44 protein-coding genes (2 of these 44 cut by a window edge) are annotated in these 57,671 nt (G+C 54.1%); 27 read left to right on the top strand and 17 right to left on the bottom strand.

The window, feature by feature from the left end:
- The 4 genes from QVF11_RS23775 to QVF11_RS23760 form a co-directional block, all read right to left on the bottom strand.
- Positions 1 to 1,082, bottom strand: the 5' portion of a protein-coding gene (locus tag QVF11_RS23775) for a UxaA family hydrolase (protein WP_287859724.1). 514 nt of this gene lie to the left of the window's left edge; 1,082 of the gene's 1,596 nt are visible here — the first part of the coding sequence; the start codon lies at positions 1,080 to 1,082; its stop codon lies beyond the left edge, outside the window.
- A gap of 34 nt (positions 1,083 to 1,116) precedes the next feature.
- On the bottom strand, positions 1,117 to 2,427 hold the full coding sequence (locus QVF11_RS23770; protein ID WP_110274909.1) for an MFS transporter: 1,311 nt from the start codon (positions 2,425 to 2,427) through the stop codon (positions 1,117 to 1,119).
- Positions 2,428 to 2,445: 18 nt separating this feature from the next.
- Positions 2,446 to 3,345 (bottom strand): dihydrodipicolinate synthase family protein, encoded by a 900-nt coding sequence (locus QVF11_RS23765; RefSeq protein ID WP_287859720.1) that lies wholly within the window; start codon positions 3,343 to 3,345, stop codon positions 2,446 to 2,448.
- Between the two features lie 229 nt (positions 3,346 to 3,574).
- Positions 3,575 to 4,342, bottom strand: coding sequence for an IclR family transcriptional regulator (locus QVF11_RS23760; protein ID WP_112214812.1), 768 nt, complete (start codon positions 4,340 to 4,342; stop codon positions 3,575 to 3,577).
- A 271-nt stretch (positions 4,343 to 4,613) separates the two neighbouring features.
- Here QVF11_RS23760 and ugpB point away from each other — a divergent pair, with 271 nt between their 5' ends.
- The 5 genes from ugpB (at position 4,614) to ugpQ (ending at position 9,565) form a co-directional block, all read left to right on the top strand.
- The gene (gene ugpB / locus QVF11_RS23755; RefSeq protein WP_110274912.1) at positions 4,614 to 5,930 is read left to right on the top strand and encodes a sn-glycerol-3-phosphate ABC transporter substrate-binding protein UgpB; all 1,317 of its coding nucleotides are present in this window, start codon (positions 4,614 to 4,616) and stop codon (positions 5,928 to 5,930) included.
- 96 nt (positions 5,931 to 6,026) lie between these two features.
- On the top strand, positions 6,027 to 6,914 hold the full coding sequence (gene ugpA, locus QVF11_RS23750) for a sn-glycerol-3-phosphate ABC transporter permease UgpA (protein WP_287859716.1): 888 nt from the start codon (positions 6,027 to 6,029) through the stop codon (positions 6,912 to 6,914).
- Positions 6,911 to 7,756 (top strand): sn-glycerol-3-phosphate ABC transporter permease UgpE, encoded by an 846-nt coding sequence (ugpE, locus tag QVF11_RS23745; protein ID WP_112214810.1) that lies wholly within the window; start codon positions 6,911 to 6,913, stop codon positions 7,754 to 7,756. Before ugpA ends, ugpE begins: the two co-directional genes overlap by 4 nt.
- Position 7,757: 1 nt before the next feature.
- Positions 7,758 to 8,828 carry a sn-glycerol-3-phosphate import ATP-binding protein UgpC gene (locus QVF11_RS23740; RefSeq protein WP_287859713.1) on the top strand — a complete coding sequence of 357 codons (1,071 nt, stop codon included), beginning with the start codon at positions 7,758 to 7,760 and terminating at the stop codon, positions 8,826 to 8,828.
- Positions 8,825 to 9,565, top strand: a complete 741-nt coding sequence (gene ugpQ, locus QVF11_RS23735) for a glycerophosphodiester phosphodiesterase (RefSeq protein WP_287859710.1) — start codon at positions 8,825 to 8,827, stop codon at positions 9,563 to 9,565. The genes QVF11_RS23740 and ugpQ overlap by 4 nt, the downstream gene beginning before the upstream one ends.
- A gap of 17 nt (positions 9,566 to 9,582) precedes the next feature.
- Here ugpQ and QVF11_RS23730 read toward each other — a convergent pair whose 3' ends face one another.
- Entirely contained in the window at positions 9,583 to 9,903 is a 321-nt protein-coding gene (locus tag QVF11_RS23730; protein ID WP_112214807.1) for a DUF2756 family protein, read from the bottom strand.
- Between the two features lie 121 nt (positions 9,904 to 10,024).
- On the opposite strand from QVF11_RS23730, the gene ggt reads away from it, so the two are divergent.
- Positions 10,025 to 11,767: a gamma-glutamyltransferase gene (gene ggt / locus QVF11_RS23725; RefSeq protein WP_287859706.1), complete on the top strand. Its 1,743-nt coding sequence runs from the start codon at positions 10,025 to 10,027 to the stop codon at positions 11,765 to 11,767.
- A gap of 106 nt (positions 11,768 to 11,873) precedes the next feature.
- Here the strand turns inward: ggt and yhhY are convergent, their stop codons facing one another.
- Both yhhY and QVF11_RS23715 read right to left on the bottom strand, forming a co-directional pair.
- Positions 11,874 to 12,353 (bottom strand): N-acetyltransferase, encoded by a 480-nt coding sequence (gene yhhY / locus QVF11_RS23720; RefSeq protein WP_181486319.1) that lies wholly within the window; start codon positions 12,351 to 12,353, stop codon positions 11,874 to 11,876.
- A 260-nt stretch (positions 12,354 to 12,613) separates the two neighbouring features.
- Positions 12,614 to 13,273 carry a bactofilin family protein gene (locus QVF11_RS23715; protein ID WP_112214804.1) on the bottom strand — a complete coding sequence of 220 codons (660 nt, stop codon included), beginning with the start codon at positions 13,271 to 13,273 and terminating at the stop codon, positions 12,614 to 12,616.
- 255 nt (positions 13,274 to 13,528) lie between these two features.
- Between QVF11_RS23715 and QVF11_RS23710 the strand changes: the two genes are divergently transcribed.
- From QVF11_RS23710 to QVF11_RS23655, 12 genes are all read left to right on the top strand, one after another.
- On the top strand, positions 13,529 to 14,566 hold the full coding sequence (locus QVF11_RS23710) for an oxidoreductase (RefSeq protein ID WP_287859702.1): 1,038 nt from the start codon (positions 13,529 to 13,531) through the stop codon (positions 14,564 to 14,566).
- Positions 14,567 to 14,687: 121 nt separating this feature from the next.
- Positions 14,688 to 15,383: a pirin family protein gene (locus QVF11_RS23705; protein ID WP_110274922.1), complete on the top strand. Its 696-nt coding sequence runs from the start codon at positions 14,688 to 14,690 to the stop codon at positions 15,381 to 15,383.
- Between the two features lie 224 nt (positions 15,384 to 15,607).
- Entirely contained in the window at positions 15,608 to 16,603 is a 996-nt protein-coding gene (gntR, locus tag QVF11_RS23700) for a gluconate operon transcriptional repressor GntR (protein ID WP_110274923.1), read from the top strand.
- A gap of 181 nt (positions 16,604 to 16,784) precedes the next feature.
- Positions 16,785 to 17,315, top strand: coding sequence for a gluconokinase (gntK, locus tag QVF11_RS23695; protein WP_110275063.1), 531 nt, complete (start codon positions 16,785 to 16,787; stop codon positions 17,313 to 17,315).
- Positions 17,315 to 18,655, top strand: a complete 1,341-nt coding sequence (gene gntU, locus QVF11_RS23690) for a gluconate transporter (protein WP_004854994.1) — start codon at positions 17,315 to 17,317, stop codon at positions 18,653 to 18,655. The genes gntK and gntU overlap by 1 nt, the downstream gene beginning before the upstream one ends.
- A 454-nt stretch (positions 18,656 to 19,109) precedes the next feature.
- Positions 19,110 to 20,216: an aspartate-semialdehyde dehydrogenase gene (gene asd, locus QVF11_RS23685; RefSeq protein WP_112214801.1), complete on the top strand. Its 1,107-nt coding sequence runs from the start codon at positions 19,110 to 19,112 to the stop codon at positions 20,214 to 20,216.
- 246 nt (positions 20,217 to 20,462) lie between these two features.
- Positions 20,463 to 22,649 carry a 1,4-alpha-glucan branching enzyme gene (gene glgB / locus QVF11_RS23680; protein WP_287859697.1) on the top strand — a complete coding sequence of 729 codons (2,187 nt, stop codon included), beginning with the start codon at positions 20,463 to 20,465 and terminating at the stop codon, positions 22,647 to 22,649.
- Positions 22,646 to 24,622: a glycogen debranching protein GlgX gene (gene glgX / locus QVF11_RS23675; RefSeq protein WP_287859695.1), complete on the top strand. Its 1,977-nt coding sequence runs from the start codon at positions 22,646 to 22,648 to the stop codon at positions 24,620 to 24,622. Before glgB ends, glgX begins: the two co-directional genes overlap by 4 nt.
- A gap of 81 nt (positions 24,623 to 24,703) precedes the next feature.
- The gene (gene glgC, locus QVF11_RS23670; RefSeq protein WP_112214798.1) at positions 24,704 to 25,999 is read left to right on the top strand and encodes a glucose-1-phosphate adenylyltransferase; all 1,296 of its coding nucleotides are present in this window, start codon (positions 24,704 to 24,706) and stop codon (positions 25,997 to 25,999) included.
- Positions 25,999 to 27,432: a glycogen synthase GlgA gene (gene glgA, locus QVF11_RS23665; RefSeq protein WP_287859693.1), complete on the top strand. Its 1,434-nt coding sequence runs from the start codon at positions 25,999 to 26,001 to the stop codon at positions 27,430 to 27,432. The genes glgC and glgA overlap by 1 nt, the downstream gene beginning before the upstream one ends.
- Positions 27,433 to 27,447: 15 nt before the next feature.
- Positions 27,448 to 29,895 carry a glycogen phosphorylase gene (gene glgP, locus QVF11_RS23660; protein ID WP_287859690.1) on the top strand — a complete coding sequence of 816 codons (2,448 nt, stop codon included), beginning with the start codon at positions 27,448 to 27,450 and terminating at the stop codon, positions 29,893 to 29,895.
- 176 nt (positions 29,896 to 30,071) lie between these two features.
- Positions 30,072 to 30,827: an IclR family transcriptional regulator gene (locus QVF11_RS23655; RefSeq protein ID WP_110274930.1), complete on the top strand. Its 756-nt coding sequence runs from the start codon at positions 30,072 to 30,074 to the stop codon at positions 30,825 to 30,827.
- Between the two features lie 43 nt (positions 30,828 to 30,870).
- On the opposite strand, the gene QVF11_RS23650 is transcribed toward QVF11_RS23655, so the two are convergent.
- Genes QVF11_RS23650 through QVF11_RS23640 form a run of 3 tightly spaced genes read right to left on the bottom strand, consistent with a single transcriptional unit; the run spans position 30,871 to position 34,866 of the window.
- Positions 30,871 to 31,776 carry a dihydrodipicolinate synthase family protein gene (locus QVF11_RS23650; RefSeq protein ID WP_142513337.1) on the bottom strand — a complete coding sequence of 302 codons (906 nt, stop codon included), beginning with the start codon at positions 31,774 to 31,776 and terminating at the stop codon, positions 30,871 to 30,873.
- A gap of 43 nt (positions 31,777 to 31,819) precedes the next feature.
- Positions 31,820 to 33,535, bottom strand: coding sequence for a dihydroxy-acid dehydratase (gene ilvD, locus QVF11_RS23645; RefSeq protein WP_287859686.1), 1,716 nt, complete (start codon positions 33,533 to 33,535; stop codon positions 31,820 to 31,822).
- Complete coding sequence (locus QVF11_RS23640) at positions 33,532 to 34,866, bottom strand: MFS transporter (protein WP_058653091.1); 1,335 nt, start codon at positions 34,864 to 34,866, stop codon at positions 33,532 to 33,534. Before QVF11_RS23640 ends, ilvD begins: the two co-directional genes overlap by 4 nt.
- A gap of 338 nt (positions 34,867 to 35,204) precedes the next feature.
- On the opposite strand from QVF11_RS23640, the gene QVF11_RS23635 reads away from it, so the two are divergent.
- Positions 35,205 to 36,329 (top strand): glycerol dehydrogenase, encoded by a 1,125-nt coding sequence (locus QVF11_RS23635; RefSeq protein ID WP_287859681.1) that lies wholly within the window; start codon positions 35,205 to 35,207, stop codon positions 36,327 to 36,329.
- 68 nt (positions 36,330 to 36,397) lie between these two features.
- On the opposite strand, the gene glpD is transcribed toward QVF11_RS23635, so the two are convergent.
- A complete protein-coding gene (glpD, locus tag QVF11_RS23630) occupies positions 36,398 to 37,906 on the bottom strand; it encodes a glycerol-3-phosphate dehydrogenase (protein ID WP_287859678.1) in 1,509 nt (502 codons plus the stop codon).
- Between the two features lie 205 nt (positions 37,907 to 38,111).
- Here glpD and glpE point away from each other — a divergent pair, with 205 nt between their 5' ends.
- The 3 genes from glpE to QVF11_RS23615 are packed head-to-tail and all read left to right on the top strand — an operon-like array spanning position 38,112 to position 40,108.
- Positions 38,112 to 38,441 (top strand): thiosulfate sulfurtransferase GlpE, encoded by a 330-nt coding sequence (gene glpE / locus QVF11_RS23625; RefSeq protein WP_112214791.1) that lies wholly within the window; start codon positions 38,112 to 38,114, stop codon positions 38,439 to 38,441.
- Between the two features lie 58 nt (positions 38,442 to 38,499).
- The gene (gene glpG / locus QVF11_RS23620; protein WP_112214790.1) at positions 38,500 to 39,330 is read left to right on the top strand and encodes a rhomboid family intramembrane serine protease GlpG; all 831 of its coding nucleotides are present in this window, start codon (positions 38,500 to 38,502) and stop codon (positions 39,328 to 39,330) included.
- Positions 39,331 to 39,349: 19 nt separating this feature from the next.
- Complete coding sequence (locus QVF11_RS23615; RefSeq protein WP_112214789.1) at positions 39,350 to 40,108, top strand: DeoR/GlpR family transcriptional regulator; 759 nt, start codon at positions 39,350 to 39,352, stop codon at positions 40,106 to 40,108.
- Here the strand turns inward: QVF11_RS23615 and rtcR are convergent.
- Positions 40,090 to 41,688, bottom strand: a complete 1,599-nt coding sequence (gene rtcR / locus QVF11_RS23610; protein ID WP_287859673.1) for an RNA repair transcriptional activator RtcR — start codon at positions 41,686 to 41,688, stop codon at positions 40,090 to 40,092. The genes QVF11_RS23615 and rtcR overlap by 19 nt on opposite strands.
- A gap of 188 nt (positions 41,689 to 41,876) precedes the next feature.
- Here rtcR and QVF11_RS23605 point away from each other — a divergent pair, with 188 nt between their 5' ends.
- From QVF11_RS23605 to rtcA, 3 genes are all read left to right on the top strand, one after another.
- Complete coding sequence (locus tag QVF11_RS23605) at positions 41,877 to 43,433, top strand: vWA domain-containing protein (protein ID WP_287859670.1); 1,557 nt, start codon at positions 41,877 to 41,879, stop codon at positions 43,431 to 43,433.
- A 612-nt stretch (positions 43,434 to 44,045) separates the two neighbouring features.
- Positions 44,046 to 45,257, top strand: a complete 1,212-nt coding sequence (gene rtcB, locus QVF11_RS23600) for an RNA-splicing ligase RtcB (protein ID WP_287859668.1) — start codon at positions 44,046 to 44,048, stop codon at positions 45,255 to 45,257.
- 4 nt (positions 45,258 to 45,261) lie between these two features.
- Positions 45,262 to 46,281 (top strand): RNA 3'-terminal phosphate cyclase, encoded by a 1,020-nt coding sequence (gene rtcA, locus QVF11_RS23595; protein ID WP_287859665.1) that lies wholly within the window; start codon positions 45,262 to 45,264, stop codon positions 46,279 to 46,281.
- Here rtcA and malT read toward each other — a convergent pair.
- Positions 46,278 to 48,983 (bottom strand): HTH-type transcriptional regulator MalT, encoded by a 2,706-nt coding sequence (gene malT / locus QVF11_RS23590; RefSeq protein WP_287859663.1) that lies wholly within the window; start codon positions 48,981 to 48,983, stop codon positions 46,278 to 46,280. The genes rtcA and malT overlap by 4 nt on opposite strands.
- Positions 48,984 to 49,605: 622 nt before the next feature.
- Between malT and malP the strand changes: the two genes are divergently transcribed.
- The gene (malP, locus tag QVF11_RS23585) at positions 49,606 to 51,996 is read left to right on the top strand and encodes a maltodextrin phosphorylase (protein WP_142513328.1); all 2,391 of its coding nucleotides are present in this window, start codon (positions 49,606 to 49,608) and stop codon (positions 51,994 to 51,996) included.
- A gap of 10 nt (positions 51,997 to 52,006) precedes the next feature.
- Entirely contained in the window at positions 52,007 to 54,100 is a 2,094-nt protein-coding gene (malQ, locus tag QVF11_RS23580) for a 4-alpha-glucanotransferase (protein WP_287859659.1), read from the top strand.
- 65 nt (positions 54,101 to 54,165) lie between these two features.
- Here malQ and pckA read toward each other — a convergent pair whose 3' ends face one another.
- The 4 genes from pckA to yrfG all read right to left on the bottom strand — a co-directional run.
- Positions 54,166 to 55,788 (bottom strand): phosphoenolpyruvate carboxykinase (ATP), encoded by a 1,623-nt coding sequence (pckA, locus tag QVF11_RS23575; RefSeq protein WP_287859657.1) that lies wholly within the window; start codon positions 55,786 to 55,788, stop codon positions 54,166 to 54,168.
- Positions 55,789 to 56,146: 358 nt separating this feature from the next.
- The gene (gene hslO, locus QVF11_RS23570) at positions 56,147 to 57,031 is read right to left on the bottom strand and encodes an Hsp33 family molecular chaperone HslO (RefSeq protein ID WP_287859805.1); all 885 of its coding nucleotides are present in this window, start codon (positions 57,029 to 57,031) and stop codon (positions 56,147 to 56,149) included.
- An 18-nt stretch (positions 57,032 to 57,049) separates the two neighbouring features.
- A complete protein-coding gene (gene hslR, locus QVF11_RS23565) occupies positions 57,050 to 57,451 on the bottom strand; it encodes a ribosome-associated heat shock protein Hsp15 (RefSeq protein WP_287859654.1) in 402 nt (133 codons plus the stop codon).
- Positions 57,448 to 57,671, bottom strand: the end of a protein-coding gene (yrfG, locus tag QVF11_RS23560; RefSeq protein ID WP_112214778.1) for a GMP/IMP nucleotidase. 460 nt of this gene lie beyond the right edge of the window; the window shows 224 of its 684 coding nt (coding positions 461-684); the start codon falls outside the window, past its right edge — the gene reads right to left on this strand; its stop codon occupies positions 57,448 to 57,450. Before yrfG ends, hslR begins: the two co-directional genes overlap by 4 nt.

Below are 57,671 nucleotides of genomic sequence, written 5' to 3'. Positions count from 1 at the left end.
TTTTTCATCAGCGACAGAAACTTCTCTTTCAGCTCGCGATTCATGCAGCGTTGTACGATATCCCCCTCCGCGCCGCACAGCTCCGGGAACTCCGCCAGCCCGGATGCGCCGCCGAGGGCGACAAGGCGGTCTGATACTTCGCCCATGGCCGGGTTCGCGCTGATCCCTGAGAATCCGTCGGAAGCGCCGCACTTCACGCCGATTTTGAGGTGGGAGAGCGGGACGTCCTGGCGCTCAGCGACGGGCGCTTCGCGAATTGCGTTGTACGTTTCGGTCAATGCATCCTGCATCATTTTTTCTTCGCTACTCCAGTCCTGCTGTCTGAAGTAGATTACCGGCTTGCTGAACTGTGGGTTACGCTTCGCGAGTGCGGCCTTGAAATCAACAATCCGCGCTTTTTCGCAGCCCAGCGCGAAGACCGTAACGCCGAGAACGTTGGGGTGATCGGAATAAGCGGCAAGGACGTCGCACATCGTCATGCTGTCTGATGTTGCGCCGCCGCAGCCGGAGTTGACGGTAATACAGCGAATACCATCAAGATGCGGGAATGGCAGATGCCGGTTATCGTTTAAAGCACTGGCCGATGTTACCTGTCGGGCGAAATTTTTCAGGCCGTTATTGGCATAGCCGAGGGCGTCGTTTAGCGCATCGGTGACGCGCTGAACGTTGCGGTTTTCACAGAATACCAGTGGAATGACCAGCCAGTAGTTCGCCGTAGCGACCCGGCCATCTTCGCGAACGATCCCGCGGAAAGTTCGCTGCTGCCAAGCGGAGACATCGGGCTGCTGCCAGTCATAGGGCGCAACATCGTCAAGCGAAACCGGGGCCGCATAGTGTTTAATATTCTCGGTAGTGATAGCTTCGCCGCGGATGATCGGCTGCGTCGCTTTGCCAACCGGAACGCCATATAGCGAAACGATATCGCCGGGCTGGATATCCTGGGTGGCGAACTTGTGTTTGGCTTTGACATTGCTACGCAAAACGTACTCTTCATCGTTCCAGTTAACCCGCTGGTCTTTGCGTAAGTCTTGCAGCGCAACGATCAAGTTGTCAGTAGGGTCAATTTTTAAGATGGTCTGCATTTTATTTATCCTTTGTTATGAGTGCATCAGGACTTTAGTGATGGGTGACCGCGACGCCGTTTGTCGCTTTTCTGCCTGCGAGTGCGGCAATCAGCAGTGCGCAGCAGACGGTGATAAGCGACAGGGCAACCAGTCCCGCCGAATCGTTGCCGAAGAAGGCATCGACCTCAACGCGAATGAGCGGTGCCAGAAAGCTACAAAACGCGCCCATCGTGGTACAGAAACCGATACTGGCCGCCAGTGCTGAACCTGACACAATCTGCGCCGGGAAGGTCCAGAAAATAGGTTGTACGGAGAGGAAGCCAATCGCCGAGAGCGAGAGGGCGGCAATGGCCAGCACCGGGCCGGACCAGGCCGAAACAAACAGACCCAGCGCCGCTGCCAGCATACACAGTACCGAAATCAGGATCCGGCGGTTCGGCATTTTGTCTGCCAGACGCGGGATGTAATAAACGCCGACGGCAGAGCAAGCCCACGGAATGGCGGCAACTAACGACTCTTTAAAGCCGAGCGTGGATCCCATTAATGAGGCAACTTGCGAAGGCAGGAAGAACATCAGTCCGTAAACGCTGATTTGGATGGTGCCGTAGATCAGCGCCAGGTGCCAGACTTTAAGGCTTTTCAGCGCGGTACTGACGCTGCTGGTTTCGGTTTGTCGCTGCTCCTGTTGAAGCTGTTCAATCAGCGCTTTTTTCTCTTCTTCGGTCAGGAAGCGCGCTTTGGCTGGCGTATCATCAAGCCAGAACCAGGCAAAGATGCCCATAATGACCGCCGGGATCCCTTCGATAAAGAACATCCAGAACCAGCCGGGCTTGCCGAGAAATCCGTGCATTTCCAAAAGCGCGCCGGAGATTGGCGAACCTAATGTCAGCGCCAGAGGCACGCCGAGCACGAAAATACCGACCACCGATGCGCGAACTTTATTGGGGAAGTAAATCGAGGCCAACAGCAGAATGCCGGGGTAAAAACCGGCCTCACCTAATCCCAATAAGAAGCGCAGGACAATAAACTGGGTTTCCGTCTGTACCAGGCCAGTAAGAGCAGAGAGCACACCCCACAGCGCGGTGGTGATGCTTAACCATTTTTGCGCGCCAATCTTATTGAGGATCAGGTTGGCGGGAATACCAAACAGCGCATAGGCGGCGAAAAATATCCCTGCGCCCAGGGCAAAGGCGGAGTTGGAGAGCCCAATATCCACCTGCATCGCCTCTTTGGCGAATCCCACATTGACCCTGTCGATAAAGGCGATGAAGTATAAAATAAACATCAGTGGCACCAGGCGCTTCCATGATTTAGTAATCGCGGAATTCAGGACCGGGTTATCGTAAGCTGTGATTGTTTTCATAATACCTCCGCGTTGAGGTCAGGCATTAATTTCAATGCCAGCACGGGAAAGTATCCGCTGAATACTTTCGGTCTGGCAGGTTGAGAGCGTGCTAAAAGGCGACGTGCAGCGATCGGACTGAATAATTCCGCGCAGCTGTAACGCTTTTTTAAATGTGGGAATGAACGGATCGTTAACCGCGTAAATATCCATTAAATCATCCACTTTTTGCTGGAATAGCGAAATCTGGTCCAGATTGTTATCGTTAAATGCCCGCATCCAGTCGCGGAAGATCTCCGGGCAAATATTGGATAACCCGCCGATACATCCATCTCCTCCTGACAAGACGTTATGCGCAAAATTATTGTCATAACCGGCAAAGACTTCAAAATACGGTAGTTCAGATTTTACCTGGCGAATCACCTGCGATGTATGATTGGTGTCCGGAATGGTGTCTTTAAGACCGACAATGTTTGGGAACTCTCTGGCGAGTCGTAGGCAGACCTCTGGCGAGACGGAATAGCCGGTGCGCTCCGGGAAGTTATAGATGAAGATTTTGGCGGCGGTGCGGCGAGCTATCTGGCTATAAAATGTATAAATTCCCTCATCAGTCAGGCGGAAGTACCAGGGGCTGATAATCATAACGCCATCAAGCCCGCATTCGTCGGCGTAGTTTGCCAGCTCTACGCACTCGTCAATATCCATGCGGCTGGTGCCAGCATAGGCCTTTATACCTTCGCGTGGGAATTCTGCCGCCATTTGAATTATCTGACGGGAGGTTTTCATATCCAGGGAGAAAAACTCACCGGTACTCCCCATGACGACAAATCCCGAGACGCTATTTTTAATGAAATCGTACAGACGGAAATTCCCTTCAGGATCCAGCCTGCCATGTTCATCAAAAACCGTTATTGCTGGGGTGATGTAACGACTTTGCATATTTTTCCTCTTGTTTGTTCGTATATACAAACACTGTTTGTATTTGCGATTTGACATAAGTAAACACGCTATGAATGTGAAGTCAAATGGTGAGAAAGAGGTCTGGGTTATTGACTAAGTCAATGAATTAATGAGGAAATGAGAAGGGAAATCAGGTGCCGCAGCGAGTGATTAAATATCGGTACTGTGTGGGGAATCACAATTCCTGCGGCATTGTTAGGTGAATAAATCAGTAATTTTTGATATCAGGAAGCTTATTCAGCACGCTTTCAATTCGGTCTTTCGCGTCTTTTAACGAACGAATGACCTGCTGCGCTTTTTCATCGGTGGCGCGGAAAGAGGGTAATGAGACGCTGATTGCCGCCAGAATGACGCTTTTCTGCTGCAGGGGCACGGCGAAGCAGATGGTATCGTCGTTGATTTCCCTGTCGTCCATGGCATAACCGTTGGCTTCAACCAGCGCTAGCTGCTGACGAAGCTGAGCCATATCCGTCACGCTGCGAGCGGTGACGGAAGGGAGACCTTGCGGATAGAGTTCCAGGATCTCTTCGTCGCGGTGCTTATGCAGCAGCGCTTTTCCCAACGCGGAGCAGATTGCCGGAAGGCGAGTTCCTACTTTAGATACCAGCTGAACAGTTTGATCGCCCTGAACTTTATCGACGTAGAGCACCCAGGCATCATCCAGAATGCCGAGCTGGCAAACCTCATTGCACTCATTGACCACAGTATGCATTTCACTGTTGATCATTTTAAGCCAGAACTCTTTTTCCACCGTTGAGCTGGCCAGCACCGCGCATGAGATCCCCAGGGTATAAATACCGTTGCGATCGTCGTGACTGATATATTTTCGGTATTGTAATGATTTGAGGATGGGGAAAATGGTTCCCTTTGAAATATCCGTTTTGAGCGACAGTTCGGAGAGCGTCATTCCATCCGCGTTGGCTAATGTTTCCAGAATGAGTAAAACGCGCTCGGTAGGTTTATGAAGCGTCTTCATGTTTTTCCTTGTGACGGTTCGCCGGAGAGTGCTTTTTAACGAACCTTATTTAACTACAGATTCCCTTTTATCTGTAGTCTGGCCAGCCTCTCTTTTTCGCATTGCCATTTCCCTGCCACTTTTTTTTCACCGTTTCATCATGTTTTCGCCAATTTATTGTAATATTTTTGTAATGCAATAGTTATTTTTCTGTCATTCGAGCATGTCATGTTACCCCCGCGAGCATAAAACGCGTGAAATCGCGCATCCGGAACAACAAGAGAGATAACCGATGAAATCGTTACGACATACAGCTTTAGGACTGGCGCTCAGCCTGGCGTTTGCCGGACAAGCCCTGGCGGTAACCACTATTCCGTTCTGGCATTCGATGGAAGGGGAGTTAGGGAAAGAAGTTGATTCACTGGCGCAACGTTTCAACGCGGCCAATCCTGATTACAAAATTGTTCCGGTTTACAAAGGCAACTATGAGCAGAGCCTGAGCGCGGGTATCGCTGCGTTCCGTACCGGCAACGCCCCGGCGCTGTTGCAGGTCTATGAAGTGGGTACTGCGACGATGATGGCTTCCAAAGCCATTAAACCAGTTTACCAGGTATTCAGCGATGCGGGCATCAAGTTTGATGAGACGCAGTTCGTGCCGACCGTCTCCGGTTATTACACCGACTCGAAAACCGGCCATCTGCTCTCCCAGCCGTTTAACAGCTCCACGCCGGTGCTGTACTACAACAAAGATGCCTTCAAAAAAGCCGGTTTAGACCCGGAACAGCCACCGAAAACCTGGCAGGATCTGGCGGCCTATACCGCCAAGCTGAAAGCGGCGGGTATGAAGTGCGGCTACGCCAGCGGCTGGCAGGGCTGGATTCAGATTGAAAACTTCAGCGCCTGGCATGGTCTGCCGGTCGCCACCAAAAACAACGGCTTTGATGGTACCGATGCGGTGCTGGAGTTCAACAAGCCGGAGCAGGTGAAGCATATCGCCATGCTCGAAGAGATGAACAAGAAGGGCGACTTTAGCTATTTTGGGCGTAAAGACGAATCCACCGAGAAGTTCTATAACGGCGATTGCGCCATCACTACCGCTTCATCCGGCTCCCTGGCGGATATCCGTCAGTACGCTAAGTTCAACTACGGCGTAGGTATGATGCCGTACGACGCTGATGTTAAAGGCGCGCCGCAAAACGCCATTATTGGTGGGGCCAGCCTGTGGGTGATGCAGGGTAAAGACAAAGAAACCTATACCGGTGTTGCTAAATTCCTCGATTTCCTCGCTAAACCGGAAAACGCTGCCGAATGGCATCAGAAAACCGGCTATCTGCCAATTACCACCGCCGCTTACAACCTGACTCGTGAGCAGGGCTTCTATGATAAGAACCCGGGTGCTGATATTGCCACGCGTCAGATGCTGAATAAGCCGCCGTTGCCGTTCACCAAAGGCCTGCGTCTGGGCAACATGCCGCAGATCCGCACCATCGTGGATGAGGAACTGGAAAGCGTATGGACCGGTAAGAAAACGCCGCAACAGGCGCTGGACTCCGCTGTTGAACGCGGTAATCAGCTGCTGCGCCGTTTTGAGCAGTCGACGAAGTCTTAACAAAATGCCCGGTGGCGCTACGCTTACCGGGCCTACAAGACCGTAGGCCGGGTAAGGCGAAGCCGCCACCCGGCGCTGTTCAGGAACCAAACTCTCATGTCATCATCCCGTCCGGTGTTCCGCTCGCGTTGGCTGCCTTATGTACTGGTCGCTCCGCAGCTGATTATCACCGTTATCTTCTTTATCTGGCCCGCGGGCGAAGCGCTGTGGTATTCGCTGCAGAGCGTCGATCCTTTTGGGCTCTCCAGCCAGTTTGTTGGTCTGGATAACTTCCTGATGCTGTTCCGCGATCCGTACTATCTGGATTCTTTCTGGACCACGATTAAGTTCAGCACGATGGTTACTTTTAGCGGCCTGTTGATCTCGCTGTTTTTTGCCGCGCTGGTGGATTACGTCGTGCGCGGTAGCCGTTTCTATCAGACGCTGATGCTGCTGCCCTACGCCGTTGCGCCTGCGGTGGCTGCTGTGCTGTGGATCTTTCTGTTCAACCCCGGGCGCGGGCTGATTACCCATTTTCTCGGCGAGCTTGGCTACGACTGGAACCACGCGCAGAACAGCGGTCAGGCGATGTTCCTCGTGGTGTTCGCCTCGGTATGGAAGCAGATTAGTTACAACTTTCTATTCTTCTTCGCCGCGCTGCAATCTATCCCGCGTTCGCTGGTGGAAGCCGCTGCGATTGACGGCGCCGGGCCAGTGCGCCGCTTCTTCAAGCTGGCGCTGCCGCTGATCGCCCCGGTGAGCTTCTTCCTGCTGGTGGTGAACCTGGTGTACGCCTTTTTTGATACCTTCCCGGTTATCGATGCCGCAACCGGCGGTGGGCCGGTACAGGCAACGACTACGCTGATTTATAAAATCTACCGTGAGGGTTTTGCCGGGCTCGACCTTTCCGCTTCCGCTGCGCAGTCGGTAGTGCTGATGTTCCTCGTCATTATTCTGACGGTGGTGCAGTTCCGCTACGTTGAAAGTAAGGTGCGCTACCAATGATTGAGAACCGTCGCGGGCTGACGATTTTCAGCCACACCATGTTGATTTTAGGCATCGCGGTCATTTTGTTTCCGCTGTATGTCGCCTTTGTTGCGGCGACGCTGGATAGCAAAGCGGTCTTTGAAACGCCGATGACCTTGATTCCTGGCGGGCATTTGCTCGACAACATGAAAACCATCTGGGTAAACGGTGTAGGAGCCAACAGCGCGCCGTTCTGGCTGATGATGCTCAACAGCTTCATTATGGCCTTCGGCATCACGGTGGGCAAAATCGCGGTATCAATGCTCTCCGCTTTCGCCATCGTCTGGTTCCGCTTTCCGCTGCGTAACCTGTTCTTCTGGATGATTTTCATCACCCTGATGCTGCCGGTTGAAGTGCGTATTTTCCCGACCGTGGAAGTCATCGCCAACCTGAAAATGCTCGACAGCTATGCCGGGCTAACGCTGCCGTTGATGGCTTCGGCCACCGCCACCTTCCTGTTCCGCCAGTTCTTTATGACGTTGCCGGACGAGCTGATTGAGGCCGCGCGCATCGACGGCGCGTCACCGATGCGCTTCTTTCGCGATATCGTGCTGCCGTTGTCGAAAACCAATCTGGCGGCGCTGTTCGTCATCACCTTTATCTACGGCTGGAACCAGTATCTGTGGCCGCTGCTGATTATTCAGGATGTGAATCTTGGCACTGCCGTCGCCGGCATTAAAGGCATGATCGCCACCGGTGAAGGCACTACGCAGTGGAACCAGGTGATGGCGGCGATGCTGCTCACGCTGATTCCCCCGGTTGTCATCGTTTTAGCCATGCAGCGTGCGTTTGTGCGTGGCCTGGTCGATAGTGAGAAATAAAATGGCTGGTTTAAAACTACAGGCAGTAACGAAAAGCTGGGATGGCAAAACCCAGGTCATTCAACCGTTAACGCTGGACGTGGCGGACGGAGAATTTATCGTGATGGTCGGCCCATCGGGCTGCGGTAAATCGACCCTGCTGCGCATGGTTGCCGGTCTGGAACGGGTGACCAGCGGCGATATCTGGATTGACCGCAAGCGCGTCACCGAAATGGAACCGAAAGACCGCGGCATCGCAATGGTGTTCCAGAACTATGCCCTCTACCCGCATATGAGCGTGGAAGAGAATATGGCGTGGGGCCTGAAAATTCGCGGTATGGGCAAGGGATTAATTGCCGAGCGCGTGCAGGAGGCGGCGCGTATTCTTGAACTGGATGGCCTGCTCAAGCGTCGCCCGCGCGAACTCTCTGGTGGCCAGCGCCAGCGCGTGGCGATGGGGCGAGCCATCGTTCGTGACCCGGCGGTATTCCTGTTTGATGAGCCGCTCTCCAACCTCGACGCCAAGCTGCGCGTACAGATGCGCCTTGAGCTGCAACAGCTGCACCGTCGCCTTAAGACTACCTCGCTGTATGTGACCCACGATCAGGTGGAGGCGATGACCCTCGCGCAGCGGGTCATGGTGATGAACAAAGGCATCGCCGAGCAGATAGGTACGCCGGTTGAAGTCTACGAAAAGCCGGCTAGCCGTTTTGTGGCAAGCTTTATCGGTAGCCCGGCAATGAACCTGCTGGAAGGTCGGGTCAGCGATGATGGTAGCCGCTTCGAGCTTGAGGGCGGGATGCTTTTGCCCATCAACAACGAGCATCGCCGCTATGCCGGGCGTAAGATGACGCTGGGTATCCGTCCGGAACATTTTGCATTAAGCTCCGAGGCGGAAGGTGGCGTACCGCTGATGATGGATACGCTGGAAATTTTAGGTGCCGATAACCTTGCCCACGGGCGCTGGAGCGAACAAAAGCTGGTGGTTCGGCTACCGCACCAGTTACGCCCGCAGGCTGGCAGCACGCTGTGGCTGCATCTGCCGCAGAATCATCTGCACCTCTTTGATAGTGAAACAGGACAACGCGCATGAGTCACTGGCCTTATCCCCACATTGTTGCCCATCGCGGCGGCGGTAAACTGGCTCCGGAAAATACCCTTGCGGCCATCGATACCGGCGCTCGTTATGGTCATACGATGATTGAGTTTGACGCTAAGTTATCGAAAGACGGGCAGATTTTCTTACTGCATGATGACAACCTCGAACGAACCAGCAACGGCTGGGGCGTGGCGGGCGAGCTGGCGTGGAACGATCTGCTAAAAGTGGATGCCGGAAGCTGGTACAGCGGCGAGTTCAAAGGCGAACCGCTGCCGCTGCTGACCGAAGTTGCTGACCGCTGTCGCCTGCACGGCATGATGGCGAATATCGAAATTAAACCGACGACGGGCACCGGCCCGTTGACCGGTAAAGTCGTCGCGCTGGCGGCCCGCGAACTGTGGCAGGGGATGACCCAGCCGCTGCTTTCGTCGTTTGAAATCGATGCTCTGGAAGCGGCACAGGAAGCAGCGCCTGAACTGCCGCGCGGACTGCTGCTGGATGAATGGCGGGATGACTGGCGCGAACTGACCACGCGTCTGGGCTGCGTCTCAATCCATCTTAATCATAAACTGCTGGATGAAGCGCGCGTGGCGAGCCTGAAAGATGCGGGCCTGCACATCCTCGTGTATACCGTTAACAAACCCCAGCGCGCCGCCGAGCTGCTGCGTTGGGGCGTGGATTGCATCTGCACCGATGCAATTGACGTTATCGGCCCCAACTTCCCGGCATAATCTATGACAGACGGCGCTTACGGGGCCGTCTGTCGCTGCAACATCCCACCGTTATTGTTCGGCAGAGGCTGCTGACGATTCAGGTTGTTATTCTGCTGTACCCGCTGCTGATTGTTATTCAACTGCGTTTGTAAATGCTGCTGCTGAGTGCGCGACTGGCTCTGAATATCCTGCTTCAGCTTGTTTTGCTGCTGCATCTGCTGGTTCTGCATCTGGTTTTGCATCCGCTGCTGGCTGGGCACCACATATCCCGGCTGGTTGGGATTGTTATCGACGTTGAGCGGTTGTGCTAAAGCGCTTAGCGGCAGCAGCGCCGCCAGAAATACGATGACTTTCATTGTTCTCTCCTCCACGTGAGTGGCATGCGTTAAGTTTACCCCCATTCCGGCACAACAATGATTTTTTAAGACTTATCATCCAGGATTATGTGTAAATAAAAACATATTCAGGAGTATGACAATGATAAAAACAACGCGCTGGCGTCAGGTGGTCATCGCTGCTTTGCTGGCGGGCGGCAGTTTTACCGTCGCGGCAAATCCCGCTCCGCCTCCGGTTTCTTATGGTGTAGAGGAAGATGTTTTTCACCCGGTTCGTGCGCAGCAGGGGATGGTGGCCTCGGTGGATGCGCTGGCAACGAAGGTCGGTGTGGATATTCTGCGTCAGGGCGGTAACGCCGTGGATGCCGCCGTAGCGGTGGGCTATGCGCTGGCGGTCACGCACCCGCAGGCCGGTAATATCGGCGGCGGTGGATTTATGATGCTGCGCACTAAAGACGGTAATACGACGGCGATCGACTTTCGCGAAATGGCTCCGGAGCAGGCCACCCGCGATATGTTCCTCGACGACCAGGGCAACCCGGACAGCAAAAAATCGCTGACTTCACACCTGGCTTCCGGCACGCCGGGCACCGTTGCCGGTTTCTCCCTCGCGCTGGATAAATACGGTACGATGCCGCTGAACAAGGTCATTCGCCCGGCGATTAAGCTGGCAGAAGAAGGCTTCACGGTAAACGATGCGCTGGCCGATGATCTGAAAACTTACGGTAGCGAAGTGATCCCCGGTCACGCCAATAGCCGGGCCATCTTCTGGAAAAACGGCGAGCCGCTGAAAAAGGGCGATAAGCTGGTGCAAAAACAGCTAGGTAAAAGCCTGGAACTGATTGCCGAGCTGGGTCCGGATGCTTTCTACAAGGGCGCGATTGCTGACCAGATTGCCGGAGAAATGAAGAATAACGGCGGACTTATCACCAAAGCGGATCTGGCAAATTACAAAGCGGTCGAGCGCACGCCAGTTAGCGGCGAATACCGTGGCTATCAGATCTTCTCAATGCCGCCGCCTTCCTCCGGGGGCATTCATATCGTACAGATCCTCAATATTCTGGAAAACTTCGATATGCATAAGTACGGCTTTGGTAGCGCCGACGCCATGCAGGTGATGGCGGAAGCGGAAAAACACGCCTATGCCGATCGCTCGGAATACCTTGGTGACCCGGACTTCGTCAAAGTACCGTGGCAGGCGCTGACCAGCAAAGCATATGCCAAATCAATTGCCGAACAGATCGACATTAATAAAGCGAAACCGTCGAGCCAGATTCGCCCCGGCAAGCTGGCGCCGTATGAAAGCAATCAAACCACCCATTTCTCGGTGGTGGATAAAGACGGTAACGCCGTTGCGGTCACCTATACGCTGAACACGACCTTTGGCACCGGTATTGTGGCGGGGAACTCTGGCATCCTGCTGAATAACCAGATGGATGATTTCTCTGCGAAACCCGGCGTGCCGAACGTCTACGGGCTGGTGGGGGGCGATGCTAACGCCGTCGAGGCGAAAAAACGCCCGCTGTCGTCGATGTCGCCGACTATTGTGGTGAAAGATGGCAAAACCTGGCTGGTGACCGGGAGTCCTGGCGGCAGCCGCATCATTACCACCGTGCTGCAAATGGTGGTCAATACCATCGACTTCGGCATGAACGTCGCGGAAGCCACTAATGCCCCGCGTTTCCATCATCAATGGTTGCCGGATGAACTGCGAGTGGAGAAGGGGTTTAGCCCGGATACGCTGAGGCTGCTGGAGGACAAAGGGCAGAAAGTGGCGGTGAAAGAGGCGATGGGCAGCACCCAGAGTATTATGGTTGGCCCGGATGGTACGCTGTACGGCGCATCCGATCCGCGTTCGCCGGATGATTTAACGGCAGGGTATTAGTTCTACCCTCATCCCGGCCCTCTCCCTTCCTGGGAGAGGGGGAAGCAGGGCTGTGTGCTATCTAAGCTACAGCTCGAAACGGTCCCCTCTCCTTTTAGGGTGAGGGTCACCCCTTTAATCGCGCCATAAAGTACGCATCCACATACTCGCCGTTGCGTAGGGCGTATCTCTTGCCGGTTCCTTCCACAATAAAGCCAAATTTGCGATAAAGCGCCATAGCGGATGGATTATCTGTAAATACGGTTAACTCAATGCGTTCGACGCGCAGCCAGTTATCACACAGATTAATCATTTCACGCATCAGCGCGCTGCCAACGCCGCGACCGTGTGCCTGCGACGCAACGCTAACGCCGAAGGTCGCCACGTGGCTGCGACGAGGATTAGGCTCGACGCTCAGCTTGAGGTGTCCGACAACCTGTTCGTCGATGGTGGCGACCAGATGACGGCTACCGGGTTTCGGTAGCAGGCGCTCCTGCCACATTTCCATAGAAGGATGAGGTAGCTGTAACGTGTCGTGATAGACCTCCGGATGCGAAGTCAGCTGGCGTAAAGGTTCAGCATCGCGTGGCTCGGCATGGCGTATCACTATGTCACTCATTCTTCATTTCCTTAGTTGGCTAAAAGTCCCTTTAAACATCACTGACTTTAAAAAATGCGTCAACGACTATTTTTTGCAAAAAAGGGTAGACAAGTGCGAATGAGAATGATTATTATTGTCCTGCATTCAGGGAGACCCTTGCGGAAAGCCTGAAAGCACGACATTGCTCACATTGCTTCCAGTATTACTTTAGCCAGCCGGGTGCTGGCTTTTTTTTACACTTTTTCCAGCTCACTCCCGGAAGAGGGCTACTGTGCAACCTCTGCGCTTTGCATCTCAACTTTGTCTTTGATTTCCACAGTAGTATCAGCGTTAAACCCCACGACATTGCTCTTTTCTGCCACTGGTGGTAGCACTTCCGCCTGGCCGGAAAATACGCCGCCTTTTTTGATAGCCAGCGTGCGGTAGGCTAACGTGCCGGTGATTTTGCCGTTCTTGTCGATTTCGATGGTGTCGCTGTTGCACTGACCGATGACGCCGCCGTCAATAATCAGCTCTCGACAGAGGATATTCCCCTCAACCAGGCCACCGGTCATAATCTTAATTTGGCTGTCTTTAGCGTCGATATTGCCATTTACGGTACCGTAAATATCAACATCTCCTTCTGCAATGATATTTCCTTCAAAGCGGATGCCGCTGGCGATAATCGTGGCGGCAGGCTTTTTTATCACGGTTTGCGGGGGAGGAGTGACGGGGGCTGGCGTACTTACAGCTGGTGGCGTAGCTTCAGTATTTTTATTCTTTTTAAACATATGGTTAACCCGATGGTATTGAAAATGAAAAACGAAGGATGACAGGGAGAAAGAACCTGATAGTAAGGCTATGTACGTAGACTCAAAGCACCAGGCCATCAGGCCTAGCAGCCAGAAGAGAAGGGCGCTGTTTAAGGCGATATACTTGCTTTCCATGAGAATGAGATGGCTACTCCTTTAGTCATCGTATTTGGGAAAGGGTGAGCGCGAGTGGCGTCATGCCCGCGAACGTTCTGGATAAAAAATGTTCTTTTCCCGAGAATTCCTCTTATCCGTAATTTAATCTGTGGGGTCAATGAATTTGAACGATAAATTTAACATTTAAGAATTTGCTACTTTAATTGAAGGGGTTAAGTTCGCAGCCAGCTTGCGCTATGGTTAATAGCAGAGACCTTAACTAAGGACAGCGTTATGACTTTGCACTGCGCATTTATTGGATTCGGCAAAAGCACCACCCGCTACCATCTTCCCTATGTACTGCACCGTAAAGATCGCTGGCACGTGGCGCATATTTTCCGCCGCAGCGCAAAGCCGGAGGAGCAGTCGCCGCAGTATTCACATATCCATTTCACCAGCGATCTTGATGAGATACTCAATGACCCGCAGGTCAAGTTGGTGATTGTCTGTACCCATGCGGACAGCCACTTTGAGTATGCGAAACGGGCGCTGGAGGCGGGCAAAAACGTGCTGGTCGAAAAACCTTTCACCCCAACCCTGGAAGAGGCGAAAGCGCTATTCGCGCTGGCGAAAAGCAAAGAGCTGACGGTCACGCCTTACCAGAATCGCCGCTTTGACTCCTGCTTCCTGACCACCAAAAAGGTTATCGAGAGTGGAAAACTAGGTGAAATTGTCGAGATTGAAAGCCACTTCGACAACTATCGCCCGGTGGACGGCGGTAAGCCTGGATTACCGCAGGACGGTGCGTTCTATGGCCTGGGCGTCCATACCATGGACCAAATTATCTCTCTGTTTGGCCGCCCGGATCATGTCTCTTACGACATTCGTAGCCTGCGCAACAAAGCCAATCCGGATGATACTTTTGAGGCCCAGTTGTTTTACGGCAATCTGAAAGCGATTGTTAAAACCAGCCATCTGGTGAAGCTGGCCTATCCAAAGTTCATTGTTCATGGCCATAAAGGCTCGTTTATTAAATACGGTATCGACCAGCAGGAAACCAGCCTGAAGGCCAATATCATGCCGGGCGAGCCTGGATTCGGCGCGGACGATACGTTCGGTCTGCTGGAGTACGTCAACGAGGCGGGTGAGACCGTGCGGGAAGAGATCCCGGTTGAAATCGGCGACTATGGTCGCGTCTATGATTCGCTGTATGACACAATCGTTAACGGTCAGCCAAATTTCGTCAAGGAATCTGAAGCTCTCACCAATATGGAGATCCTTGAGCGCGGCTTCGAACAGCCATCTCCTGCCACCATAACCCTCGCCAGATAAGCCACAATGGCTCCTCTGTAATCGTTCATATTTTTTGAACAGAGGAGTCAATTTTCACCCTCTATGATCGTTCGAGGATTGGGTCCACACTTACTCCATCGAAAACATACGGGGGTGCAACATGATCTTTTTACGCAAAGCTAACGAACGCGGTCACGCTAACCACGGCTGGCTTGATTCCTGGCATACTTTCTCTTTCGCTAACTATTACGACCCGAACTTTATGGGCTTCTCGGCGCTGCGGGTTATCAATGATGACGTGATTGACGCAGGCCAGGGCTTCGGTACCCATCCGCACAAAGATATGGAAATCCTGACCTATGTGCTGGAAGGCGCGGTTGAGCACCAGGACAGCATGGGTAACAAAGAGCAGGTTCCGGCGGGTGAGTTCCAGATTATGAGCGCAGGTACCGGGATCCGTCACTCTGAGTACAACCCGAGCGACACCGATAAACTGCATCTGTACCAGATCTGGATTATGCCGGAAAAAAATGGCATCACCCCGCGCTACGAGCAGCGCCGCTTTGACGCCGCGCAGGGCAAGCAACTGGTGTTGTCACCGGATGCACGTGATGGCTCGCTGAAAGTGTTTCAGGATATGGAGCTGTACCGCTGGGCGCTGCTGAAAGATGAGCAGTCGGTGCATCAGATTGCCGCCGAACGTCGCGTATGGATCCAGGTGGTAAAAGGTGAAGTCACCATCAATGGCACCAAAGCGACTACCAGCGATGGTCTGGCGATTTGGGATGAGCAGGCGATTTCCGTACACGCCGATAGCGATAGCGAGATACTGCTGTTCGATCTGCCGCCGGTATGATACGCGTCATCCTTCAAGCCGCATTTTTGTTGGCTCTCCTCACTCACCCCGGGCGCGTACCCCTTGTACGCTTCCGGGGATTCATTGCGTTGCCGCCTCAATGCAACTTGAATGATTTTGCGTACCAACTCTAAATAAATCTGTCAGCCCTCTTTTCTCCGGGAAGGTTGCGCTTTGTCCGTGATAAACTGGGAAAATGTTTCCCATTTATCACAGTCAGGACGATGAAAAAGAAAAGACCCGTACTTCAGGATGTAGCCGATCTTGTCGGCGTGACCAAAATGACGGTCAGTCGCTATCTACGTAACCCGGAACAGGTTTCCGAGGCGCTGCGTGGCAAGATAGCCGTTGCTCTCGATGAACTGGGTTATATTCCAAATCGCGCCCCTGACATCCTCTCTAATGCCACCAGTCGCGCCATTGGCGTCCTGCTGCCCTCGTTAACTAACCAGGTCTTTTCGGAAGTGTTGCGTGGTATTGAAAGCGTTACTGACGCTTTTGGTTATCAGACCATGCTAGCGCACTACGGCTATAAGCCGGAAATGGAAGAAAAACGCCTGGAATCGATGCTCTCCTGGAACATCGATGGCCTGATCCTCACCGAACGTAGCCATACGCCGCGCACGCTGAAAATGATTGAAGTGGCTGGGATCCCGGTTGTCGAACTGATGGACAGCCAGTCGCCGTGCCTCGATATTGCCGTCGGCTTTGATAACTTCGAAGCGGCCCGGCAGATGACCGCCGCGATCATCAATCACGGGCACCGCCACGTTGCCTATCTTGGCGCACGTCTCGACGAACGTACTATCATCAAACAGAAGGGGTATGAGCAGGCGATGCTTGATGCCGGGATGATGCCCTACAGCGTGATGGTCGAGCAGTCTTCCTCTTTTTCATCGGGAATTGAGCTGATGCGCCAGGCGCGTCGCGAATATCCGCAGCTTGACGGTATCTTCTGCACCAACGACGACCTGGCGGTTGGCGCGGCGTTCGAGTGTCAGCGCCTGGGGCTGAAAATCCCTGATGATATGGCGATTGCCGGTTTCCACGGTCATGATATCGGCCAGGTGATGGAGCCGCGTCTGGCCAGCGTTCTCACGCCGCGTGAGCGTATGGGGCGTATTGGCGCTGAACGTCTGCTGGCACGCATTCGCGGTGAAGTAGTGACGCCTAAGATGTTAGATTTAGGTTTCACATTGTCACCGGGTGGATCTATTTAAACTGACAAATTTGAAGTAGATCACACATATTCACATCTGGCACGAATGGTTATTGCTTCTCCACAACTCCGGCATGACAATGTTACCGATAACAGTTACCCGTAACAATTAATCTGTACGCGAGCATTTCATGCCTTTTAAAGCTGCCAGGCTGCGCGTATATGTCCAGTGGGAGGAAGCTTTGAGCACGACTAACCATGATCACCACATCTATGTCCTGATGGGCGTTTCCGGCAGCGGTAAATCCGCTGTCGCCAGCGAAGTGGCGCATCAACTGCACGCCGCGTTTCTCGACGGCGACTTTCTGCATCCGCGCAGCAACATCAACAAGATGGCTTCGGGCGAACCGTTAAACGATGACGACCGCACTCCGTGGCTGCAGGCGTTGAACGATGCCGCATTCGCCATGCAGCGTACCAACAAAGTGTCGCTGATTGTCTGTTCTGCGCTGAAAAAGAGCTACCGCGACATCCTGCGTAAAGGTAACCCGAACCTCTCCTTTATCTACCTGAAAGGCGATTTCGAGGTTATTGAAAAACGCCTGAAGGCGCGCAAAGGCCACTTTTTTAAAACCCAGATGCTGGTGACGCAGTTTGAAACGCTGCAAGAACCGGGTACAGAAGAAAGCGATGTTTTAATCGTCGATATCGACCAGTCATTGGAAGGCGTGGTCGCCAGCACCATTGAGGTGATCAACAAAGGCAGTAACTAGTGAGTACATTAACGCTTGTTTTAACAGCAGTCGGCTCCGTTTTGCTGCTGCTGTTTTTAGTCATGAAGGCGCGTATGCATGCCTTCGTGGCTTTGATGGTGGTTTCTATTGGAGCAGGTCTTTTTTCCGGAATGCCGTTGGATAAAATCGCGGCGACGATGGAAAAAGGCATGGGCGGCACGCTGGGCTTTCTGGCCATTGTCGTCGCGTTAGGGGCAATGTTTGGTAAGATCCTGCATGAAACCGGTGCGGTCGACCAGATTGCTGTCAAGATGCTGAAATCTTTCGGTCACAGCCGCGCCCATTATGCGATTGGCCTGGCCGGGCTTATCTGCGCACTGCCGCTGTTTTTTGAAGTCGCGATTGTCCTGTTGATTAGCGTGGCCTTCTCGATGGCGCGCCATACCGGCACCAACCTTGTGAAACTTGTTATCCCGCTGTTTGCTGGGGTAGCCGCTGCGGCTGCTTTCCTGCTGCCGGGACCTGCGCCGATGCTGTTGGCATCGCAGATGCACGCCGACTTTGGCTGGATGATCCTGATTGGCCTGTGCGCGGCAATTCCGGGGATGATTATTGCCGGGCCGCTGTGGGGCAATTTCATCAGCCGCTACGTTGAGCTGCACATCCCTGATGATATTAGCGAGCCGCACCTTGGTGAAGGCAAAATGCCGTCATTCGGCTTTAGTCTGTCGCTGATTCTGCTGCCGTTAGTGCTGGTTGGCCTGAAAACTATCGCCGCACGCTTTGTGCCGGAAGGTTCCACGGCCTACGAATGGTTTGAGTTTATCGGCCATCCGTTTACCGCGATTCTGGTTGCCTGCCTGGTGGCTATCTATGGCCTGGCGGTACGTCAGGGGATGGCGAAAGACCGCGTCATGGAGATTTGTGGTCATGCACTCCAGCCTGCGGGGATTATCCTGCTGGTGATTGGCGCGGGCGGCGTGTTCAAACAGGTACTGGTTGACTCCGGCGTGGGGCCGGCGCTCGGTGAAGCGCTGACTGGCATGGGCCTGCCGATTGCGATCACCTGTTTCGTGCTGGCGGCGGCGGTGCGTATTATCCAGGGTTCTGCAACCGTTGCCTGCCTGACGGCCGTTGGTCTGGTGATGCCGGTTATTGAACAGCTGCACTACAGCGGCGCGCAGATGGCGGCACTCTCTATCTGTATCGCCGGGGGGTCCATCGTGGTCAGCCATGTCAACGACGCGGGCTTCTGGCTGTTCGGGAAGTTTACCGGCGCAACCGAAGCGCAAACGCTGAAGACCTGGACGATGATGGAGACTATCCTCGGCACCGTTGGTGCAATTGTCGGTATGATTGCGTTTACGCTGTTGAGTTAAATGTAAGAAATATGACCCGGCTGAGCAAAGCGATGCCGGGTCATATTTCCCCACCAAACTTTTTTACTCGAAATCCTTCGTTTTACCCCCTACCTAAATCTCTATCATGAGAAATACGACGAATGTCACAGATATCATCAACCCGCGTCAGCACTGGGTTTGTCGGGTTTTGTCAGGAAGATTAAAACAGCCGAATTTCTGCTGAAATCCATAATCAGGATCAATAAAATAGCGGCGGAAAATATTCCCTTCACAATATAAATTCCCTGATAATCATTAGGGTATTCCGGGGTGCCTATGACGGCTGCCGCAATGCAGAATTAGTTGCGTTACTGATTGTCTGGCAATCATTGATTAATTTCACTTGCGACTTTAGCTGCATTTTGTAATGTGAAGGACTAACCAGTAGGAAACTGGCCTGGAACAAACAGCAAACACCTCGCAGGAATACGTTATGAAAAATGTTGGTTTTATCGGCTGGCGCGGAATGGTCGGCTCTGTACTCATGCAACGCATGGTTGAAGAGCGCGATTTTGACGCCATTCGCCCTGTTTTTTTCTCCACCTCCCAGTTGGGGCAGCCTGCTCCATCTTTTGGTGGCAGTACCGGTGGCACGCTTCAGGATGCGTTTGACCTGGAAGCACTGAAGGCGCTGGACATTATTGTCACGTGTCAGGGCGGCGATTACACCAACGATATTTACCCGAAGCTGCGTGAAAGCGGCTGGCAGGGGTACTGGATTGACGCGGCCTCTTCGCTGCGCATGAAAGATGACGCGATTATCATTCTTGACCCGGTGAACCAGGATGTTATCACCGCTGGCTTGAACAACGGTGTGAAGACCTTTGTTGGTGGTAACTGTACCGTCAGCCTGATGCTGATGTCCCTTGGCGGCCTGTTTGCTCAGGATCTGGTTGAGTGGGTCAGCGTGGCGACTTACCAGGCGGCTTCCGGCGGCGGCGCGCGGCATATGCGCGAGCTGCTGACTCAGATGGGTCAGCTGCATAGCCATGTCGCGACAGAGCTGGCGAATCCGGCTTCCGCCATTTTGGATATTGAACGTAAAGTGACGTCGTTGACCCGTAGCGGCGAGCTGGCGGTGGACAACTTTGGCGTACCGCTGGCAGGCAGCCTGATCCCTTGGATCGACAAACAGCTGGATAACGGTCAGAGCCGCGAAGAGTGGAAAGGCCAGGCGGAGACCAACAAAATCCTCGCGACCGCTTCGGCGATTCCGGTAGACGGCCTGTGCGTTCGCGTTGGCGCGCTGCGTTGCCACAGCCAGGCGTTCACCATCAAGCTGAAAAAAGATGTTTCGATCCCGACCGTTGAGGAACTGCTGGCTGCGCACAATCCGTGGGCCAAAGTGGTACCGAACGATCGTGACATTACCATGCGTGAGCTGACCCCAGCTGCCGTGACCGGCACCCTGACCACCCCGGTGGGTCGCCTGCGTAAACTGAATATGGGGCCTGAGTATCTGTCGGCCTTCACCGTCGGTGACCAGCTCTTGTGGGGCGCAGCTGAACCGCTACGCCGCATGCTACGACAGCTGGCATAAAAAACAGGATGAGCAAAAAGGGGTGATAGAACACCCCTTTTTTTTGCGTAATACAAGGAGTAAACGCGGATGTTTGATTTTTCCCAACGGAGGTAACGCAGCCTTGGCTATGCTTTAAGTAAGGGGCAATGATGTCTCCTTACCTGAAGGTGGGACGGAGCAGGAGGATGCACATTGTGCTGCGCCGTTCAGGTCAAAAAAGTCGCCAGATGCAGGAAAAGGCGGCACTTACAACAGGATGAAACCATGTCTAATCGTATTGATAGGGACGTGATTAATGCGCTTATCGCTGGCCATTTTGCGGATCCTTTTTCCGTACTTGGTATGCATTGCACCGAAGCCGGGCTGGAAGTTCGCGCATTATTACCTGACGCCACCGACGTGTGGGTCATTGAACCGAAAACCGGACGCAAAGTCGGCAAGCTTGAATGCCTTGACTCGCGCGGTTTCTTTAGCGGCGTTCTGCCGCGACGTAAAAATCCTTTTCGCTATCAGTTGGCCGTGACCTGGCATGACCAGCAAAACCTGATCGACGACCCCTACCGCTTCGGCCCACTGTTGCAGGACCTGGACGTATGGTTGCTGTCGGAAGGCACGCATCTGCGTCCGTATGAAACGCTGGGTGCGCACGCCGATACCATGGACGGCGTCGTTGGGACGCGTTTTTCAGTTTGGGCACCGAACGCTCGCCGGGTCTCCGTTGTCGGCCAGTTTAACTACTGGGACGGCCGCCGCCACCCGATGCGTCTGCGCAAAGAGTCCGGCATCTGGGAGCTGTTCGTTCCCGGAGCCGTGAATGGCCAACTGTATAAATTCGAGCTTATTGATGCCCACGGCAAGCTACGGGTGAAGTCTGACCCTTACGCTTTTGAAGCGCAGATGCGCCCGGACAGCGCTTCGCTTATTTGCGGGCTTCCGGAGAAAGTTGAGCAGCCGCAGGTGCGTAAACAGGCTAACGGGTTTGATGCGCCAATATCTATCTATGAAGTTCATCTCGGCTCCTGGCGTCGCCATACCGATAACAATTTCTGGCTGAGCTATCGTGAGCTGGCCGACCAGCTGGTGCCGTATGCCAAATGGATGGGCTTTACCCATCTGGAGCTGCTGCCGGTTAATGAACATCCGTTTGACGGTAGCTGGGGCTATCAGCCAACCGGGCTATATGCGCCAACCCGCCGTTTCGGCACCCGGGAAGATTTCCGCTACTTTATCAATGCCGCACATGCTGCTGGCCTTAACGTTATCCTTGACTGGGTGCCGGGTCATTTCCCATCGGACGATTTTGCCCTTGCGTCGTTTGACGGCACCTCGTTGTATGAACATAGCGATCCGCGCGAAGGCTATCATCAGGACTGGAACACGCTGATTTACAACTACGGTCGCCGTGAGGTCAGCAATTTCCTGGTCGGCAATGCGCTGTACTGGATTGAGCGCTTTGGCATTGATGCGCTGAGGGTCGATGCGGTGGCATCGATGATTTATCGCGACTACAGCCGCAAAGAGGGCGAGTGGGTGCCGAACGAATTCGGCGGCCGGGAAAATCTTGAAGCTATTGAGTTCCTGCGTAATACCAACCGGGTCCTGGGCGAACAAACGCCGGGCGCGGTGACGATGGCGGAAGAATCGACCGATTTTGCTGGCGTATCTCGTCCTTCATCTGATGGTGGTCTGGGTTTTTGGTTTAAGTGGAACCTTGGCTGGATGCACGACACTCTCGATTACATGAAGTTAGATCCGGTGCATCGTCGCCATCATCACGACAAGATGACTTTCGGCATGCTCTATAACTACACCGAGAACTTTGTGTTGCCGCTCTCCCACGACGAAGTGGTGCACGGTAAAAAATCGATTCTTGACCGTATGCCGGGTGACGCCTGGCAGAAGTTCGCCAACCTGCGTGCCTACTACGGCTGGCTGTTTGCCTTCCCGGGTAAAAAGCTGCTGTTTATGGGCAATGAATTCGCTCAGGGGCGCGAGTGGAACCACGACGGAAGCCTCGACTGGCACTTGCTGGAAGGCGGTGATAACTGGCACCACGGCGTTCAGCGGCTGGTGCGCGACCTGAACCATACCTATCGTCACCATAAAGCATTACACGAGTTGGATTTTGACCCTTACGGCTTCGAATGGCTGGTGGTCGACGATCATGAGCGCTCTGTATTTATTTTTGTCCGTCGTGACAAGGCTGGTAATGAAATCATCGTGGCCAGCAACTTTACCCCGGTGCCGCGTCATGAATACCGTTTTGGTATCAACCAGCCGGGGAAATGGCGCGAAGAGCTGAATACTGACTCCATGCATTACCACGGCAGTAATACAGGTAACGGTGGGGTTGTTGAAAGCGAAGCGATTGCCAGTCACGGTCGTGAAGACTCTCTCTCGATCACGCTGCCGCCGCTGGCGACGGTCTGGCTGGTGCGGGAGGCGCAATGATCGTACTCACGGCAGGCAAGCCCGCGCCGTTGGGGTCTAGCTACGACGGTAAGGGAGTGAACTTCGCCCTCTTTTCCGCCCATGCGGAGCGGGTGGAACTCTGTGTGTTCGACGAGCAGGGCAACGAACGGCGTGTCGACCTACCCACACGCAGTGGCGATATCTGGCACGGTTGGCTAGCTGAAGTCGGGCCGGGATTGCGTTACGGCTACCGCGTCCATGGCCCCTGGGACCCGGCGCAGGGGCACCGCTTTAACCCGGCAAAACTGCTGCTCGATCCCTGCTGCCATCAAGTGAACGGTGCGCTGCCTGATGATGAGCGTCTTCATGGCGGTGAAAGCGTTCCTGATAACCGCGATAGCGCGGTGATAGCGCCGAAATCGCGGGTTATCGATCTGCATTACGACTGGCGCGGTGATAAGCCGCCGCGCACGCCGTGGGGTCAGACGGTCCTTTATGAAGCCCACGTCAAAGGGCTGACGTACCTGCATCCTGAACTACCCGAGGCGATTCGCGGCACTTACAAGGCTTTGGGTCACCCGGTGATGATCGACTACTTCCGCACGCTGGGTATTACTGCACTAGAGTTAATGCCGGTGGCGCAGTTCGCCAGCGAGCCGCGTCTCCAGCGGATGGGGTTAAGCAACTACTGGGGCTATAACCCATTGGCGATTTTCGCCATCGATACGCGTTACGCCAGCGCGCCGGAACATGCGCTCAATGAGTTTCGCGATGCGGTAAAAGCGCTGCATGCGGCGGGCATTGAAGTGATTCTCGACGTGGTGCTGAACCATAGCGCTGAGATAGACCTTGAGGGGCCGACCTTCTCCCTGCGCGGAATTGATAACCGTAGCTATTATTGGATCAGAGAAGACGGCGATTATCACAACTGGACCGGCTGCGGGAACACCATCAACCTCAGCCATCCGGGCGTGGTGGAGTATGCCCGTCAGTGCCTGCGTTTTTGGGTGGATGAGTGTCACGTTGATGGTTTTCGTTTTGACCTGGCGTCAGTCATGGGCCGCACGCCGGAGTTTCGTCAGGATGCACCTTTGTTTGAGGCCATCCGTAACGACCCGCGTCTGGCGGAAGTGAAGCTGATCGCTGAGCCTTGGGATATTGGCCCCGGCGGCTATCAGGTCGGTAATTTTCCGCCGCTGTTTGCTGAATGGAACGACCACTTCCGCGATACCGCGCGTCGTTTCTGGTTACAACAAAATGTCTCGTTGGGCGATTTCGCTCAGCGTTTTGCTGCCTCCAGCGATGTTTTTCAGCGCAATGGACGGCAGCCTGCGGCGGCGGTCAATTTGGTCACCGCGCACGATGGTTTTACTCTTCGCGACTGCGTTTGTTTCAATCAGAAACATAATGAGGCAAACGGCGAAGAGAATCGCGATGGGACTAACAATAACTACAGCAACAATCATGGTATAGAGGGATTAGAAGGGAATCTTGCTGTGATTGAACGGCGCCGTGCCAGCGTCCACGCCCTCCTGGCGACGCTGCTGTTGGCGCAAGGAACGCCGATGCTGTTGGCGGGTGACGAACAGGGTCACAGCCAGCATGGCAACAACAATGCTTATTGTCAGGACAATGCGTTGACCTGGCTGGACTGGAACCATACGAACCGCGGGCTGACCGCGTTCACTGCCGCGCTGATTCATCTGCGCCAGCGTATTGCGGCATTAACCGCTAATCGTTGGTGGCAGGAGGGTGACGGCAGTGTTCGTTGGTTAAACCAGAATGCGCAACCGCTGTCTGCCGATGAATGGCAGCATGGTGCACCGCGCATGCAGATCATATTGTCCGATCGCTGGTTGATAACGCTCAATGCTACCCCTGAGGTGGCGGAGATGGTTTTACCCGCGGGGGAATGGCGTGCCATTCCACCTTTCGCCGGAGAGGATAATCCGGTCATTATGGCTGTCTGGCATGGGCCCGCGCACGGAGTGTGCGTATTTCAAAGGTCGTAAACCTCGAGGCTTCCGGTTGGTCTCGAAGCGGCGGCGCGGCGAGAAGGGCAGGCAAGCTGGGGAGTAAAAAAGGAGTTAATTATGGTTGGGGTAGAAAAGAACGATCCGTTGATGCTGGCACGTCAGTTGCCGATCAAATCAGTTGCGCTGATCCTTGCCGGGGGACGTGGTACCCGTCTGAAGGATTTAACCAATAAACGTGCGAAACCTGCTGTCCATTTCGGTGGTAAGTTCCGTATTATCGATTTTGCGTTATCTAACTGTATTAACTCAGGTATTCGCCGTATCGGCGTCATCACCCAGTATCAATCACATACTCTGGTGCAGCATATCCAGCGCGGCTGGTCGTTTTTCAATGAAGAGATGAACGAATTTGTTGACCTGCTGCCCGCCCAGCAAAGGATGCAGGGTGAAAACTGGTATCGTGGCACGGCGGATGCGGTGACGCAGAACCTCGACATCATCCGCCGCTATAAGGCGGAGTATGTGGTGATCCTTGCGGGCGACCATATTTACAAGCAAGACTACTCGCGCATGCTGATCGACCATGTCGAAAAAGGGGCGCGTTGCACCGTGGCCTGTATGCCTGTGCCCATTGAAGAAGCACCGGCGTTTGGCGTGATGGCGGTTGACGAAAGCGAGAAGATTATCGATTTCGTCGAAAAACCGGCTAACCCACCGGCGATGCCGGGGGATGCGAGCAAATCGTTGGCGAGCATGGGCATCTATATCTTTGATGCGGATTACCTTTATGAGCTGCTGGAAGAAGATGATGGCGATGAAAATTCCAGTCACGACTTTGGTAAAGACATCATTCCAAAGATAACCAAAGCTGGCATGGCTTATGCACATCCTTTCCCGCTCTCCTGCGTGCAGTCAGACCCGCAGTCTGAGCCGTACTGGCGCGATGTCGGTACCCTTGAAGCGTACTGGAAAGCCAACCTTGATCTCGCTTCGGTGACACCGGAACTGGATATGTACGATCAGAACTGGCCTATTCGCACCCATATGGAACCTTTGCCGCCAGCAAAATTCGTTCAGGACCGTTCAGGCAGTCATGGGATGACGCTGAATTCACTAGTATCCGGCGGCTGCATTATCTCCGGCTCCGTGGTTGTTCAGTCGGTGCTGTTCCCGCGCGTGCGGGTGAATTCATTCTGTAACATTGATTCGGCAGTCTTGTTGCCAGAGGTTTGGGTTGGCCGTTCGTGCCGCCTGCGTCGCTGCATTATTGACCGCGCCTGCGTGATCCCAGAAGGTATGGTTGTCGGTGAAAATGCGGAAGAGGATGCACGTCGTTTCTACCGATCGGAAGAAGGTATAGTGCTGGTCACCCGCGACATGCTGCGGAAATTGGGGTACCCACAGGAGCGCTAATGCAGGTATTACATGTATGTTCGGAGATGTTCCCGCTGTTAAAAACCGGTGGACTGGCGGATGTGATCGGCGCGCTGCCTGCGGCGCAAATTGCACAGGGCATCGATACCCGCGTGCTGCTGCCCGCGTTCCCTGATATCCGCCGCGGTATCACCGATGCGCAGGTAGTGACTCGCCGGGAGACCTTTGCCGGTCCTGTTACGCTGCTGTTCGGGCATTTTGACGGCGTGGGCATCTATTTGATTGATGCCCCACATCTCTACGATCGCCCAGGGAGCCCTTACCACGATACCCATCAGCATGCTTATACCGATAACGTGCTGCGCTTTGCGCTGCTGGGCTGGGTAGGCAGCGAGATGGCCTGCGGCCTGGACCCATTCTGGCGTCCTGATGTCGTCCATGCCCACGACTGGCATGCAGGCCTGACGCCTGCATATCTGGCGGCGCGCGGCCATCCGGCTAAGTCGGTCTTTACGGTACATAACCTGGCCTACCAGGGCATGTTCTACTCATGGCATATGAATGACATTGAGCTGCCGTGGTCGTTCTATAACGTTCATGGTCTGGAATTTAACGGTCAGATCTCCTTCCTGAAAGCGGGTCTTTATTACGCCGACCACATTACGGCGGTCAGCCCGACCTATGCCCGCGAAATTACCGAGCCGCAGTTTGCCTACGGAATGGAAGGTTTGCTGCGCCAGCGTCAGCATGAGGGTCGTCTGTCGGGGATCCTCAACGGTGTTGACGATAAAATCTGGAATCCGCAAAACGATCTGCTGCTGGCCACACGCTATGACCGCGATCGTCTGGAAGAGAAGGCCGAGAATAAGCGTCAGCTGCAAATCGCCATGGGGCTGAAGGTGGATGACAAAGCGCCGCTGTTTGCTGTTGTCAGCCGACTGACCAGCCAGAAAGGGCTGGACCTGGTGCTGGAAGCGCTGCCGGGTCTGCTTGAGCAGGGAGGCCAACTGGCGCTGCTGGGGGCGGGCGATCCGGTGCTGCAGGAGGGATTCCTGGCCGCCGCCGCCGAACACCCCGGTAAAGTCGGCGTACAGATTGGCTATCATGAAGCCTTCTCGCACCGCATTATGGGCGGTGCTGATGTGATTCTGGTACCCAGCCGCTTTGAGCCATGCGGCTTAACTCAGCTGTATGGCCTGAAGTACGGCACGCTACCGCTGGTGCGGCGCACCGGCGGCCTGGCGGATACCGTTTCCGACTGTTCGCTGGAGAACCTCGCCGACGGTCTGGCAACCGGATTTGTTTTTGAGGACAGCAACGCCTTGTCGCTGCTGCGGGCTATTCGACGCACATTTGTCCTGTGGTCGCGTCCGTCGCTCTGGCGTTACGTTCAGCGTCAGGCGATGAATATGGATTTTAGCTGGCAGGTTGCCGCAAATTCTTACCGCGAACTTTATCAACGCTTGCTGTAACCAGGAGCCAAAGCTATGAATGTACCTTTTAGCTACTCATCACCCACGCTGAGCGTTGAGGCGTTAAAGCACTCTATTGCTTATAAGCTGATGTTTATCATCGGCAAAGACCCGGCTATCGCTAACAAGCATGAATGGCTCAACGCCACGCTATTCGCCGTTCGCGATCGCATGGTGGAGCGCTGGCTACGCTCAAACCGCGCGCAGCTTTCACAGGAAGTCCGCCAGGTTTACTACCTGTCGATGGAGTTTCTGATTGGTCGTACCTTATCCAATGCGCTGTTATCGCTCGGTATCTATGACGATGTGAACAGCGCGCTGGAAGAGATGGGGCTGAATCTCGAAGAGCTGATCGATGAAGAGAACGACCCCGGTTTAGGTAACGGCGGTCTTGGCCGTCTGGCGGCCTGTTTCCTCGATTCGCTTGCGGCGCTGGGCTTGCCGGGCCGTGGCTACGGTATTCGCTACGACTACGGTATGTTTAAGCAGAATATCGTCGATGGGCGGCAGAAAGAGTCCCCGGATTACTGGCTGGAATACGGTAACCCGTGGGAGTTTGAGCGCCATAATACTCGCTATAAAGTCCGTTTTGGCGGGCGTATTCAGCAGGAAGGTAAAAACTCGCGCTGGGTGGAAACCGAAGAGATCCTCGCTGAAGCCTATGACCAGATTATCCCTGGCTTTGATACCGACGCGACTAACACGCTGCGTTTGTGGAGCGCCCAGGCCAGTAGTGAAATCAACCTTGGGAAATTTAACCAGGGCGACTACTTCGCGGCGGTAGAGGATAAAAACCACTCTGAAAACGTCTCCCGCGTGCTCTATCCGGATGATTCCACCTATTCCGGGCGCGAGCTGCGCTTACGTCAAGAGTATTTCCTCGTTTCGGCGACGGTGCAGGATATCCTCAGCCGTCACTATCAGCTGCATAAAACCTACGCCAATCTGGCGGATAAAATCGCCATTCACCTCAATGACACCCACCCGGTGCTGTCGATTCCGGAGCTGATGCGACTGCTGATTGACGAGCATAAGTTCAGCTGGGATGAGGCGTTTGAGGTGACCTGCCAGGTCTTCTCTTACACCAACCATACCCTGATGAGCGAAGCGCTGGAGACCTGGCCTGTTGAGATGCTGGGTAAAATCCTGCCGCGTCATTTGCAGATTATTTTCGAGATTAATGACTACTTCCTGAAGACCTTGCAGGAACAGTATCCCAGCGATACCGCGCTGTTGGGCCGCACATCGATTATCGATGAGTCTAATGGTCGTCGCGTGCGCATGGCATGGCTGGCGGTGGTTGTTAGCCATAAGGTTAACGGCGTGTCTGAGTTGCACTCCCGGTTGATGGTGGAGTCGCTGTTCGCTGAATTTGCGAAAATTTTCCCGATGCGCTTTACCAACGTCACTAACGGCGTGACGCCTCGCCGCTGGCTGGCGGTGGCCAACCCGCCGTTGTCGAAAGTGCTTGATGAGAATATCGGTCGTACCTGGCGTACCGACCTGAGCCAGCTTAAGGAGCTGGAGCAGCACATTGACTATCCGACGGTGAATAAAGCGGTACGGCAGGCCAAGCTGGAGAACAAGCAGCGGCTGGCGAACTACATCGGCCAGCAGCTTAATGTGGTGGTGAACCCGAAAGCGCTGTTTGACGTGCAGATCAAGCGTATTCACGAGTACAAACGCCAGCTGATGAACGTGCTGCATGTGATTGCTCGCTACAATCGCATTAAGGCCGATCCTGATGCCGAGTGGGTGCCGCGAGTGAATATCTTCGCCGGGAAAGCCGCTTCAGCTTACTACATGGCCAAGCATATTATTCATTTGATCAACGACGTGGCGGCGGTGGTGAATAACGATCCGCAGATCGGCGATAAGCTGAAAGTGGTGTTTATTCCAAACTACAGCGTGAGTCTGGCGCAGCTGATCATCCCGGCGGCAGATCTCTCTGAGCAGATCTCGCTGGCGGGAACAGAAGCGTCCGGGACCAGCAACATGAAGTTCGCGCTCAATGGTGCGTTAACCATCGGTACGCTGGATGGCGCTAACGTTGAGATGCAGGAGCACGTCGGCGAAGACAATATCTTTATCTTCGGTAATACCGCAGAAGAGGTTGAAGCCCTACGGGCCAGCGGCTACAAACCGCGTGATTACTATGAGAAGGATGAAGAGCTGCACCAGGCGCTGACGCAAATTGGTACCGGCCTGTTCAGCCCGTCGGAGCCGGGACGCTACCGGGACCTGCTGGATTCGCTGATTAACTTCGGCGACCACTATCAGGTTCTGGCGGATTACCGTAGCTACGTGGATTGTCAGGACAAGGTGGATGAGCTGTATCGTCATCCGGAAGAATGGGCCAATAAAGCGATGCTGAATATTGCCAATATGGGCTATTTCTCCTCCGACCGTACGATTAAAGAGTACGCCGACCATATCTGGCATATCGATCCGGTCAGGTTGTAGCGGTTTAACGCTTGAGAACGGGGCCAAACGGCCCCGTTTTTTATCGTGGTATATTCGTGGGTATGCCGATATTCGTCTGCTGAATCTATTAGCGGCATTTGGTCTCTGTTATGGAAAAAGGGTTGAGTACTGGTGTATAGTATTAGCAGAAAAATTCATAATTAATTGATAATAATATGAAAAAGATTACGACATCTATTCCGGCCCTCGATAAAATCATGCGCGTATTTGCTTATCTTCTGGAGTGCGATGGCGCAACGTTTACCCAGATCCATCAAAATTCAGGGATTGCGAAAAGCAGTACCTCATCTTTGCTCAACGGCATGGTGGAGCATGGGTTATTACGCCAGGAAAAAGACAAGTATTATCTGGGGTTACGCCTGTATGAATTAGGTAATAAAGCGGCGGAACAGTACGATATTAAAAAAATCGCGTTACCGATCCTTGAAGAGATTCGCGATAACACCGGTCTGACCTGCCATCTTGGCGTTCTGGAAGGCGATGCCCCCATTTATCTTCTGAAAGTCGAAAGCCCACAGGCTATTGTGATTCGAAGCTGGGAGGGCAAACGCCTCTCATTACATAGCTCAGGGCTGGGGAAGGTGCTGATTGCATGGCTTAGCGGGGAAGAGCTGGAGGAATTGCTGCCTCCAGATCAGATCTTAACGCGTTTTACGGATACGACGATCACGGATGTGAATATCCTTAAGCAGGAGTTAGCAGGAATTCGCCGTCGCGGCTGGGGTTATGATAACGAAGAAGACTCCCTTGGCGTGCGCTGCATTGCGGTGCCGGTATTCAATGCGCAGGGGAAAGTGATTGCCGCCTTGAGCGTATCCGGCGTTGCGTTCCAGATCCCCGATGATAAACGCGAGTCGCTTGCTACGCTGATGATGGATGCCAGCCGTAGCCTGACGCGCCTGATGTGCTGAAATAAAAAAACATAGCGGGCAAGAAGCCCGCTTTCGTCATCGCTTAAAGTCCCGCACGCTGTAATACCTGCTTCAGATTCGAAATATGTTCTTCATTTGCCGGCAAAACGGGGGGCATCACGTGGGTTGAAATATCGACTCCGCTAAGCTGAATTGCCTTTTTGATTATCCCGAAGAAAGGCGAATCCAGGCTGTAAATAGTGGAAAGCGCGGACAGCCTGCGCTGTAATCCGAACATTGTCTCATACTCTTTTTCACACCACGCGCGGTAGATCCCGCAGGTTAGCTGCGGCGCAAAGTTCGCTGTCGCTGGGATCCCGCCGTTGCCGCCTAAGATAAGCGTATCCATCATATATTCATCATAGCCGGAGAAAATAACGAAGTCCGGACGCGCAGGCCTGACATTATTGATGATTTCACGAATATGGCTGATATTATCAACGGTATCCTTAATGCCGATAATGTTGGAGTGATCTTGCGCCAGCCGGGTAATTAAATCAACGCTAAGGTCCTGTCCCGTCAGCGCTGGGAAGTTGTAGAGAATGACCGGGCTTTTTATGTTATTAGCCACGGTTTTGAAATGCTGATAAATATACTCATCGGTCAATCTGGCATAGTAGGGATTGAGTACCAAAACGGCATCGACTTCGAGTCGGTCGGCATGCTGACCATACTCAATCACTTCCTGCGTGCTGGTGCTGCTAATACCTAATAGTACTGGAATGCGGCGGTTAATATGACGAACGCAAAACTCTGCGGTTTCCAGACGCAGCGCGTTGGTCATATGGCAAAATTCCCCCCCGCTACCTAGCAGTAATACGCCATTGACCTTGCTTGCAATAAGATGATCCAGCAAGGTCGCCATGCCGACTTTATCTAACTCTCCCTGCGCATTAACAATGGTCGGGACTGGCGGAAATACGCCGTGAAATTTCGTAATCTGAGTCATGTATTGATCCTTAAAACAGGCGAGCCGTAGCCCGCCAGGGATATTATTTAAGCCAGGCTCCGGCCATTAATGATGTTGCATTAGCGGTGAACTGTTTAAAGACGCCGCGACGGTTTGAATAATCTGGTTTCTTCCAGCTTGCCCGACGGTCTTCAAGGCAGCGGCGTATTTCCTCTTCTGTTTTAAACACTCCGTCGATCCCTACGATATTGAGCTTACGACCTTTCACATCCATTTCGATTAAATCACCATCTTCCACCAGGGCAATCGGCCCCCCATCAGCGGCTTCTGGCGAGACGTGTCCGACACACGGCCCGCTGGTCGCTCCAGAGAAACGACCGTCGGTAATCAATGCGACTTTTCCGTCGAGGCGTTTGTCATACACTATGGCATCAGTGGTCATCAGCATTTCCGGTGCGCCAGAGCCTTTTGCGCCTTCGTAGCGAATAAAAATGACGTCGCCGGGTTCGATATGGTTATGGATGATGGCCTGCTGAGCGTCTTCTTCGGAGTTAAAGACCCGAGCCGGACCGGTATGGTGGTGCATATCCGGCGCACAGGCCGCGTATTTAATGACCGCCCCTTCAGGCGCGATGTTGCCTTTCAGTACCGCAATCGACCCTTTTTTGGTGGCATTTTCCGGTTTACGGATCACCTCCTCCGGGCTGACTTTGTAATTGTTGAGGTAACCGTGGTTGCGGGTAAAGAAGCCGGATTGATGGAACATTTCCAGGTTGTCGCCGAGCGTACGGCCAGTCACGGTAAGAACATCAAGATCCAGATAATCGCGCAGATACCATTGCACCATTGGCACGCCGCCCGCGAACCACATCATTTCGGTAACGTATTCACCGCTGGGCTGAATGTTGGTCAGATAAGGGATTTCATTATTGATCCGATCAAACAATTCGGGCTTCAGCTCCCATCCGAGTTCATGAGCGATGGCCGGAAGGTGGATCATCGCATTGGTGCTGCCACCAATAGCTGCATGGACTTTGATAGCATTTTCAAACGCCGCAGGAGTCAGGATCTTATGGGTGGTGATATTTTTCTCCGCCAGATACAGCGCCTGGTGGCCTGCAGTTCTGGCAACGCGGCGAATTTCCGCCAGGGTCGATGGCAGCAGAGCGCTACCAGGCAGGGCTAGCCCCAATGCCTCCGACATGCACTGCATGGTACTGGCAGTTCCCATAAACTGGCAGGCTCCTGCGGTGGGACAACCGCATTGCTGCATGGCTTCCACTTGCTGAATGCCTATTTCGCCTTTCTTCAACTTAGCAGTGATCCCGCCCAGGTCTGAAGTACTCATATTCGGTGCCGGACGCATAGAACCGCCGGGGATATGCAGTAGCGGCAGATTCAAACGTGCTGCGGCAATCAGATGCGCCGGGATAGATTTATCGCAGCTTGAGATCAGAATACCGGCATCATAAGGCACTACTGAGGCATGAATTTCGACCATGTTGGCAATGGCTTCGCGAGATGCCAGGATGTAGTTCATTCCATCGTGGCCTTGACCCCAGCCGTCACAGATATCCGTCACATGGTGACGGACCGCACGACCGCCGCTTTCATGAACACCCAGTACGGCTTCATCGCCCAGTTGGTTAAGATGAAAGCTGCCCGGATGGCTTTCGCCATAGCAATCATCCACCAGGACCTGCAGTTTATTGACATCTTCTTTGCTGTAATTCATTCCAAGACGCAGGGCGTCGAGCTGTGACCACAGATCGCGAGCATGCTGACATTTCTGGCTCATTTGGCGATTCCTTCCTGTTTAAGTGACGCACCCGGCGTCGAGGTGTTAGGCGTGTTGCTGCTACCGGCAGGACGAGCGGTAACAGAAGGCAAGCTGAAAAGCAGTCCAACGGCGATAAGCAGGGCAGCAACCAGTACGGTCATGCCTGCTGTTTGCGAGAACGTCACCGTTAACAGCCCTACGAGGTACGGCCCAATAAAGCCGCCGATGTTGCCCAGGGCGTTGATCGTGCCGCGCACGCCGCCCAGAACGTTGGGGGCGAAGAGTAATGGTGGCAGCGTCCAGAATGGACCGGCATAGGCTTGCAGGAAGAACCCGCAAATAACCATCATGCCGTAGGCGAGCCAGACGTTATCTTTCAGTAATAAGGAGAGGGCGAGGCAGACCGCGAAACCCAGCAGAGGAATAGCCGTGTAAAGGCGGCGATTCATCGTTTTATCACACCATTTGGCGATGTAATACTGACCGATAATGCACAGAACGTAAGGCGCCGCGGTGAGTACCCCAACGATGGTCATGCCGCTACCGGTCAGGTGTTTAATCAGATTTGGCATCCACAGCGCGAAGCCATAGAATCCGACCTGTACGAAGAAATAGATACCAACAAGCTTCCACAGGTTGATGCTTTTTAATACGCTTCGAATGCTACTTTGCTCTCCGCCAATACTCAACGCGCGATCGGCCAGCAATTTTTGTTCGATCCAGGCGCGCTCTTTCGGATCCAGCCACTTTGCCTGATGCGGGTGATCGGAAACCAAAGGTAGCCAGACAAAGAGCAGTCCCAGAGAGAGCAACCCTTCGATGATAAACATCTCCCGCCAGCCGTAGGTTTCAATAAGCCAGCCGGAAAGCGGCCCGGTAATAATAGAGGCGACGGCCAGGTTCATCTGGAAATAGGCGATAGCCCTGGCGCGCTCCTCATTTGGGAACCAGTGGCCAATTAGCGCCAGAATGGCGGGATACACAGCACCTTCCGCCACGCCGAGCACAAAGCGAATAATCAACAACTGCGTCGGTGTCTGAACAAAACCGGTCAGCAGGGCAAAGCCACCCCAGGCGACGATTGTCCAGGCAATTAACTTTTTGGCGCTTAGGCGCTCGGCTATCTGACCGCCGGGAATTTGCAGGAAGATATAACCAATAAAGAAGATCCCGGCGACCAGACCGGCAAAAGAAGCCGTCATGCCTAAATCTTCATCCATGCCACCTGCGATCCCAATGGCGATATTGGTCCTGTCCATATAGGCCACGATATAAACGAGGATCGTGGCTGGAATAATATGCAGCCAGCGCCCTCGTGTGGTCGGTTTCTCTATTTCAATGCTCATCATTGCATCCCTTTAGTATCATAAATTATGTTCTGTATATGGAACTGATGTTCTGTATATTGATACTATGCCGACGTATTCATACAGCGTCAATTCCATACTCTAAGGAAGGTTATATTTTGTGATTTGCTTCAAAAATGAACGGAGATAAGGTGAGAAAGAGCGGATAACCCAATGGAAACTACTCATTGGTCTAATACATAGCCAAAATTGTGCGCTGCCTCACAGGATAAAATTATGCTCTCACCTGGTCATTGTGCGTTCAGAGCAAACAGCATTAAATTCTTTATGTGGAATTTGTGTTCTGTATATTGAACTTTAATGTTTTTTAAGGAGAAACAATGGTTACTACCGCGATCTTTCCGTCACGATATGTTCAGGGTAAAGGAGCGTTGACAACGCATCTCCCGCAGGAATTGGCCGCACTCGGTCATAAGGCACTGATTTTGCAGGATCCTGTTGTTTACAGCACCTACCGGGATGCGGTTGCAACAGCGCTGCACGGGGTGATTGATTTTGATATCGAAGTGTTCAGTAGCGAATGCAGTGATGAGGAAATTGCGCGCATCTCCGCACGTGCGCATGAAATTGGCGCCGATGTGATTGTTGGTATGGGGGGCGGGAAAACCCTGGATACGGCAAAAGCAACCGGCGCCAGCCTGCGACTGCCTATTGCCGTGGTTCCTACACTGGCCTCAACGGATGCGCCCTGCAGTTCACTGGTTGTTATCTATACGCCAGAAGGGGAATTCAAACGCTACCTGATGATTCCACGTAACCCGACGCTTGTGCTGGTGGACAGTAGTATTATTGCTGCCGCGCCGGTACGCTTTTTGGTTTCCGGGATAGGTGATGCGTTGGCAACCTGGTTTGAAGCGGAAGATTGCCGCATCAAAGGGGCCGGTAATATGACCACCAGGCCAGGACCGATGACCGCATTTGAGCTGGCGCGCTTTTGCTACACCACCTTGATGCGCTATGGGCGCCTGGCGAAGCTTGCCTGTGAACAACATCAGGTTACTCCGGCGCTCGAACATGTTATCGAAGCGAATACGCTATTATCCGGGCTCGGTTTTGAAAGCGGTGGGCTGGCGGCGGCGCACGCTATTCATAACGGTCTGACGGTACTGCCCGCCACGCACGAATACTGGCATGGGGAAAAAGTTGCGTTTGGCACGCTGGCAATGCTTATGCTCACCGATAGAGCGCCTGAGCTCATAGAGGAGGTTTATCAGTTTTGCGAAGATATTGGCTTGCCCACCACGCTGACGGATATTGGTCTGGCTGGCGTTAGCGATGATGAACTGCTGGCCGTTGCCAGGGCGTCTTGTCAAACTGGGGAAACGATGCACAACGAGCCGTTTACCATTACGCCGGAGGTCGTGCAGGCGGCATTGCGGGCCGCCGATGCCGTTGGTCAGGCGCGGAAAAAAGCCGCCATCGCTTCGGTCTCTGGCGGAAAGTGATTCAGGAAAGTGTCCGTTAATTAGCATAAGGGGGATAGGTTCCCCCTTTTATCGTGTTTGATGTAAATTTACGACGCCAGCGACAGCTCAGACTTTCCCGCGTGCTGCGCCAGCCATTCGCTGATGCGGGCCTGCTGTTCGGTCGTTAGCCACATTCCTTGCTTAGTTCGCCGCCATATCGCATCGTCCAGGGTTCTCACCCATTCATGCTCGACCAGGTATTTAAGTTCGGCTTCGTAAAACTCGTGACCGAAATCTTCGCCGAGATCGGCCAGTGACGTGGCTTCACCGAGGATCCACTCGCTATTGCTGCCGTAGGTTCGGGTGTAGTGGCGCGCCATTGACTCGCTGATAAATGAGAAGCGACGGCGCAGCTTTGCCGCATAATCATCACGGTCGCTACCGATATCGCCGCCGGGCAGGATTGCGGTTTTGGTCCATGCCGGGCCGATGCCTTTGTAGTAAGGCGCCAGTTTCTCCAGCGCGTGCTCGGCCAGCTTACGATAGGTGGTGAGCTTGCCGCCAAACACCGACAGCAGCGGAGCCTGCCCATTTTCATCATGAATATCAAGAGTGTAATCGCGGGTGATCGCCTGCGGTGAGTCGGATTCGTCATCGCATAGTGGACGCACGCCAGAGTAGGTCCAGACAATATCGTCCCGAGTCAGCGTCTTTTTAAAGTGCGCGTTATAGACGTTCAGCAGGTAGTTAACCTCTTTGTCATCGATCGCCACGGCTTTCGGGTCGCCTTTATATTCCACGTCGGTGGTGCCGATGATAGAGAATTCATCCATCCACGGGATCACGAAAACAATGCGTTTATCTTCGTTTTGCAGGATGTAGGCCTGCTTCTGCGTATGTACACGCGGAACGACAATATGGCTGCCTTTAATCAGACGGATGCCGTATGGCGATGGCAGATGCATACCGTCATCGAAGAATTGTTTGACCCACGGGCCAGTGGCGTTCACCAGACCGCGCGCCTGCCAGGTAAACTTCTCTCCGGTATCGATATCTTCTGCTTCGACGACCCACAACCCATTTTCACGTTTCGCTGAGGTGGCGCGGGTACGCGTGCGAACTTCTCCACCTTTACGTACAACCATCTGGGCATTAGCCAGCACCAAACGTGCGTCGTCGACCCAGCAGTCGGAATATTCGAAACCGCGCACGATTTCAGGTTTTAGTACCGATTCTGTGCCAAAACGCAACCCAGTTGAGCTGGGTAAACTGGTACGTTTGCCCAGATGATCGTACATAAACAAGCCAATACGGATCATCCATGCCGGGCGCAGATGCGGGCGATGCGGTAAACGAAAGCGCATCGGGAAGGCGATGTGCGGAGCCATTTTTAACAACACTTCTCGCTCGGCCAGCGCTTCACTTACCAGGCGGAATTCGTAATGTTCAAGGTAGCGCAGCCCGCCGTGAATCAGCTTTGAGCTGGCGCTGGACGTGGCGCAGGCCAGGTCGTTTGCCTCCAGCATCAGCACGGATAAACCACGCCCTGCGGCGTCTGCCGCGATACCGGCACCGTTGATGCCTCCCCCTATCACAATCAGATCTTTGGTTTCCATGCTCGCCACCTCTTACACTTTCGTTTAAGCTCATAAATGTTCGATATCGCTCAATATAGCAAATAACCGCGCCATTGGTAACATCAAAAAAACATTTCAGAGTGATGTGTGTAACATATTGGCGTTTATTTACCGCCTGGCTGTACACTAGGCGTTAAAATTGCGAGCGCTTATCAGCCGCCTGCCTATATAGAGAAGAGAGCATATGGATCACTTTGAATGTATTAACGTAGAAGAAGCCCACCAGAAAATGCACCAGCAGACGGCGGTGCTGGTGGATATTCGCGACCCGCAGAGCTACGCGATGGGGCACACGCCGGGCTCTTTTCATCTGACCAACGATACGCTGGGTGCGTTTATGCGCGATAACGACTTTGATACGGCCGTTATGGTGATGTGCTATCACGGCAATAGCAGCAAAGGCGCTGCGCAGTATCTGCTGCAGCAGGGTTATGACAAGGTTTACAGCGTAGATGGCGGGTTTGACGCCTGGCATCGGCATTTTCCGGCGGAAGTCGCGCATGGTGTGATGTAGGCGTTAGCGCGCCATGAGCTATAATGTCTCCCTTTGTGTGGAATAAGCGATCCGCTGCATGTTAATGATTACCTCTTTTGCCAACCCCCGCGTGGCCCAGGCGTTTGTCGACTATATGGCGACGCAGGGGATAATTCTGACTATTCAACAACATACGCAGAGCGATGTCTGGCTTGCTGATGAGAGCCAGGCCGGGCGAGTTCATGCCGAGCTGGCCCGCTTTCTGGAAAATCCTGCCGATCCGCGCTATCTGGCTGCCAGCTGGCAGTCGGGACACACCAACAGCGGGCTGCACTATCAGCGTTTCCCCTTTTTAGCGACGCTTCGCCATAACGCCGGGCCGTTTACATGGGGGATTTTATTCGCCTGTATTGCAGTGTTTTTGTTGCAAACGGTTATTGGCGATCAGCCGGTTATGCTACTTCTGGCCTGGCCCTATGATCCTTCGCTGAAATTTGAGGTATGGCGCTACTTTAGCCATGCGCTCATGCACTTCTCACTGATGCATATTCTGTTCAACCTGCTATGGTGGTGGTACCTCGGCGGGGCGGTGGAAAAACGCATTGGCAGCGGCAAGCTGGTGGTGATTACGGTAATCAGCGCCTTGCTGAGCGGCTTTGTCCAGCATCAGTTTAGCGGCCCGTGGTTTGGCGGTTTGTCCGGTGTGGTTTATGCGCTGATGGGCTACGTCTGGCTGCGAGGCGAGCGCGATCCGCAAAGCGGCATTTTTTTGCAGCGCGGCTTGATACTCTTCTCTTTAGTATGGTTAATTGCTGGCTGGTTTGACGTTTTCGGCATGTCGATCGCGAACGGCGCTCATGTGGCGGGTCTGGTGACCGGGCTGGCGATGGCGTTTGTTGATACGCAGAATGTGCGAAAACGAACGTAGAGACTCCCAGGGATATTTCATGAAACAAACACAACGTCATGACGCGATTATCGAGCTGGTAAAAAAACAGGGATACGTCAGCACTGAAGAGCTGGTCGAGCAGTTTGCCGTCAGCCCGCAGACTATTCGTCGCGATCTGAATGACTTAGCTGACCAAAAAATGATTCTGCGCCACCATGGCGGCGCAGCGCTGCCTTCCAGCTCGGTGAACACCTCCTGGCATGACAGAAAGTCGACCCAGACTCAGGAGAAAGAGCGCATCGCCCGCAAGGTAGCGAGCGAAATCCCCGATGGCGCGACGCTGTTTATTGATATCGGAACCACGCCGGAAGCCGTGGCGCACGCGCTGCTCAACCATAACGATCTGCGCGTCGTGACTAATAACCTGAACGTTGCCAATACGCTCATGGCGAAAGAGGATTTCCGCATTATTCTGGCTGGCGGTGAACTGCGCAGCCGGGATGGCGGTATTATCGGCGAAGCTACCCTGGACTTTATCTCCCAGTTCCGCCTGGATTTCGGCATTCTCGGCATCAGCGGAATCGACAGCGACGGTTCCCTGCTGGAGTTCGACTACCACGAAGTGCGCACCAAGCGGGCGATTATCGAAAACTCTCGTCACGTCATGCTGGTCGTTGACCACTCAAAATTTGGCCGCAACGCAATGGTTAATATGGGTAGCATCAGCATGGTTGATGCGGTCTACACCGACGTGATGCCTCCCGCTGGCGTGCTGAAGGTGATTACCGACAACAACCTTCAACTGGAGCTGTGCTGATTCTTCAGTATTTCCCAGGTCAGGCCAAAGCGCGCCAGATATTTTCGCAGCCGGTCAGCGTCATTGACCGTGGTTTTGCCAAGGCGTGAAACGTTAAATAGCTGGCGTCCGGCATCGGAGATGGTTGTTGCCTGCTGACATATGGCAATCACGTTTTGCAGATGCAGGCGGTCGAACAGGTCCAGATTTTCCGCCTCTGCCCCTAATAGCACATCGAGCACTGAGGGGCGGTTATCATTCCAGCTGTAGCGCAGGCGCTCAATCTCATCCTCTACCGTGTTCACAGTGATGCGACCGTTCTCCGCCAGGGTTGCCATGCGGGTGACGCTGGCGGAAAGCTCGCGGAAGTTGCCGCTCCACGCCGCCTGCGGTGAGGTGGCGAAGGCCAGCCAGGCACGACGCGCTTCGGTATTGAAACGCACGCTGTCGCCGGTTAGCGCCGCGTGACGCTCAATTTCATAGTCGAGGTTGGGTTCGATATCTTCACGGCGCTGGCGCAGACCCGGCAGTTCAAACGTCCACAGATTGATACGCGCATACAGATCCTCGCGGAATTTACCCTGGGCAACCAGCTGGCGTAAATCACGCACGGTCCCGGCGATAAGCTGGAAATCACTGCTCACCTGCTGGTCGCTGCCGAAGGGATAAAAGCGTTTTTCTTCTATTGCCTTAAGCAGCATCGCCTGTTCATCGGCGCCCAGCTCACCAATTTCATCCAGAAAAAGCATCCCACTGTTCGCGCTGCGTAGCAGACCGGCCCGCTCTTCCCGCGCGCCGGTAAACGCGCCTTTAGCATGGCCAAATAAGGTCGACATGGCGGTATCGCCGCGCAGAGTTGCGCAGTTGACCTCGACAAATGGGCCGTTGAATTGATGGCGAGCCAGCTTTAATTCGTAGATCCGGCGGGCCAGAAATGATTTGCCCGCGCCGGTCGGGCCGTTAAGCAACATGGGGGAACGGGAGCGGATGGCAACGTGCTCAATATGCTCGATCATGCGGTTGAAATGCGGGTTACGGGTCTCGATACCGGATTTCAGGAAGTTAAGCGTCTCTTCGCGCTCCTGGGCAAAGCGGCTGGCGATATCGTTGTAACGGCTTAGATCGAGGTCGATGATCGTCACTTCGCCCGTGCTATGCGGCTTATCTTTCTTACGCGGTGGTGAGGTTTGGGCTAACCGCGCCGGGAGATAGCGTGCTTCGGCCAGTAAAAACCAGCAGATCTGGGCGACGTGGGTGCCGGTAGTGATGTGAATCAGATAGTCTTCATCTTCAGGATGGAACCTGTGGCTGCGGGCGAAATCATGCAGGCAGGCGTAAACCTCTTCGAAGTCCCATGGATTGCGGATGGCTATCTCGACGCCGATGACTTCCGTTTCCGGCGATACGCTGGCGATATCCTGTTTTAAGGTTTCAAACAGTCCCCGTGAACGCGCGTCGTACAACAGCTCAAGGCGATGGACGACTAACGTTTCCTGTTGGCACAGGCTTAAGGTTGGTCGCCATTTTTCCCAGCGTTGGCTGCCGCGGCCAACATAATCCAATACCGTACCGACAAAACCAAAGGCTACCGTTTTACGCATCTTAGATTTCCTTATAAAAGACGATATTTAATTATCGTCTTTTGGCTTCTGCCGTGCAGTGGTTTTTTCGTTAAAACGTAGGTGAAAATAATTAATCCATAAAAATCAATGAAATATAATTAAATTTAAAATCTGGCACGGTGGTTGCAATAGTCATGGTATGGAGAATAACGGAAATGGGAAAACACATGGCTAATCCACTTTTGTTCCGTTCACTGTTACGGGACGCGCCGCTGGCAAACGCGCAAAACCACGAACGTGCAGCGGCTTTTGCCTTCACCCCGCGCCATAAGCTGGCGCAGATGGTGATGACCGGCTGCATGAACGAGACCTTTTATGCCAGCGCTCAGGCACAGCTCAGTGATGTTCTGGAGATAGCGAAAGACCTGGACGATCTGTTTCTCGCGAAGCTGGCGATTTATGGCCGCGAGCGGGGAACGATGAAAGATATGCCCGCGTTGCTGACCGCGCTTCTGGCGGCGCGAGGTTCGGCGCTGCTGCCGGTGGTGTTTGCGCGGGTAATTAACAACGGTCGCATGCTGCGTAACTTCGTACAGATATTGCGTAGCGGCGTCACCGGTCGGCGCTCGCTGGGCACGCGGCCGAAGAAGCTGGTTCAGCGTTGGTTACAGGAGGCCAGCGAAGATCGCTTATTGCAGGCTTCGGTAGGCAATGCGCCATCGCTGGCGGATATCGTGAAGATGGTGCACCCGCGTCCACAGGCCCCGTGGCACGATGCTTTCTTTGCCTGGCTAATTGGTAAGCCGTGCGACAAAGCGCAGTTGCCGGAGAAAACGCAGGCGCTGCTAGCGTTTCGTGAAGGTGTGAATGGCAGCGTGGTGCTGCCCGATGTGCCATTTTTACTACTGACCCACTCGCCGCTAAGTACCGAACAGTGGGCGTTGCTGGCCCAACGGATGAGCTGGCAAACGCTGCGGATGAATTTGAATACCCTGGCGCGTCACGGCGTTTTTGAGAATGCAGAACTTACCGCCAGCGTAGCGAAACGGCTGGCGGACAGGGCGCAGGTACGGCAGGCCAGGGTTTATCCTTATCAGCTGCTGTCGGCGTGGAGCAATTTGCAAAGCAGCGTGCCGCAGGTTATCGGCGAGGCCTTAGAGCGGGCAATGGAATATGCGCTGGAAAACGTGCCACAGTTTCGCGGCAACGTGGTGGTTTGCCCGGACGTATCGGGGTCGATGCGTTCACCGGTAACTGGCCACCGCCAGGGGGCGACCAGCAAAATTCGCTGTGTGGACGTCGCCGGGCTGATTGCCGCCGCCGTGTTGCGTAACCACCCGCAGGCCCGCGTGCTGCCGTTTGAATGCGATGTGGTGAACGTCGCGCTTGATGCTAAGCAGTCGGTGATGCACAACGCGCAGAAGCTGGCGGCGGTCGGTGGTGGCGGCACCAACTGCTCCGCACCGCTGCGCAGGCTGTTGGCCGAGCGGGCGCGGGTGGATCTGGTGATTATGGTGTCGGATAACGAATCCTGGATTGATAAGTCGCGCCACGGTTCGACGGCCACCATGGAGTGCTGGACCGCGCTGAAAAAAGGTAATCCGCTGGCGCGTTTGGTGTGCATCGATCTGCAGCCTTACGGCACCACCCAGGCGATGGAGCGGGGCGATATTTTAAACGTCGGCGGTTTTAGCGACGAGGTGTTTACGGTGATTGATAACTTTGTGAACGGTCGCTACGGCAGTGAGCGCTGGCTGGAAGAGATCGAGTCTGTGGCGCTGTAAAGAGTATTCAGCGCGGCGCGAATGCTGGCCGGGATTACATCTTTCCCGATGCGTATCATCCCGGCTATTAGCGCTCTATGGATTTCGAGTTGCAGAAAGGCGACGAAACCGTGAATCTCCGGGAGCTTACTAAAGTAAGTGACCGGAGTGAATGGATGAAGTCAACGCATCTGCGGCTTGAAAGACGACGAGCGAATTTGTCGCGCGGCGCTGAAGGCACGAATGCTGGTGGATCTACATCCTATGAAGATCCAGGTCGCAGGTTCGAGTCCTGCCGGAGTCTGACTCCGTAGCTCAGGGGTAGAGCAGGCCGATCCACCTTAACTTGTCGTGCCACCCTGTTTTGGCGAATGCCTGTGGATCTACATTTGTTGCGGGTTCGAGTCCCGTCAGAGCCTGGATCTGTAGCTCAAAGGTAGAGCGGTGTATTCACATTAACTTGTCGCCATTTTTAATGAATTTCGGCGAATGCCGGCGAATCTACATGGGACGGTAAGGTTGCAGGTGCAAATCCTGCCGGAGCAAGCCTCTGTAGCTCAATCAGATAGAGCATACTGATAACGATCCGCCATGAAACTTGTCGCCACCCTATTAATAAAATGAGAAAAGACAATGAATTACGAATTAATGACTACCCAGAATGCACCGGTAAAAATGTGGACTAAAGGCGTGCCGGTAGAAGACGATGCTCGTCAGCAACTGATCAATACGGCGAAAATGCCGTTTATTTTCAAACATATTGCCGTGATGCCGGATGTGCACTTGGGTAAAGGATCGACCATCGGTAGCGTGATCCCGACTAAAGGGGCGATTATCCCGGCCGCGGTGGGCGTGGATATCGGCTGTGGAATGAATGCGCTGCGTACCAACTTAACGGCGGCGGATCTGCCCGATCTTCCGGCGCTGCGTCAGGCGATTGAAACCGCCGTGCCGCACGGTCGTTCCAATACGCGTAGCCGTCGTGACGTTGGCGCATGGGAAAACCCTCCGGTCAACGTGAATGAGAAATGGGCGCAACTGGAGGCGGGATATCAGTGGTTAACGCAAAAATATCCGCGTTTTTTGAACACCAATAACCATAAGCATCTGGGAACGTTGGGAACCGGTAACCACTTTATTGAAATTTGCCTGGATGAGACAGATCAGGTGTGGATTATGCTGCACTCCGGTTCACGTGGAATAGGTAATGCCATCGGTACGTATTTTATTGGCCTGGCGCAGCAAGAGATGCAGGATCAACTGGAAACGCTGCCGTCCCGCGATCTGGCGTATTTTGATGAAGGAACTGAATACTTTGATGATTATCTGCGAACGGTGAGCTGGGCGCAGATGTTTGCCAGCCTGAACCGTGATGCGATGATGGAAAATACGCTGGCGGCGCTACAGAAATGCGTGAATAAACCCATTACGCTCAGAATGGAGGCGATTAACTGCCACCATAACTATGTGCAAAAAGAGCAGCACTTTGGTGAAGAGGTCTTCGTGACCCGTAAAGGTGCGGTATCCGCGCAGAAGGGGCAGTTCGGGATCATTCCAGGTTCCATGGGGGCGAAAAGCTTTATTGTGCGTGGCCTGGGTAACGAAGAGTCGTTCTGCTCGTGCAGTCACGGTGCCGGACGGGTGATGAGCCGAACCAAAGCGAAAAAACTGTTTAGCGTCGACGATCAGATTCGCGCCACCGCGCATGTAGAATGTCGTAAGGATGCGGACGTTATCGACGAGATTCCGATGGCCTATAAAGATATTGATGCGGTGATGACCGCGCAATCCGATCTGGTGGAAATTGTGCATACATTGCGTCAGGTGGTGTGCGTTAAGGGATAACAAAATGGAAAGGACTATCGTGCTGGACGGCGCGCAGGGAGAAGGCGGCGGGCAGATTTTGCGCTCGGCGCTGAGTCTGTCGATGATAACTGGCCAGCCGTTTGAGATTACCGGCATTCGCGCCGGGCGGGCTAAGCCGGGTCTTCTGCGCCAGCATTTAACGGCGGTGTTGGCGGCGAAGGAAATCTGCGGGGCCGAGGTCAGCGGCGATGAACTGGGCTCGCAGCGGTTACGCTTTGCTCCGGGGCGGGTTCGCGGCGGGGAGTATAAATTTGCTATCGGCAGCGCAGGTAGCTGCATGCTGGTGCTGCAAACCGTGCTTCCAGCGCTGTGGTTTGCCGACGCTGGCGCACGTATTGAGGTGCATGGCGGAACCCACAATCAGGCCGCTCCCAGCGCGGATTTTTTTTGCCGGGTCTGGGAACCACTGCTGGTGAAGATGGGGATAAACCAGCGCACCGCCCTGATAAAACATGGCTTTTATCCGGCAGGCGGCGGCGCAGTGACGACTGAAGTCGAGCCAGTTAAGGCGTTGAGCGGATTGCAGCTAATCTCGCGGGGTGAAACGGTGAGCATTGACGCTGAAGCCCTGCTGGCGGCAGTTCCTTACCACGTTGGCGAGCGCGAAGTGATGGCGCTGGAGGCTTATCTGCCGCTGACTGATAGGTCGGTTCGGGTACTGGAAGGTGGTGCCGGACCGGGGAATACGCTGTCACTGACCGTTGAGAGCGCGCATCTGACGGAGCTGTTTCTCGCCTTTGGCACCAAAGGCGTGAGCGCGGAAAAGGTCGCGTACCAGCTGGCGACAGAGGCGAAACGCTACCTCGCAAGCACGGCTGCAGTGGGGGAATATCTGGCTGACCAGCTGATTTTACCGCTGGCGCTGGCGGGAGAAGGCGCATTTACCGTGGCGAAAACGTCAGCGCATCTGCTGACGAATATCGCGGTGGTCGAGCGGTTTTTACCGGTGAGGTTTAGCTGCGAGCCGCTCGACGGCGGCTATCTTATTCAGGTTCGGGGTTAAACCCCATACCCCATCATTTTGAGCAATCGCTGGGCATGCTGTACGGCATCCTGGCGGTGCGCCACGCCAAGCTTCTGATACAAATTGCGAATGTGGGTTTTGATGGTGGTCGCCGCGACGTCCAGCTCACCGGCTATCTGCTCGTTGCTGTAGCCGGAGTAGATAAGCCCCAGTACCTGCCATTCACGCTGGGTCAGCGGGCTGGTACGGATCAGTTCCGGGACTTCCGGATGATTTAGCAGGCGCTCAACGAAACCTTCGTCAAAGTGGGCGAATTTGTGGCGATGATGCTGGTTAATATCACGTAATATGCGCTGAGCGCGATGCTGCTCCAGCTCCGGCAGCGTGTTGAGCTGAATCAGCTGGCGTAGCTGCTGTGCCATCGCTTCGCCTTCAATCACAAAGTGGTTGATGAACCCGGTGCGGTTGGCGAGGGTGAGCGCTTCCAGTAGGGCTTTCTGCGCTTCGCTTTTATGCCCTGCTTGCCAGTAGAGCTGGTTGAGCAGCAGCAGGTTGCGGTTCAAATCGCTCATCAAACGCAGCGAACGGGCATTCTCATTTAACTCTTCAAGCACCATTTCGGCGGAATCGAAATCACCGAGCAGGATCTGCGCGCGGGCGATGTTCCGCCACTGGCTCTGCAGGAAGTGGTTATTGGCGAACTCCGGTTTTGGCGTCTGGCGTAGCCAGTTTGCCGCAGCGGCTTTGTCGCCAATCATCTGCCAGTAAATCACCCGGACTTTGTCGGCATTGGATACCCAGTCACTGTGGTAATGACCGTTGCCAAGCAGGTTTTCCAAACGATTCAAATGACTACGCGCGTTATCCAGGTCACCGCGCGCCAGCGAGCACTGCACCATCAGCGTCAGACACTGTAGCTGCTGCTGCGGTTGATAAGTTGAAAGCACCGCCATGCCGTTACGCGCGGAGGTTTCCGCTTCATCCAGCCGTGCCCACGCCCACAGTAACTGGGAACGAATACGCAGCAGGAATTCATGCATCGGCAACTGTTCGAGGTGCTGTTCGCGGATGAGCTGGAAGGCTTTTTCCTGAATTTCCCAGGCGGCCTGAAGGAACCCCTGAGCAAAGAGAATTTCGCTTTGTTGGATCATGCTCCATAACGCGTAATGCCAGACGTCATGGCGGCGGGCCATCTGTTCGGTTTGCTGCATCACCGCCAGCGATTTACTCAAATGGCCTTTGCAGTGCAGCACTTCACCATGTACCGAGGTGGCAACGATGCGGCTGTAGTAGCTGGCTAGCGGCAGTTCGTCGAGGGCCACCATCGCCAGGCGCTCGGCTTCTTCCTGGTCACCAGCGTTAATCGCCACCTGGGCGCGCAGGGCGTTGAAGTCACCGTGCATGGCGGTATCCATTTCCGCATCCATCTCCTGCTCGGCGCGGGCCAGCAGGGTATTCACTTCGCTATAGCGGTGCTGGCTCTGCATCAGCCAGGCCTGTAAGAGAATCAAACGCGGGTTTTCCAGCAGATTTGACCACGGCAGCGCCGCCAGAGACTGCTCCAGCAAACCCAGCTCGCTGTGGTTAAACATGCCCCATGCGTGATTAAGCAGAATATCGCGCAGCATTTTTGCATCACCCGCCGCCAGGGCATGGTGAATGGCTTCGCTCGGGAAGCCTTGCGCCATCCAGCTTTCAGCGGCAGCACGATGAATTTCCGGCAGTTCAACCGCCAGTTCCCACTGGCAGCGCTGACGCAGGAAGTTGCCGAACAGAGGGTGGTAGCGGAACCACTCGCCGGAATCGTCCATCCGTTGCAGAAATAGCCCCTGACGCTCAATCTCTTCCAGTTGCATCTGACCATTCTCTTCGCCGGTCACGCGGACGATCAGCGCATCGTTCATTGAACGCAGCAGCGAGCTTTTCAGCAGGAAGTTACGCGTTCGCGGATCGACATTATCCAGAACTTCATCGACCAGATAGTCGGAAAGATGGCTGGCGTTGATACCGGCAAGACGGCGAGCGGAATGATGAGCGGAGGTATTATTCTGACGGGCGGAGAGGGCGATGAGCTGGAGCGCGGTGGCCCAACCGGCGACATCGTCGCACAGCCTTTTACTATCGTCGGCCTCGATTGGCGAGCTGAGACGACAGTCGAAAAATTGTTTGGCTTCCTGATGAGTGAAGGCCAATTGCTGGCTACCAATCTCAAGCAACTGATCGCGTACGCGCAGGTTGGCAATACCGAGCTGCGGTAGGTTCCGCGACAGCACCACCAGGGTCATATTTTCCGGTTGATGACGAAGGAAGAAGCGCATCGCATCATGAATAACCGGATTGCTGATCAGATGGTAATCATCAATCACCAGGAATAACGGGCGCTGCCAGTCGGCAAGCTCGATAAATAGCTGCGCGAAGAGTGAGGGCAGGCTGGCGTACTGGCGTTTTTGCACCATGGTTTCACTGGCCGCACAGTGGCCGCCAGTGGCCTGCTGAATGGCGGCGAGCAGATAGCTGGCAAAACGCTCCTGTTGGTTATCGCCTTCATCCAGCGAAAACCAGCCAAGGTCATTTTTCCCCGCCGCCCATTGAGAAACGAGCGTGGTCTTACCGTATCCAGCCGGGCTGGTTACCAACGCGAGACGATAATTGTTCGCGCCGGAAAGTTTCGCCAGTAATCGCTCACGAACCACGGTGTGTTCAAGGCGGACCGGACGACTTAATTTAGACGGAATCAACATAGTTCTACATTTCGCTGTGCAAGGGAGGAATTGCGAATTTTTTTGCGCTTCGTAATTAATATCTAATAAGGTCGGCCATAATGAATTTTATTGCAAGTTATGTCCGAGTTTTATGCTCTTGAATTTGCTCTATGTCACAAATTTTGACATAGAGTGAAATTCATATAAAAGGGTGATAGCGTGCGCGGTTACTGGGTTTGCGGGATTTTTAGGCACAATAAGCTAATCTTTTTTTACAATACTAGTAGTTGTTTGTTTTTATTAAATTATTCTCAGTTAATTCTTGTATGTCACTCTTTTGAGTTATTTCTGTATTAAAGTCAGCTTATTCCCTCGATATTTACTTTTATTTCTCAATATTTACAAGGCGGCATTTTTGCTTACTTTTCTCATCTTGGCTTGTAACACATTTTCATGCCGCAGGTAGCGGGAGAATTGTTGTTCCGATGTGGCGAATTTTCCAGCATAATTTCGCCAGTAAGCTAACGTAATAGTGCCTAAGATCACACTTTTCGCTCATCCCTGCTACTCCTCCCCGGCTAATCCCTGGCGGGATGAGGACGTGACTCCGGGAGGTCGGCACACTAGCGCTAACTGTTTTAGTAAAGGACCCGGATTTCTTATGTCACAGACTACTTTTAACAAAGCTCAGTTTCAGGCTGCACTGACGCGTCAGTGGCAGCATTTTGGATTACAGTCCGCTTGTGAGATGACCCAGCGCCAATGGTGGCGTGCCGTGAGCGGCGCGCTGGCCGAGCTGTTGTCGGCTCAACCGGTCGTGAAACCGGCCGAAGGGCAGCGCCATGTAAACTACATCTCCATGGAGTTTCTGATTGGTCGTCTGACCGGCAACAATTTGCTCAACCTTGGCTGGTATCAAGGGGTGAGTGATGAGCTTCAGACGCATGACGTCAACCTGACTGACCTGCTGGAAGAGGAGATCGACCCGGGTCTGGGCAACGGCGGCCTGGGCCGTCTGGCGGCATGTTTCCTCGATTCTATGGCGACCGTCGGCCAGTCGGCGACCGGTTACGGCCTGAACTATCAATACGGCCTGTTCCGTCAATCTTTTGCTGATGGTCAGCAGATGGAAGCGCCGGACGATTGGGGGCGTAGCAGCTATCCGTGGTTCCGCCACAATGAAGCGCTGGATGTGCAGGTTGGACTCGGCGGTAAAGTCACCAAAGGCGGCGAATGGGTACCGGCATTCGTGATTACTGGCGAAGCCTGGGATCTGCCGGTGCTGGGCTATCGCAACAACGTCGCGCAACCGCTGCGTCTGTGGCAAGCCAAACACGCGCATCCGTTTAACCTGACCAAATTCAATGACGGCGATTTCCTGCGTGCTGAACAGCAGGGTATCGACGCGGAAAAACTGACGAAAGTCCTCTATCCGAACGATAACCATCAGGCGGGCAAAAAACTGCGTCTGATGCAGCAGTACTTCCAGTGCGCCTGTTCGGTTGCCGATATCCTGCGTCGCCATCATCTGGCGGGTCGCAAGCTGGCGCAACTGGCGGATTATGAAGTTATTCAACTTAACGATACTCACCCGACAATTGCGATCCCGGAACTGCTGCGCGTGCTGATCGACGAGCATCAGCTGAGCTGGGACGACGCGTGGGCGATCACCAGCAAAACTTTCGCCTATACCAACCACACCCTGATGCCGGAAGCGCTGGAGTGCTGGGATGAGAAGCTGGTGAAAGCGCTGCTGCCGCGTCACATGCAGATTATCAAAGAGATTAACGACCGCTTTAAAAAGCTGGTGGATAAAACCTGGCCGGGCGACAAGCAGGTTTGGGCGAAGCTGGCGGTAGTGCATGACAAACAGGTTCGTATGGCGAACATGTGCGTGGTGAGCGGCTTTGCAGTCAACGGCGTTGCTGCGCTGCACTCCGACCTGGTGGTGAAAGATCTGTTCCCGGAATATCACCAGCTGTGGCCGAATAAATTCCATAACGTCACCAACGGTATTACTCCGCGCCGCTGGATCAAACAGTGCAACCCGGCTCTGGCCGCGCTGCTGGATAAGACGCTGAAGAAAGAGTGGGCCAACGACCTCGACCAGCTGATTAACCTCGAAAAATACGCTGACGATGCGAATTTCCGTCAGACGTACCGCGACATTAAGCTGGCCAACAAGGTTCGCCTGGCGGAGTTTGTGAAGCGGCGTACCGGTATCGAGATTAACCCGCAGGCGATTTTCGATATCCAGATTAAGCGTCTGCACGAGTACAAACGTCAGCACCTCAACCTGCTGAATATCCTCGCGCAGTACAAAGATATTCGTGAAAATCCGCAGGCAGACCGCGTACCACGTGTGTTCCTGTTCGGCGCGAAGGCGGCTCCGGGCTACTACCTGGCGAAGAATATTATCTGGGCGATCAATAAAGTTGCTGAAGCGATCAATAACGATCCGCTGGTTGGCGATAAGCTGAAGGTCGTGTTCCTGCCGGACTATTGCGTGTCGGCGGCAGAAATGCTGATCCCGGCGGCGGATGTCTCTGAGCAGATTTCTACTGCGGGCAAAGAGGCCTCCGGTACCGGCAACATGAAGCTGGCGCTGAACGGCGCGCTGACTGTCGGAACCCTGGACGGCGCGAACGTTGAAATCGCTGAGCAGGTAGGGGAAGAAAACATCTTTATCTTCGGCCATACCGTGGAAGAAGTGAAAGCCCTGAAGGCCAAAGGTTACGATCCGCTGAAATGGCGTAAGAAAGACAAACTGCTGGATGCGGTGCTCAAGGAGCTGGAAAGCGGTAAATATAGCGATGGCGATAAGCATGCTTTCGACCAGATGCTGCATAGCCTGCTGAAAGGGGGTGACCCGTACCTGGTGCTGGCAGATTTCGAAGCCTACGTGGCGGCGCAGAAGCAGGTTGATGAGCTGTATCGTGACCAGGAGGCCTGGACTCGCGCGACGATTCTGAATACTGCGCGCTGCGGCATGTTCAGCTCTGACCGCTCCATTCGCGATTATCAGCAACGTATCTGGCAGGCAAAACGCTAAGGACAGGCCTATGGAGACTAAACGCCTTGATAACGCTGCCCTGGCGGCGGGAATCAGCCCAAGCTATATCAACGCCCATGGTAAGCCGCAGTCGATCGCGGCAACCACCAAGCAGCGCCTGCTTGATGCGATGCATCGTACAACAATCGCCACGAAGGTGGCGGTTAATCCACTTCCTGTGGTGCAGGTGTTTACCCACGGCAAAAAGATGTCTTTGCCGGTGGCAGGTCAGGGTGAGTTCCACTGGATCCTCACTACTGAAGATGGCAAACAGTATCAAGGCCAGGTACGCGGCGGTGAAACGCTGCCGCTGCCAGCAAGGCTGCCGGAAGGGTATCACACGCTGACGCTGACTCAGGACGGCGATCGCTGGCACTGCCGGGCTATCGTCGCACCCGTGCGCTGCTACGAGCCGCAGGCGCTGAAGGATGGCAAGAAGCTGTGGGGTACCTGCGTGCAGCTTTATACGCTGCGCTCGGAGAAAAACTGGGGAATTGGTGATTTCGGTGATTTACGCGTTATGTTACCGGAAATCGCCCGTCGCGGCGGTTCGTTTATCGGCCTCAACCCGATTCACGCGCTCTATCCGGCTAACCCGGAAAGCGCCAGCCCGTACAGCCCCTCTTCACGCCGCTGGCTCAATGTTATCTATATTGATGTTAATGCGGTAGACGATTTCCGTCAGAGCAAAGAGGCGCAGAAATGGTGGCAATCACCGGCCACGCAGCAGGCCTTACAGGCCGCGCGCCAGACCGATGACGTTGACTATAGCGCCGTGACCGCGTTGAAAATCACCGCGCTGCGCATGGCGTGGAAAGGTTTTTCCGCGCGCAATGATGAAGCAACAGCTGAGTTTCGTCAGTTTGTGACGCGTGAGGGCGAAAGTCTGTACTGGCAGGCGGCGTTTGACGCGCTGCACGCCTGGCAGGTTAAGCAGGATCCGATGCGCTGGGGCTGGCCTGCCTGGCCGAAGGCTTATCAGGATACCCATAGCCCGGAAGTGAAAGCGTTTTGCGCTGAGCATGCCGATGAGGTGAATTTTTACCTTTGGCTGCAGTGGCTGGCTTACACCCAGTTTGCCGAATGCTGGCATACCAGTCAAAACGATGCCATGCCAATTGGCCTGTATCGTGACCTGGCGGTTGGCGTTGCGGAAGGCGGGGCAGAAACCTGGTGTGACCGCGAGCTCTACTGCCTGAAAGCTTCCGTCGGCGCGCCGCCGGATATTTTGGGCCCGCTGGGGCAAAACTGGGGCCTGCCGCCGATGGATCCGCATATCATCGTGTCGCGCGCCTATGAGCCGTTTATCGAACTGCTGCGCGCTAATATGCAAAATTGCGGCGCGTTGCGCATCGATCACGTGATGTCGGTGCTGCGTCTGTGGTGGATCCCCTACGGTGAAACGGCTGACCACGGCGCCTACGTGCAATATCCGGTGGATGACCTGCTGTCGATTCTGGCGCTGGAGAGTAAGCGTCATCGCTGTATGGTGATCGGTGAAGATCTGGGTACCGTGCCGGTTGAGATCGTCGGTAAGCTGCGCAAAAGCGGCGTCTACTCCTACAAAGTGCTCTATTTCGAAAATGACCACGAGAAAACTTTCCGTGCGCCGAAGGCGTATCCGGAGCAATCAATGGCTGTGGCAACGACGCATGACCTGCCAACGCTGCGCGGCTACTGGGAAAGCGGCGACCTGACCTTGGGTAAATCGTTGGGACTGTATCCGGATGAGGTGGTGTTACGCGGACTGTACCAGGATCGCGAGCTGGCAAAACAGGGGCTGCTGGATGCACTGCATCGCTACGGTTGCCTGCCAAAGCGTACCGGGCATAAAGCGTCGCTGATGGCGATGACGTCGACCCTCAATCGCGGGATGCAGCGCTATATTGCCGACAGCAACAGCGCGCTGTTGGGCCTGCAGCCGGAGGATTGGCTGGAGATGGCCGAGCCGGTCAATATTCCGGGCACCAGTACGGAATATCCAAACTGGCGTCGTAAGCTCTCTACCACGCTGGAGGCAATGTTTGCTGATGAGCAGGTGAATAAGCTGATTAAGGATCTGGATAAGCGGCGTAAGGCGGCAAGTAAGAAAAAGCCAGCCTGATAGCTATTCTAAGTGCATTAAAAAGCCGGGAAGTGATTCCCGGCTTTTCATTTCTGACGCAACGATTAGCGTTTCGGCCCTGCGGCCACCAGCGCAGCGCCTGCTGGCGTATCGGTATACTTCTCAAAGTTCTCAACGAACAGCTTCGCTAACTGCTCGGCCTTCTCCTGCCACTGCTCTGGCGAACCGTAGGTATTGCGTGGGTCAAGGATATGAGTATCCACGCCCGGCAGCTCGGTTGGGATTTGCAGCTCAAACATCGGCAGAGTGAAGGTTTCGGCATCATCGAGCGAACCGTCGAGGATGGCGTCGATAATGGCGCGGGTATCTTTAATCGAGATACGTTTGCCGGTGCCGTTCCAGCCAGTGTTGACCAGATAGGCCTGCGCGCCAGAAGCCTGCATGCGCTTGACCAGCACTTCTGCATATTGCGTCGGGTGTAGCGACAGGAAAGCCGCGCCGAAGCAGGCGGAGAAGGTTGGCGTCGGCTCCGTCACACCACGCTCGGTACCGGCCAGTTTAGCGGTAAAGCCAGACAGGAAGTGGTACTGGGTTTGGTCGGCGGTCAAGCGAGAAACCGGCGGCAGTACACCGAACGCATCAGCGGTCAGGAAGATAACCTTGGTGGCATGGCCCGCTTTAGAGATCGGCTTAACAATGTTCTCGATATGGTTGATCGGATAAGAGACGCGGGTGTTTTCGGTCTTCGAACCGTCATTAAAATCGATCGTGCCGTCGGCCAGCACTACGACGTTCTCCAGCAGCGCATCACGGCGAATTGCATGGTAGATATCAGGCTCTGCGGCTTCGGAAAGCTTAATCGTCTTCGCGTAGCAGCCGCCTTCGAAGTTAAATACCCCGTCGTCATCCCAACCGTGTTCGTCATCGCCAATCAGGCGGCGTTTTGGGTCGGTAGAGAGAGTGGTTTTGCCGGTACCGGAAAGGCCGAAGAAGATGGCGACATCCTCTTTTTCCCCAACGTTGGCGGAGCAGTGCATGGAAGCGATGCCCTGTAACGGCAGCAGGTAGTTCATGATGGAGAACATCCCTTTTTTCATTTCGCCGCCGTACCAGGTCCCGCCAATCAGCTGAATGCGTTCGGTCAGATTGAAGGCGACGAAGTTTTCGGAGTTGAGTCCCTGCTCTTTCCACCGCGGGTTAGTGCATTTTGCACCGTTCATCACAATGAAATCGGGCTCGAAGGTCGCCAGTTCCTCATCGCTTGGGCGAATAAACATATTCTTCACGAAATGCGCCTGCCAGGCGACCTCGGTAATAAAGCGGACGCTCAGGCGAGTGTCAGCATTAGCGCCGCAGAAAGCGTCAACGATAAACAGACGCTTGTTGGAGAGCTGGCGGGTAACCAGTCCCTTCAGGTGCTGCCACGTTTCCTCAGAGAGCGGTTTGTTGTCGTTCTTGCCCTTGCCTTTGTCAGACCACCACACGGTATCGCGGGTGGTATCGTCACGAACGATATACTTATCTTTTGGAGAACGGCCAGTGAAAATACCGGTATCGACGGCGATAGCACCAAGATTGGTTAATACGCCTCGTTCATAACCTTCCAGATTGGGGGCTAGCTCTTCCTGATACAAAGTATCGTAGCTGGGGTTGTGGACGATATCCTGGACGTCATTGATACCATAAGCCTTGAGATCCTGCGGGGTTAAACCATTATTAACGCGCATGTCACTGCTCCTTAGCCAATATGTACTGCTTTAAATTGTAGGGGTTATTACGGGGTATAGACCGCGACCAGGCTCATAGATTTACGTATCTCGACAAACGGCATACTTACGAAAAACGTTGTGACTCCTGTCACGAAGCGTGGGGGATTATCTCAGGAAATAGGGCTTTGGTGGGGGTAGATGTTTCTTAATGGTTAAAAAGTAATTAAAAAAACTATTGAAATGTGAATGTAATCGCTTACCTGAAATAAAATTACGTAATACTTTCAGGGGGAATCGATTCATCTCGCAGATAAAAAAACTTGACGCCAGGAGCGGCGGAGGAAAACCTCGACCAAACCCCTGGCGAGATGAACGATTAGTGGATCTGCGGATCGGCCGGTGAGGCGTTATTGCGGATCTCGGCAATATCCATCGCATTGAAGACATAATGACTACCGCAATAATCGCAGTGCATGTCGATTTCTCCTTCATCGGCCAGAATACTGTCGATCTCTTCATCTGGCAGCGTTTTCAGCGCACCAGCGCAGCGTTCGTAGGAGCAGGTGCACTTGAACTCCACGCTCTGCGGCTCGTAAACGGTCACTTCTTCTTCGTGGTACAGACGCCATAGCACATCGTTCGCAGGTAGGGTGAACAACTCTTCAGCTTTGATGGTTTCGGTTAGCGTGCTCAGGTGTTCGAAATCAGCCGCCTGCGCGTCTTGTGCGGGCAGAACCTGCAGCAGCATGCCGCCAGCCATCGGTTTGCCTTCGTGTTCGCCGCTACGAATGATCAGTCGAGTTGGCAATTGCTCAGAGCGCTGGAAGTAATCTTCCAGGCAAGCCGCCAGCGTATCGCCTTCCAGACCGACAACGCCCTGATAGCGCTCGCCTTCGTCTGGAGAGATAGTAATGACCAGATATCCGTTACCCACCATCGTCTTCAGGTCGGCCCCTTCCGGGATCTCGCCCTGCATGCGAGCCACGCCGCGCATCTGCTGTTGGTTGTTGCCGTTAATTACTGCCAGCGATAGTGGACCATCGCCCTGCAGTTGAACGGTAATATCACCGGCAAACTTCAGCGTTGCGGTCAGCAGGCTGGTGGCGACCAGCAGTTCTGCCAGCACGGTTTTAACCGGCTGCGGGTAGCTATGGTTTGTCAGAATCTGTTCTAAAGTTTCTGAAACTGTTACCAGCTCACCGCGCACGGCATAGTTTTCAAACAGATAGCGATGTAATTGATCGTGTTGAGTCATAATAATCTCTCTTGCTGGCCACAGTTATTCACTATCGCCGTGTTTAAATCTCATCAGGTCGCGGCGTTCTTTCTTATCCGGACGTCTGTCGGGATGCGGCATGGTTAGCGCGTTCATTTTTCGCGCCAGCGCCATTTTCTCGCGTTTCTCGATGCTCTCTGCCGTCTCGTCGTAGAGCGCGACGGCCTCACTGGCAGGCCTGCGCTGTTCGGTAATGCCTTTTACCACGATGGTACGCTCATCATTGCCCTGGCGGAGCATCAGGGTGGCGTTCAACTCGACAATTTTCCCCGGCTTGCTGCGCTGGCCGTTGTAGTGCACCTTGCCGCCTTCGATCATCTCGCGCGCCAAGGCGCGGGTTTTATAAATGCGGGCTGCCCAAAGCCATTTGTCCAGCCTGACGGCTTCGACGGGTTTTTCTTTCATGGCCTCTCCTGCGGGGTCAGTGAGGGAATCAGATGTCGGTAGTCATTTAGCCCTGGATGGCGAGCGTAGCTTTTTTCAGCCAGCCCGGAATCGGGGTTGGTTATGCCCAGGCAATAACGAATGCCAAACTCTTCGGCCGCATCCAGAATCGCCTCGTTGTCGTCAACAAAGAGCGTTTTGCGCGCGTTGAAGCCGGTTTCCTCAGCAACGGCACGCCACA

The organism is Klebsiella sp. (genome assembly GCF_027492335.1).
In the GTDB taxonomy this organism is placed as follows: domain Bacteria; phylum Pseudomonadota; class Gammaproteobacteria; order Enterobacterales; family Enterobacteriaceae; genus Klebsiella; species Klebsiella huaxiensis.
The sequence above is the reverse complement of the archived record's forward strand: the minus strand, read 5'-3'. Positions and strand labels throughout refer to the sequence as shown.

Excerpts from the sequence above, each read along its gene's own strand:
- QVF11_RS23770 (WP_110274909.1), bottom strand. The coding sequence starts at position 2,427 with ATGAAAACAATCACAGCTTACGATAACCCGGTCCTGAATTCCGCGATT.
- QVF11_RS23765 (WP_287859720.1), bottom strand. The coding sequence starts at position 3,345 with ATGCAAAGTCGTTACATCACCCCAGCAATAACGGTTTTTGATGAACAT.
- QVF11_RS23760 (WP_112214812.1), bottom strand. The coding sequence starts at position 4,342 with ATGAAGACGCTTCATAAACCTACCGAGCGCGTTTTACTCATTCTGGAA.
- ugpB (WP_110274912.1), top strand. The coding sequence starts at position 4,614 with ATGAAATCGTTACGACATACAGCTTTAGGACTGGCGCTCAGCCTGGCG.
- ugpA (WP_287859716.1), top strand. The coding sequence starts at position 6,027 with ATGTCATCATCCCGTCCGGTGTTCCGCTCGCGTTGGCTGCCTTATGTA.
- ugpE (WP_112214810.1), top strand. The coding sequence starts at position 6,911 with ATGATTGAGAACCGTCGCGGGCTGACGATTTTCAGCCACACCATGTTG.
- QVF11_RS23740 (WP_287859713.1), top strand. The coding sequence starts at position 7,758 with ATGGCTGGTTTAAAACTACAGGCAGTAACGAAAAGCTGGGATGGCAAA.
- ugpQ (WP_287859710.1), top strand. The coding sequence starts at position 8,825 with ATGAGTCACTGGCCTTATCCCCACATTGTTGCCCATCGCGGCGGCGGT.
- QVF11_RS23730 (WP_112214807.1), bottom strand. The coding sequence starts at position 9,903 with ATGAAAGTCATCGTATTTCTGGCGGCGCTGCTGCCGCTAAGCGCTTTA.
- ggt (WP_287859706.1), top strand. The coding sequence starts at position 10,025 with ATGATAAAAACAACGCGCTGGCGTCAGGTGGTCATCGCTGCTTTGCTG.
- QVF11_RS23715 (WP_112214804.1), bottom strand. The coding sequence starts at position 13,273 with ATGGAAAGCAAGTATATCGCCTTAAACAGCGCCCTTCTCTTCTGGCTG.
- QVF11_RS23710 (WP_287859702.1), top strand. The coding sequence starts at position 13,529 with ATGACTTTGCACTGCGCATTTATTGGATTCGGCAAAAGCACCACCCGC.
- QVF11_RS23705 (WP_110274922.1), top strand. The coding sequence starts at position 14,688 with ATGATCTTTTTACGCAAAGCTAACGAACGCGGTCACGCTAACCACGGC.
- gntR (WP_110274923.1), top strand. The coding sequence starts at position 15,608 with ATGAAAAAGAAAAGACCCGTACTTCAGGATGTAGCCGATCTTGTCGGC.
- asd (WP_112214801.1), top strand. The coding sequence starts at position 19,110 with ATGAAAAATGTTGGTTTTATCGGCTGGCGCGGAATGGTCGGCTCTGTA.
- glgB (WP_287859697.1), top strand. The coding sequence starts at position 20,463 with ATGTCTAATCGTATTGATAGGGACGTGATTAATGCGCTTATCGCTGGC.
- glgX (WP_287859695.1), top strand. The coding sequence starts at position 22,646 with ATGATCGTACTCACGGCAGGCAAGCCCGCGCCGTTGGGGTCTAGCTAC.
- glgC (WP_112214798.1), top strand. The coding sequence starts at position 24,704 with ATGGTTGGGGTAGAAAAGAACGATCCGTTGATGCTGGCACGTCAGTTG.
- glgA (WP_287859693.1), top strand. The coding sequence starts at position 25,999 with ATGCAGGTATTACATGTATGTTCGGAGATGTTCCCGCTGTTAAAAACC.
- glgP (WP_287859690.1), top strand. The coding sequence starts at position 27,448 with ATGAATGTACCTTTTAGCTACTCATCACCCACGCTGAGCGTTGAGGCG.
- QVF11_RS23655 (WP_110274930.1), top strand. The coding sequence starts at position 30,072 with ATGAAAAAGATTACGACATCTATTCCGGCCCTCGATAAAATCATGCGC.
- QVF11_RS23650 (WP_142513337.1), bottom strand. The coding sequence starts at position 31,776 with ATGACTCAGATTACGAAATTTCACGGCGTATTTCCGCCAGTCCCGACC.
- ilvD (WP_287859686.1), bottom strand. The coding sequence starts at position 33,535 with ATGAGCCAGAAATGTCAGCATGCTCGCGATCTGTGGTCACAGCTCGAC.
- QVF11_RS23640 (WP_058653091.1), bottom strand. The coding sequence starts at position 34,866 with ATGATGAGCATTGAAATAGAGAAACCGACCACACGAGGGCGCTGGCTG.
- QVF11_RS23635 (WP_287859681.1), top strand. The coding sequence starts at position 35,205 with ATGGTTACTACCGCGATCTTTCCGTCACGATATGTTCAGGGTAAAGGA.
- glpD (WP_287859678.1), bottom strand. The coding sequence starts at position 37,906 with ATGGAAACCAAAGATCTGATTGTGATAGGGGGAGGCATCAACGGTGCC.
- glpE (WP_112214791.1), top strand. The coding sequence starts at position 38,112 with ATGGATCACTTTGAATGTATTAACGTAGAAGAAGCCCACCAGAAAATG.
- glpG (WP_112214790.1), top strand. The coding sequence starts at position 38,500 with ATGTTAATGATTACCTCTTTTGCCAACCCCCGCGTGGCCCAGGCGTTT.
- QVF11_RS23615 (WP_112214789.1), top strand. The coding sequence starts at position 39,350 with ATGAAACAAACACAACGTCATGACGCGATTATCGAGCTGGTAAAAAAA.
- rtcR (WP_287859673.1), bottom strand. The coding sequence starts at position 41,688 with ATGCGTAAAACGGTAGCCTTTGGTTTTGTCGGTACGGTATTGGATTAT.
- QVF11_RS23605 (WP_287859670.1), top strand. The coding sequence starts at position 41,877 with ATGGCTAATCCACTTTTGTTCCGTTCACTGTTACGGGACGCGCCGCTG.
- rtcB (WP_287859668.1), top strand. The coding sequence starts at position 44,046 with ATGAATTACGAATTAATGACTACCCAGAATGCACCGGTAAAAATGTGG.
- rtcA (WP_287859665.1), top strand. The coding sequence starts at position 45,262 with ATGGAAAGGACTATCGTGCTGGACGGCGCGCAGGGAGAAGGCGGCGGG.
- malT (WP_287859663.1), bottom strand. The coding sequence starts at position 48,983 with ATGTTGATTCCGTCTAAATTAAGTCGTCCGGTCCGCCTTGAACACACC.
- malP (WP_142513328.1), top strand. The coding sequence starts at position 49,606 with ATGTCACAGACTACTTTTAACAAAGCTCAGTTTCAGGCTGCACTGACG.
- malQ (WP_287859659.1), top strand. The coding sequence starts at position 52,007 with ATGGAGACTAAACGCCTTGATAACGCTGCCCTGGCGGCGGGAATCAGC.
- pckA (WP_287859657.1), bottom strand. The coding sequence starts at position 55,788 with ATGCGCGTTAATAATGGTTTAACCCCGCAGGATCTCAAGGCTTATGGT.
- hslR (WP_287859654.1), bottom strand. The coding sequence starts at position 57,451 with ATGAAAGAAAAACCCGTCGAAGCCGTCAGGCTGGACAAATGGCTTTGG.